The 55,976-nt window shown below is 70.1% G+C and carries 51 protein-coding genes (1 of these 51 only partly in view); 27 read left to right on the forward strand and 24 right to left on the reverse strand.

What is annotated here, in order from left to right; genetic code table 11:
* The 4 genes from MKK50_RS12480 to MKK50_RS12495 all read right to left on the reverse strand — a co-directional run.
* Window positions 1–331 carry the 5' portion of a hypothetical protein gene (locus MKK50_RS12480; RefSeq protein WP_499022650.1) on the reverse strand. 53 nt of this gene lie to the left of the window's left edge, so only the first 331 of its 384 coding nucleotides appear in the window; the start codon lies at window positions 329–331; the stop codon falls past the left edge of the window.
* 25 nt (window positions 332–356) lie between these two features.
* Window positions 357–3,533, reverse strand: coding sequence for an efflux RND transporter permease subunit (locus MKK50_RS12485; protein WP_499022652.1), 3,177 nt, complete (start codon window positions 3,531–3,533; stop codon window positions 357–359).
* A 13-nt stretch (window positions 3,534–3,546) separates the two neighbouring features.
* Window positions 3,547–5,277, reverse strand: a complete 1,731-nt coding sequence (locus tag MKK50_RS12490; RefSeq protein ID WP_499022655.1) for an efflux RND transporter periplasmic adaptor subunit — start codon at window positions 5,275–5,277, stop codon at window positions 3,547–3,549.
* Window positions 5,278–5,348: 71 nt separating this feature from the next.
* Entirely contained in the window at window positions 5,349–5,735 is a 387-nt protein-coding gene (locus MKK50_RS12495; protein ID WP_499022657.1) for a hypothetical protein, read from the reverse strand.
* A gap of 628 nt (window positions 5,736–6,363) precedes the next feature.
* Between MKK50_RS12495 and MKK50_RS12500 the strand changes: the two genes are divergently transcribed.
* From MKK50_RS12500 to MKK50_RS12545, 10 genes are all read left to right on the forward strand, one after another.
* Entirely contained in the window at window positions 6,364–6,852 is a 489-nt protein-coding gene (locus MKK50_RS12500) for a Ros/MucR family transcriptional regulator (protein WP_253374048.1), read from the forward strand.
* 138 nt (window positions 6,853–6,990) lie between these two features.
* Window positions 6,991–7,491 carry a chemotaxis protein CheW gene (locus MKK50_RS12505; RefSeq protein ID WP_499022658.1) on the forward strand — a complete coding sequence of 167 codons (501 nt, stop codon included), beginning with the start codon at window positions 6,991–6,993 and terminating at the stop codon, window positions 7,489–7,491.
* A gap of 11 nt (window positions 7,492–7,502) precedes the next feature.
* Window positions 7,503–8,957, forward strand: coding sequence for a CheR family methyltransferase (locus MKK50_RS12510; RefSeq protein WP_499022661.1), 1,455 nt, complete (start codon window positions 7,503–7,505; stop codon window positions 8,955–8,957).
* Window positions 8,954–9,511, forward strand: a complete 558-nt coding sequence (locus MKK50_RS12515) for a chemotaxis protein CheW (RefSeq protein WP_499022662.1) — start codon at window positions 8,954–8,956, stop codon at window positions 9,509–9,511. The genes MKK50_RS12510 and MKK50_RS12515 overlap by 4 nt, the downstream gene beginning before the upstream one ends.
* Window positions 9,512–9,642: 131 nt before the next feature.
* The gene (locus MKK50_RS12520) at window positions 9,643–11,343 is read left to right on the forward strand and encodes a methyl-accepting chemotaxis protein (protein ID WP_499022664.1); all 1,701 of its coding nucleotides are present in this window, start codon (window positions 9,643–9,645) and stop codon (window positions 11,341–11,343) included.
* Between the two features lie 24 nt (window positions 11,344–11,367).
* Entirely contained in the window at window positions 11,368–13,602 is a 2,235-nt protein-coding gene (locus MKK50_RS12525) for a hybrid sensor histidine kinase/response regulator (protein WP_499022665.1), read from the forward strand.
* On the forward strand, window positions 13,599–14,684 hold the full coding sequence (cheB, locus tag MKK50_RS12530; RefSeq protein WP_499022667.1) for a chemotaxis-specific protein-glutamate methyltransferase CheB: 1,086 nt from the start codon (window positions 13,599–13,601) through the stop codon (window positions 14,682–14,684). Before MKK50_RS12525 ends, cheB begins: the two co-directional genes overlap by 4 nt.
* Window positions 14,681–16,414: a response regulator gene (locus tag MKK50_RS12535; protein ID WP_499022668.1), complete on the forward strand. Its 1,734-nt coding sequence runs from the start codon at window positions 14,681–14,683 to the stop codon at window positions 16,412–16,414. Before cheB ends, MKK50_RS12535 begins: the two co-directional genes overlap by 4 nt.
* The gene (locus MKK50_RS12540) at window positions 16,411–18,279 is read left to right on the forward strand and encodes a response regulator (protein WP_499022670.1); all 1,869 of its coding nucleotides are present in this window, start codon (window positions 16,411–16,413) and stop codon (window positions 18,277–18,279) included. The genes MKK50_RS12535 and MKK50_RS12540 overlap by 4 nt, the downstream gene beginning before the upstream one ends.
* 305 nt (window positions 18,280–18,584) lie before the next feature.
* Entirely contained in the window at window positions 18,585–18,758 is a 174-nt protein-coding gene (locus tag MKK50_RS12545) for a metallothionein (RefSeq protein ID WP_003606929.1), read from the forward strand.
* Between the two features lie 72 nt (window positions 18,759–18,830).
* Here MKK50_RS12545 and MKK50_RS12550 read toward each other — a convergent pair whose 3' ends face one another.
* Window positions 18,831–20,138 carry a c-type cytochrome gene (locus MKK50_RS12550; protein ID WP_499022672.1) on the reverse strand — a complete coding sequence of 436 codons (1,308 nt, stop codon included), beginning with the start codon at window positions 20,136–20,138 and terminating at the stop codon, window positions 18,831–18,833.
* 218 nt (window positions 20,139–20,356) lie between these two features.
* Between MKK50_RS12550 and MKK50_RS12555 the strand changes: the two genes are divergently transcribed.
* From MKK50_RS12555 to MKK50_RS12570, 4 genes are all read left to right on the forward strand, one after another.
* A complete protein-coding gene (locus tag MKK50_RS12555; protein WP_499022674.1) occupies window positions 20,357–21,442 on the forward strand; it encodes a molybdopterin-binding protein in 1,086 nt (361 codons plus the stop codon).
* Entirely contained in the window at window positions 21,439–23,415 is a 1,977-nt protein-coding gene (locus MKK50_RS12560; protein WP_499022675.1) for a molybdopterin biosynthesis protein, read from the forward strand. The genes MKK50_RS12555 and MKK50_RS12560 overlap by 4 nt, the downstream gene beginning before the upstream one ends.
* Window positions 23,412–23,948, forward strand: coding sequence for a molybdopterin-guanine dinucleotide biosynthesis protein B (mobB, locus tag MKK50_RS12565; RefSeq protein ID WP_499022677.1), 537 nt, complete (start codon window positions 23,412–23,414; stop codon window positions 23,946–23,948). Before MKK50_RS12560 ends, mobB begins: the two co-directional genes overlap by 4 nt.
* 103 nt (window positions 23,949–24,051) lie before the next feature.
* The gene (locus tag MKK50_RS12570; protein WP_499022679.1) at window positions 24,052–25,302 is read left to right on the forward strand and encodes a molybdopterin molybdotransferase MoeA; all 1,251 of its coding nucleotides are present in this window, start codon (window positions 24,052–24,054) and stop codon (window positions 25,300–25,302) included.
* Window positions 25,303–25,326: 24 nt separating this feature from the next.
* Here MKK50_RS12570 and MKK50_RS12575 read toward each other — a convergent pair whose 3' ends face one another.
* Window positions 25,327–26,364 (reverse strand): substrate-binding domain-containing protein, encoded by a 1,038-nt coding sequence (locus MKK50_RS12575; protein WP_499022680.1) that lies wholly within the window; start codon window positions 26,362–26,364, stop codon window positions 25,327–25,329.
* 126 nt (window positions 26,365–26,490) lie between these two features.
* On the opposite strand from MKK50_RS12575, the gene MKK50_RS12580 reads away from it, so the two are divergent.
* Genes MKK50_RS12580 through MKK50_RS12590 form a run of 3 tightly spaced genes read left to right on the forward strand, consistent with a single transcriptional unit; the run spans window position 26,491 to window position 28,699 of the window.
* Window positions 26,491–27,186, forward strand: coding sequence for an ABC transporter permease (locus tag MKK50_RS12580; protein WP_499022681.1), 696 nt, complete (start codon window positions 26,491–26,493; stop codon window positions 27,184–27,186).
* Window positions 27,183–27,899, forward strand: coding sequence for an ABC transporter ATP-binding protein (locus MKK50_RS12585; RefSeq protein WP_499022682.1), 717 nt, complete (start codon window positions 27,183–27,185; stop codon window positions 27,897–27,899). The genes MKK50_RS12580 and MKK50_RS12585 overlap by 4 nt, the downstream gene beginning before the upstream one ends.
* Window positions 27,872–28,699 (forward strand): ABC transporter substrate-binding protein, encoded by an 828-nt coding sequence (locus MKK50_RS12590; protein WP_499022684.1) that lies wholly within the window; start codon window positions 27,872–27,874, stop codon window positions 28,697–28,699. Before MKK50_RS12585 ends, MKK50_RS12590 begins: the two co-directional genes overlap by 28 nt.
* Before the next feature lie 167 nt (window positions 28,700–28,866).
* Here the strand turns inward: MKK50_RS12590 and MKK50_RS12595 are convergent, their stop codons facing one another.
* The 3 genes from MKK50_RS12595 to MKK50_RS12605 form a co-directional block, all read right to left on the reverse strand.
* The gene (locus tag MKK50_RS12595; RefSeq protein ID WP_253371646.1) at window positions 28,867–29,103 is read right to left on the reverse strand and encodes a hypothetical protein; all 237 of its coding nucleotides are present in this window, start codon (window positions 29,101–29,103) and stop codon (window positions 28,867–28,869) included.
* A gap of 42 nt (window positions 29,104–29,145) precedes the next feature.
* Entirely contained in the window at window positions 29,146–29,790 is a 645-nt protein-coding gene (locus MKK50_RS12600; protein ID WP_499022685.1) for a PRC-barrel domain-containing protein, read from the reverse strand.
* Window positions 29,791–29,857: 67 nt separating this feature from the next.
* Window positions 29,858–31,516 carry a glucan biosynthesis protein G gene (locus tag MKK50_RS12605; RefSeq protein WP_499022687.1) on the reverse strand — a complete coding sequence of 553 codons (1,659 nt, stop codon included), beginning with the start codon at window positions 31,514–31,516 and terminating at the stop codon, window positions 29,858–29,860.
* A gap of 34 nt (window positions 31,517–31,550) precedes the next feature.
* Between MKK50_RS12605 and mdoH the strand changes: the two genes are divergently transcribed.
* On the forward strand, window positions 31,551–33,482 hold the full coding sequence (gene mdoH, locus MKK50_RS12610) for a glucans biosynthesis glucosyltransferase MdoH (protein ID WP_499022689.1): 1,932 nt from the start codon (window positions 31,551–31,553) through the stop codon (window positions 33,480–33,482).
* Between the two features lie 290 nt (window positions 33,483–33,772).
* On the opposite strand, the gene MKK50_RS12615 is transcribed toward mdoH, so the two are convergent.
* The gene (locus MKK50_RS12615; RefSeq protein ID WP_253371638.1) at window positions 33,773–34,237 is read right to left on the reverse strand and encodes a hypothetical protein; all 465 of its coding nucleotides are present in this window, start codon (window positions 34,235–34,237) and stop codon (window positions 33,773–33,775) included.
* Window positions 34,238–34,352: 115 nt separating this feature from the next.
* The gene (locus MKK50_RS12620) at window positions 34,353–35,561 is read right to left on the reverse strand and encodes a trans-sulfuration enzyme family protein (protein WP_499022691.1); all 1,209 of its coding nucleotides are present in this window, start codon (window positions 35,559–35,561) and stop codon (window positions 34,353–34,355) included.
* A gap of 200 nt (window positions 35,562–35,761) precedes the next feature.
* Between MKK50_RS12620 and MKK50_RS12625 the strand changes: the two genes are divergently transcribed.
* Window positions 35,762–36,277, forward strand: coding sequence for a TspO/MBR family protein (locus MKK50_RS12625; RefSeq protein WP_499022693.1), 516 nt, complete (start codon window positions 35,762–35,764; stop codon window positions 36,275–36,277).
* Window positions 36,278–36,281: 4 nt separating this feature from the next.
* Here MKK50_RS12625 and MKK50_RS12630 read toward each other — a convergent pair whose 3' ends face one another.
* From MKK50_RS12630 to MKK50_RS12640, 3 genes are all read right to left on the reverse strand, one after another.
* Entirely contained in the window at window positions 36,282–36,647 is a 366-nt protein-coding gene (locus tag MKK50_RS12630; protein WP_003600588.1) for a response regulator, read from the reverse strand.
* Window positions 36,648–36,810: 163 nt separating this feature from the next.
* Window positions 36,811–37,380 (reverse strand): hypoxanthine phosphoribosyltransferase, encoded by a 570-nt coding sequence (gene hpt, locus MKK50_RS12635; RefSeq protein WP_253371628.1) that lies wholly within the window; start codon window positions 37,378–37,380, stop codon window positions 36,811–36,813.
* A gap of 186 nt (window positions 37,381–37,566) precedes the next feature.
* Window positions 37,567–38,316, reverse strand: coding sequence for a zinc-ribbon domain-containing protein (locus MKK50_RS12640; protein ID WP_499022695.1), 750 nt, complete (start codon window positions 38,314–38,316; stop codon window positions 37,567–37,569).
* A 169-nt stretch (window positions 38,317–38,485) separates the two neighbouring features.
* Between MKK50_RS12640 and ftsE the strand changes: the two genes are divergently transcribed.
* The 3 genes from ftsE to MKK50_RS12655 all read left to right on the forward strand — a co-directional run bounded on the left by ftsE (window position 38,486) and on the right by MKK50_RS12655 (window position 41,110).
* Complete coding sequence (gene ftsE, locus MKK50_RS12645) at window positions 38,486–39,187, forward strand: cell division ATP-binding protein FtsE (protein WP_253371624.1); 702 nt, start codon at window positions 38,486–38,488, stop codon at window positions 39,185–39,187.
* Entirely contained in the window at window positions 39,184–40,164 is a 981-nt protein-coding gene (locus MKK50_RS12650; RefSeq protein WP_499022697.1) for a cell division protein FtsX, read from the forward strand. Before ftsE ends, MKK50_RS12650 begins: the two co-directional genes overlap by 4 nt.
* 241 nt (window positions 40,165–40,405) lie before the next feature.
* Window positions 40,406–41,110 (forward strand): YdcF family protein, encoded by a 705-nt coding sequence (locus MKK50_RS12655; protein ID WP_499022698.1) that lies wholly within the window; start codon window positions 40,406–40,408, stop codon window positions 41,108–41,110.
* Between the two features lie 99 nt (window positions 41,111–41,209).
* Here MKK50_RS12655 and MKK50_RS12660 read toward each other — a convergent pair whose 3' ends face one another.
* Window positions 41,210–41,584 carry a response regulator gene (locus tag MKK50_RS12660; protein ID WP_499022700.1) on the reverse strand — a complete coding sequence of 125 codons (375 nt, stop codon included), beginning with the start codon at window positions 41,582–41,584 and terminating at the stop codon, window positions 41,210–41,212.
* A gap of 287 nt (window positions 41,585–41,871) precedes the next feature.
* On the opposite strand from MKK50_RS12660, the gene proB reads away from it, so the two are divergent.
* The 4 genes from proB (at window position 41,872) to rsfS (ending at window position 45,632) form a co-directional block, all read left to right on the forward strand.
* Window positions 41,872–43,005, forward strand: a complete 1,134-nt coding sequence (proB, locus tag MKK50_RS12665; RefSeq protein WP_499022702.1) for a glutamate 5-kinase — start codon at window positions 41,872–41,874, stop codon at window positions 43,003–43,005.
* A 139-nt stretch (window positions 43,006–43,144) separates the two neighbouring features.
* Complete coding sequence (locus MKK50_RS12670) at window positions 43,145–44,443, forward strand: glutamate-5-semialdehyde dehydrogenase (RefSeq protein ID WP_499022704.1); 1,299 nt, start codon at window positions 43,145–43,147, stop codon at window positions 44,441–44,443.
* Window positions 44,444–44,498: 55 nt separating this feature from the next.
* Window positions 44,499–45,056 carry a nicotinate-nucleotide adenylyltransferase gene (locus tag MKK50_RS12675; protein WP_499022706.1) on the forward strand — a complete coding sequence of 186 codons (558 nt, stop codon included), beginning with the start codon at window positions 44,499–44,501 and terminating at the stop codon, window positions 45,054–45,056.
* A gap of 273 nt (window positions 45,057–45,329) precedes the next feature.
* Window positions 45,330–45,632, forward strand: coding sequence for a ribosome silencing factor (gene rsfS, locus MKK50_RS12680; RefSeq protein WP_003600601.1), 303 nt, complete (start codon window positions 45,330–45,332; stop codon window positions 45,630–45,632).
* A 73-nt stretch (window positions 45,633–45,705) separates the two neighbouring features.
* On the opposite strand, the gene MKK50_RS12685 is transcribed toward rsfS, so the two are convergent.
* From MKK50_RS12685 to MKK50_RS12705, 5 genes are all read right to left on the reverse strand, one after another.
* Window positions 45,706–46,416: a DUF4166 domain-containing protein gene (locus MKK50_RS12685; protein ID WP_499022708.1), complete on the reverse strand. Its 711-nt coding sequence runs from the start codon at window positions 46,414–46,416 to the stop codon at window positions 45,706–45,708.
* A 53-nt stretch (window positions 46,417–46,469) separates the two neighbouring features.
* Window positions 46,470–47,030, reverse strand: coding sequence for a GbsR/MarR family transcriptional regulator (locus MKK50_RS12690; RefSeq protein WP_499022709.1), 561 nt, complete (start codon window positions 47,028–47,030; stop codon window positions 46,470–46,472).
* A gap of 90 nt (window positions 47,031–47,120) precedes the next feature.
* Window positions 47,121–48,161, reverse strand: coding sequence for an aldose epimerase family protein (locus MKK50_RS12695; RefSeq protein ID WP_499022710.1), 1,041 nt, complete (start codon window positions 48,159–48,161; stop codon window positions 47,121–47,123).
* An 81-nt stretch (window positions 48,162–48,242) separates the two neighbouring features.
* Window positions 48,243–50,033, reverse strand: a complete 1,791-nt coding sequence (locus MKK50_RS12700) for an ABC transporter ATP-binding protein (protein ID WP_499022711.1) — start codon at window positions 50,031–50,033, stop codon at window positions 48,243–48,245.
* Window positions 50,034–50,125: 92 nt separating this feature from the next.
* A complete protein-coding gene (locus MKK50_RS12705; RefSeq protein WP_499022714.1) occupies window positions 50,126–50,674 on the reverse strand; it encodes a Spy/CpxP family protein refolding chaperone in 549 nt (182 codons plus the stop codon).
* A 218-nt stretch (window positions 50,675–50,892) separates the two neighbouring features.
* Between MKK50_RS12705 and MKK50_RS12710 the strand changes: the two genes are divergently transcribed.
* On the forward strand, window positions 50,893–51,822 hold the full coding sequence (locus tag MKK50_RS12710; RefSeq protein WP_499022716.1) for a metal ABC transporter substrate-binding protein: 930 nt from the start codon (window positions 50,893–50,895) through the stop codon (window positions 51,820–51,822).
* A gap of 4 nt (window positions 51,823–51,826) precedes the next feature.
* On the opposite strand, the gene moaD is transcribed toward MKK50_RS12710, so the two are convergent.
* The 4 genes from moaD to MKK50_RS12730 form a co-directional block, all read right to left on the reverse strand.
* A complete protein-coding gene (gene moaD / locus MKK50_RS12715; RefSeq protein WP_499022718.1) occupies window positions 51,827–52,078 on the reverse strand; it encodes a molybdopterin converting factor subunit 1 in 252 nt (83 codons plus the stop codon).
* 144 nt (window positions 52,079–52,222) lie between these two features.
* Complete coding sequence (pgsA, locus tag MKK50_RS12720; protein ID WP_253371594.1) at window positions 52,223–52,822, reverse strand: CDP-diacylglycerol--glycerol-3-phosphate 3-phosphatidyltransferase; 600 nt, start codon at window positions 52,820–52,822, stop codon at window positions 52,223–52,225.
* A gap of 85 nt (window positions 52,823–52,907) precedes the next feature.
* Window positions 52,908–54,956, reverse strand: coding sequence for an excinuclease ABC subunit UvrC (uvrC, locus tag MKK50_RS12725; RefSeq protein WP_499022719.1), 2,049 nt, complete (start codon window positions 54,954–54,956; stop codon window positions 52,908–52,910).
* A gap of 95 nt (window positions 54,957–55,051) precedes the next feature.
* On the reverse strand, window positions 55,052–55,777 hold the full coding sequence (locus MKK50_RS12730) for a protein phosphatase CheZ (RefSeq protein WP_253371590.1): 726 nt from the start codon (window positions 55,775–55,777) through the stop codon (window positions 55,052–55,054).
* Window positions 55,778–55,976: the final 199 nt, after the last annotated feature.

A 55,976-nucleotide genomic window follows, 5' to 3' on the forward strand; every position in this document is an offset into this window, starting at 1 on the left:
CGCCGCTGGGACGGTCTCCCAGGCTCGCCTCGGCCGTGCCGGCGAGCCGGTTGCCCGCAGGACTGAGGAGGACGCGGGCGGCCTTGGCGCCGGATTTGAAGATGGCGACCGCCTTGAACCCCTCGACCGGCAGGGGCTTGCCGTCTCCGTCGCTGAGATAGACCGAGACGGCCTCTGCCCGCGTCACGAGTTCGGCGTGCCATGCGCCCGCATCCTCGATACGACCGCCATTGGGGCCGGGCGGATGGTCGTGAGCATGGGCGTGCTGGGCGCTGGCGGGTGCAGCCAGCAGAACCAAAGCCAGCACGGCGCAGGGCATCGCACGGTTCATCGATCGTCTCCTTGAATGCGATGGATCAGAAGGCTTCACGCACCGGTGCGTGCAGCGCGTCGGTCCCGGCCGGGGCATGAAGCCGGGCGAAAGCGCCCCGCCCGAACGTCAGGACGAGGACGGGGGTGAGCACGGCATCGAGCAGGGTCGCGCTCATCAGGCCGCCGAAGATCGTCACGGCGACGGGGTGCAGGATCTCCTTGCCCGGCGCCGTGCCGTCGATGAGGAGCGGCACCAGGGCGATGCCGGCCGACAACGCCGTCATCAGCACCGGCGTCATCCGCTCCAGGCTCGCCCGAGTCACGAGAGCGGGCCCGAGGGCCAGGCCTTCGTCGCGGGCGAGGTTCAGCATGTGGCTGATCTTGAGGATGCCGTTGCGGGCGACGATGCCGGTGAGCGTGACGAAGCCGATCATCGAGGCGACCGAAAGCGGCAGGTCGGCGATCCAGAGCGCCAGAACGCTGCCGATCAGGGCCAGCGGCACGTTGCCCATCACGATCAGGGCCAACGTCACCGAGCGGTAGCGCCCGTGCAGCAAGGCGAAGACGAGGGCCAGCGACACGAGGCTGAGCCCGCCGATGGTGCGCGCGGCCTCCCCTTGCGCCTCGTAGCTGCCCTCCAGCCGGGCGCTCACGCCCTCGGGAAAGCGGGTCTCGTCGAGCACGCGGCGGATGCCGGCGATGATGGCTGCCATATCGGTGCGGCCGTCGGAATTGGCCTGCACCACGATCCGGCGCCGCCCGTTCTCGCGCAGGATCTGGTTCGGCCCATCGGTCTCGCGGATGTCGGCGACCTCGCGGGCCGGCACCCAGCCCGAGGGCGTCTCGATCAGGAGGTCGCCGAGCGCCTGCGGGCTGCGCCGCGCCTCAGGCAGACGCAGGGTGACGTCGAAGCGGCGCGGCCCGTCGGCGATGGTCGAGAGGGTGCGCCCGTTGGCGAGCCGGGCGATGGTCTCGACCACGGTCGAGGGCGAGACGCCGTAGAGGGCGGCGCGGCCGTAATCGACCCGGATGTCGAGTTGCGGGATGCGTACCTGCCGCTCGACCTGGAGGTCGGTGACGCCGGGCACCGCTGCCGCAATTGCCTCACGAAGGCCCTCGGCCGCGGCGCGCAAGGCGTCGAGGTCGTCGCCAAACAGCTTCAGGGCGATCTCGGCGCGCACGCCCGAGAGCATGTGGTCGAGCCGGTGCGAGATCGGCTGGCCGACATTGACCGTCACCGGCAGAACCGCGAGCCGTTCGCGGATCTCCGCGATCACCGTCTCGCGGGGGCGGCCCGCCTTCAGCCGTACTTCGAGATCGGAGGAGTGGACGCCTTCCGCGTGCTCGTCGAGTTCGGCGCGGCCGGTGCGGCGCCCGACGGTGGCGACTTCCGGCACGTCGATGAGGAGCCGCTCGGCGATGGCGCCGACGCGGCTGCTCTCGGCGAGCGAGATGCCGGGGCGGAAGGTGGCGTTGATGGTGAGCGAGCCCTCGTTGAAGGCCGGCAGGAAGGCGCGCGGCAGATGCGCCGCAGCAATTCCCGCCGCGACGACGCAGAGGGCGATGCCGGCCATCAGCACCCGCGGATGGGCCAGGGCCACCTCGAGCAGCGCCGCGTTGCCGGCCTTGAGCCGCCGCACCAGCACCGGTTCGCGCTCGGCCAGGCTCTTCATGCCCGGCAGCAGCCAGGAGGCGAGAACCGGCGTCAGGGTGACGGAAACGAGCAGGCTCGCGAGGATCGCGACGATATAGGCTTGGCCGAGCGGGGCGAAGAGCCGGCCCTCGATGCCGGAGAGCGCGAACAGCGGCACGAAGACGAGCACGATGATCGCGGTGGCGTAGACGATGCCGGAGCGCACCTCGCTGGAGGCAGCCACCACCACATCGAACACGCTGCGGGGCGAGCCCTCGGCCCGGTTCTCGCGCAGCCGGCGGAAGATGTTCTCGACATCGACCACCGCGTCATCGACCAGTTCGCCGATGGCGATGGCGAGCCCGCCGAGCGTCATGGTGTTGATCGAGAAACCCAACAGCCAGAACACCAGGGCCGTGGCCAGGATCGAAACCGGGATCGCGGTGAGCGAGATCAGGGTCGTGCGCGCGTTCATCAGGAAGGCGAACAGCACTACGGCCACCACTGCGACCGCCTCCAGCAGGACCCGCTCGACATTGGCGAGCGAGGTCTCGATGAAGTCCGCCTGCCGGAACAGGATCTTCTGGGCGTCCATGCCCTTCGGCAGGGTGGGCGCAATCTCCTTCAACGCTGCCTCGACGGCCTGCGTCAGGCGCACGGTATCGACGCCGGGCTGCTTCTCGACCGAGAGGATCACCGCCGGCTCACCGCGATAACCGCCATCGCCGCGCTTGGGCCGCGCCGCGAACGCCACCTCGGCGATCTGGCGCAGGTAGACCCGGCCCTCGATTCCCGGATTGCCCGTGCCGGATAGGCCGGCTTCCGCCGTCGCGCCCTGCGGGGCGGCCGGGATCACGAGGTTGCGCAGATCTTCCAGGCTCAGGGTGCGGCCGATGTTGCGGATCAGGATCTCGCGGGCATTGGCATCGGCAAACCCGCCGCCGGCATTGGTGCCGAAGCCGGACAAGGCGGTGGCGAGCGCCTCGTTGCTGACGCCGAGCGCCCGCATCGCCGCCGGGTTCGGGCTGACGCGGAACTGGCGCACCTCGCCGCCGATGGGGATCACCTGCGCGACGCCGGGGATCGAGAGCAGGCGCGGGCGGAGGGTGAAGTCCGCGGTCTCGCGGACCTGCATCGGGTTCGATGTCTCGCTCGTGACGGCAACGAGCAGGATGCCGCCCATGATCGAGGCGACCGGACCCATCTGCGGGACGATGCCGGCCGGCAGCTCGGAGCGCACCAGGGCGAGGCGTTCGGCCACGAACTGGCGGTCGCGGTAGAGGTCGGTCTCCCAGCCGAATTCGACGGTGACGATGGAGAGCCCGGCACTCGACACCGAGCGGACACGGGTGACGCCGGGCAGGCCGTTCATCCGGGTCTCGATCGGATAGGTGACGAGTTGCTCCACCTCCGGCGGGGCGTAGCCCTCGGCTTCCGTCATCACCGTGACGGTGGGACGGTTGAGATCGGGCAGCACATCGACGGGCAGGCGCGTGAGCGCGAGGCCGCCGGCCAGCACGAAGCCGAGGCAGAGGGCGAGAACCAGCACCCGGTTGAGCAGGGCGGCGCGAACGAGGAGGGCGAACATAGCGCGTTTCTCCTCAGCGGACCTGATCGAGAAGTTCGGCGCCCTGCACCACGACGCGCCGGCCGGCGTTGAGGCCGCCGGCCACGATCACTTGCTCGGCGTCCAGCGGCTCGACCCGCACGGGCCGCGGTTCGAACCGCTCGGCGGAGACGTGCTCGTAGACCACCGCGCCGCTCTCGGTGCGGACGATCCCCGCCCGGGGCACGGCCAATCCCCCGATGGTCTCGCCGGTCGGCGCCAGCACGGTCACGAACTGACCGAGCCGGACGCCTTCGGCGCTTCCGGTGATCGCGAACTGCACCGGCACCGCTTGGTTGCGGTCGGCGAGGCCGGTGCCACGGGAGGCCAGCGCCAGCGTGCGCCCATCGGGCAGCCGTGCGGTGGCAGCGGCGCCGGGCTCCAGGCCGACGAAGCTCAGCGCCTCGACATAGAGCTTGTCGGGATCGACGATGCGGAACACCATCGTGCCCGCCGCCGCCATCTGGCCAGCCACCGCAGCCCGCTCGGCGACCACGCCGTCCACCGGAGCGATCAGTTCTTCCGGCGCGCGGCGGATCGTGTCGAGGGCGGCGCGGCGGTCCTTCAGGCCGGCGAGTTCGGCGCGGGCGTCCTCCAGAGCGGTCTGAGCCACCGCACCGGTCGCGGCGAGGCGCTCGTAGCGGGCGACCTTGCGGCCGGTGATGGCGATCTGCTGGTCGAGGTCGCCTTGAGTCTGGCGCATGTCGGAGAGGTCGACCGCCTGGACCGGCGGCGTGACGGTCGCCAGCACCTCACCCTTGCGAACCCGTGTGCCGAGATTCGGGAAGCCACCGGGCGGGGGGGCGAGGCGGCCGCCGACCGACGATTGCACCACGCCGCTGGCATTCGGATCGGCGATGACGCGCCCCGGCAGTTCGACGGTACGGCGATGGTCGGCGATGCCGGTCAGGCCGGTGCGCAAAGCGAGCAGGCGCTGCATCGATTTGGGGACGAACACCGCACCGCCCGGCAGGCGCCGGGCGCGCTCGACGGGTGCGGCCGTGGGCGCGGTGAGCGCCACCCCCTGGACCGGCGCGGCCTCCTCTTCGCCGGACCCGTTTTTCTCGTGATCATGCCCCTCATGGGCGAGGGCGGCCGTACCAAGGAGCAGCGTCAAGGTCAGGGCGAGGACCGCGAAGGCGGGGAGCGCCCGGCGCGAGCGCACGAGCATGATGACGGCGAGCCCGAGCAGGAATCCACCCGCGGCCGCACCGATCGGACCCTGATGGGTGAGATGGCGCCGGAGATTGGCAAGCCACGCCGACGCCTCGGCCTGGACCGGCCTCGCTGCCGCCTCCGGTTCGGGCAGGTGCAGGTCGAGGGCCAGCACATCCGTCGTTCCGTCAGCGGTCACGGTGGCAAGCAGGTCGTATCGCTGACCCCAGGCGAGCCAGGGTGCGGCGATCTCGTAGACGCCGTCGCCGACGGCCCGCGTTTCGGCCGGGCCGTCCGGCGTCTCGATCTCGATCTCGGCGCCGTTCACGGGCTCATTGCTGGTGAAGCGATCGAGATAGAATCGTATCCGGTCGCTCGACGCCACCGCCACGAGTTCGAAGGTGGCCGAGGCCGCTTCGGCCCGAGGGGTGGTCCGGGCGGGGAGGGCCGGCGCCTCGACGCCGTGGCTGTGCCCCTCATGGGCCAGGGCGACACTGCCTGCGGCCGATGCAGCGGCCAGCACGAGCGAGACGGCAAGCGCCCGAAGCGCCGCCGCGATACGGATGGACATGGAGAACCAAACCTTCGCCGGATGAGCAACGACATCACCTGGTACGGAGCGTACCGGATGGGGATCGGGCGTCAGGCGAGGGTTCGGGGCGGCTCGATCTGCGCCTCGGGCACGATGCCCGACAGACGCGGCCCGTCGCGCGCAGGAGCAGAGGCCTGCGCGGCGGCCGGCGGAAGGGCCGGAACCGGTGACGGGGCAAGTCCAGTCGCGCAGCAGGACGACGGCGCATGGCCGCATGTGCCTCCGGCTGCGCAAGCCGGGCAGGCACAGTCCATCCGGGATGGCTCGATCACCGGTATCGCGTCCGCTCGAACGATCGGCATCGGAGCGGCGAGCCGGACGTCCGATCCGGCGATCGCGAGGTCACGCGTCGCGGCAACGACCGGCTGCGTCCGAGCGACATGCTCGTGCACACCGTGCGCGCGGGCGCCGGACGGCAACAGCACGGCGGCGATCATCACGATCACCGCCGCCAGCCAGAGCGCTATGGGACCAGCGGACTTCATTGTCCTCGACCCGTAGCACGGACGGCCCGCTATCAACAGAGGGCGGCGGGCAATGCGTGCGGCAGTCCCGGCGTTCACAAGAATGACATTTGCTGCCCGAAATCGCTCTCTTCATTGGACTTGGAGACACAAATCGAGGCTTGATGACGGCGCGACGGATCGTCTCGCACCGGTTGTATAGCGAAGAATATGGGTGCTTAAGACGTCGAGGGGTCACCCGTTTCCCCGATTTCTCCCCGCGGGGTTGACGGGGTTGCGGACACGGTGCGGTAGCGTCCTTCCGCTCCACTGTGCCAATTGCGGAAGCCGAACTGAAACTCTCGATCCGTCCGTCGCTTATAGGACGTTCCGGTTGCGGCAACGCTCCGGGTCAGCGTCGGAAAGGTTGAGCTATGACACACCACTGGATCGTGCGAGCACGCCTTCCATTTAACGTTCTACGCTTCAACGACAACGCTGGACTTGAGTGTGCCATCCTCAATACCCACAAGCTTGACATAGTTTTTCGAATTCTTCTCTTGCATCGGTGCGCATCACGTATGATTTTGGCGCCCGGGGGCCTACGGAACGGACAAGCAGAATGACAGAAGAAAACCAGAAATCGTTCAACGATTTCGTCGAACTGGCGAGCGATATCGTCTCGTCCTATGTGTCGAACAACTCAGTCCCCGCTTCCGAGCTTCCGGGCCTGATCATCAGCGTGCATACGGCGCTGACGACCCTCAGCAGTCCCGAGGCCGTGGCCGCTCCCGCCGAGGAAGCGATCGAGAAGCCGTCCTCCGGGCAGGTCCGCAAGTCGGTGACGCCGGATGCGATCATCAGCTTCATCGACGGTAAGGCTTACAAGACGCTCAAGCGCCATCTCGGCACGCACGGCCTCGATCCCTACTCGTATCGCCAGCGCTACGGCCTCCCGAACGACTATCCGATGGTCGCGCCGAACTACGCCGCGCAGCGTTCCGCCCTCGCGAAGTCGATCGGCCTCGGCCGGCCGGGTGGCCGTATCGAGGAAGAGGCCCCCGCGCCCGAGCCGGCGACGAAGTCGCGTTCGCGCCAGAAGGTCGCCTGAGCCGGCGCTCGCCGCAGGAACGGACGGCCGGACCGGTCGTTCGTGAAACCTTTGCGTTCGGCGAGCGTCAACCGCATGATCGAGGTGACGAGCGGTCCCGTCGTCCGCTCCCGCGGCGAACCGCCCCAAGGACATGCGATGGCGCGTCTGCCCACCCTGCTTCTCGACATCGCCGGGACGACCTGCGCCTTGCCGCGGGCCGAAATCCGCGAGATCCTCCCTCTGCCGCGCCTGCATGCACCGCCGGCCGCGGGCGGTCCTCTCGCGGGCTTTCTCAATCTGGCCGGCGAGCCGGTGCCAGTCATCGATCTCGCCGCCCTGTTCGCACTTCGCGACGCCGGCAGCGGTCGCGATCCCTACCGGCACGTCGTGCTGGCCCGCGGGGGCGACATCGCCTTTCTCGTCGACCGGGCTCTCGACCTCGTCCAAGTCGAGGAGGAGTCGCTGCGGCCGGTCGAATCCGCCCGCAGTCTCAATGGCTGCGTCGTCGGCGAATTCGCGCGGGGCGACAGCCTCGTGCATCTCCTCTCGCTCGACCGCATCCTGACGCTCGAAGAGCGGACCCGTCTCGACGCGCTGACCCGGCAAGCGACGACCCGACTCGCCCGGTTCGAGCCAGAGGGGGCGCGAGCCGTCTGAGGACGACGGTCGTGACGGCTCCCGTCGAGCGGCCCCGGCGCGGCGCGAGCGCTGCGGTGGATCCCGGTTTTCCGGCTCTCAAGGATCGGGTGATCGCCCGGACCGGGCACAACTATTACGAAGACAAGGACGACCTGCTCTACGACCGACTGCGCAAGCGGATACGAACGTGTGGGGTCGCCGACTGCGCTGCCTACTCAATCCTGCTCGACGGCGCCGCCGGCCGGGAAGAATGGGCCGCACTCGAGGCCGAGATCACCATCGGCGAGACCTTCTTCTTTCGCTACGCGGAGCAGTTCGCCGCCCTGCGCCGGACGATCCTTCCGGAATTGATCGAGGCACGCCGCGAGATCCGCCGCCTGCGGATCTGGAGTGCCGGCTGCTCCACCGGGGCCGAGCCGTATTCCCTCGCCATCCTCGTGCACGACCTTCTGGGCGACGCTCTTGCCGACTGGTCCGTGACGATCCTCGGCACCGATCTCAGTGCCGCCGCGCTCGCGGTCGCGCGCGAGGGGGAGTTCGGCCCGTGGGCCCTGCGCACCCTCGACACGGAGGAGCGGGCACGCTGGTTCCGCCGCACCCCCGCCCGGCCGGGATTGCCGCATGGCGGCTACGCCTTACGGCCGGCGTTTCGCCGCATGGTGCGCTTCGAGCGGCAGAACCTCCTGACCCTGATCGACGGAAGCGACCGGATGCCGGGAGGCTTCGACCTTATCCTCTGCCGCAACGTCCTGATCTATTTCAGCGCCGACCACGTCACCCGTATCGTGCGGGCGCTCGGCGAGCGGCTTAACCCGCAGGGCTGGCTCCTGATCGGGCATGCCGAGCCTAATCCCACCTTCGGGCAATGGCTGCAGCCCGTGGCCCTGCCGGGAACGGTTGCCTACCGCCCGATCGACACGCCGGCGTCCCAGCCGGTGCCTGTCCTTGTGCCCGCGCTGCCGGACATGGCGCCGATCCTGTTCGCCCCGCCGCCGGAACCCGTCGCTGCCGCCGCGCCGGCCCGGCCGGTGCCGCCCCCGAGACCGACGGCGCCCGCGATCGAGCATCCCCTGTCGCCGGGCGATCTCTTGGCCGAGATCCGCGTGCTGGCCGATGCGGGCGAAACCGCGCGGGCATGGCGCCGATTGCACGAAGAGATCGACGGCTACGCCACCGATCCTCCCTTGCGCTACTACGAGGGTCTCCTCGCCCTCGATCTCGGGCGGGAGCGGGAAGCCGAACGAGCCCTGCGGGGGGCGCTGTTCCTCGACCGCGCCTTCGTCATGGCCCATTTTCAGCTCGGTTTGCTGCTCGCCCGGGTCGGACGCCGGGGCGAAGCCGCACGCGCCCTCGACAACGCCCTGCGCCTCGCGCAAGGACTGCCGCCCGAAACGATCCTGCCGGAGGGAGACGGAGTGAGCGCCGCACGCTTGGCCGAGAGTGCACGCCGTGCCCTGGCCGGAATCACGGGCCGAGACGCATGAAGATCGGAGTGACCGCCGGGTCCGATGCCGAAGCGCGCACGGCCGTGTTGCTCGATGCCCGCGCCGCCGCGCTCGCGGCCCGAACGGTGGGGCAGGAGCGGGCGATCGAGACTGCCGCCTACCTCGTCTGCGCCTGCGGGGCGGAGCGCTACGGCCTGCCGCTCTCTACGGTCGCCAGCGTCGCGCCCGAGCGGCCCTGCACGGCGCTGCCGGGTTCACCGCCGATGCTGCGGGGCATCACGGCGGTGTCGGGGGCGATCGTCAGTGTCCTCGACCTCGCCGCCTGCCTCGGGCTGGACCCTGCGAAGGCCGATGAAGGCGGGCACGTGGTGCGTCTCCGCGCGCAGGAGCCGCCGGTCGCCCTCGCCGTCGACCGCGTGCTCGGCATCGCGCAGATCGAAACGACGCTGATGCGGCGGGCACTGGAGTCGGAAAGTCTGGGCCGCGGGCCGCTTTCGGGCTATGCACCGCCCGGCTCGGACAGGACGGGCGGGATTCCCGAGGACTTTTCCCTCGTCGATATCCGGGCCCTGCTTGCCCGCTTCATGACCTGATCGTCGCGAGCGCTGTTACGCCGAACCGGACACCGGTTCGGTTCGGCGCGCATCAAGACAGACGTTCGGAGCCGCCCGCGATGGGGGCGGCCCCGAGACCCGAACCCTCCCCCGCACCGCCTGCCGGAGCCATGTCGCCCGTGTCGATCTCGATCGGAAAACGCATCCTCCTCGGCTTCGTGGCGGCGAGCCTGATCGTGGCGGCTCTGGGCGCCTACGCATTGCGCCAAATCGGCAGCGTGCGCGACATGACCGACCTGATCGTGACCCGCGACATCGGCGTGCTGCGTCAGCTCGACGATCTCGGCAACATCGCACGCAACATGGGGCTCGTGCGGCGCAACGCAGTGATCGCTGTTCTGACACAGGCGCAGAATCAGGCGAACTCGGCCTCGACGCCGGCCCGCTCCGACGATTTCCTGGGCAGTTGGCGCCAGAACGTGGCGGAACTGGAGCGGCTCCTCAGCACCATTTCCGGTGAGGTGAAAGAGTATCAGGCTGCCGCGATCTCGTCCGAGCGCCTGGAAGCCTGGAAACGCCTCGGTGCCGTCTTCAGCGAGACGGGCGAGGCCTTTCGCCTAGTGCGCAACGCGAGCGAGCAACAGCTTCGCGCGGTGGATGCCCGCGACATCGTGCAGGTCGAAGCCCGGAACGAGGAGGTCAACCGCCTGCACGATGGCTTGCTGCGCAGCATCGCCAACGCCCGCACGGCCCTCGACGGGGTCATCGCCGCAGGGCAGCACAGCGTGAACGACATCTACCGCAACAGCCTCCTCTCCGTCGCGATCACGGTCGCCGCCTCGATCCTGCTCTCCATCCTGGTGACGGTGCTGATCAGCCGCGCGGTGGTGCGCCCGCTGGAGGACGTGATGCGCTTCGTGGCGCAGATCGGGGCCGGCGACCTCACGGGGCGCCTGAACCGCTCCGGCAACGACGAGATCGGGCGGCTCGGCGACACGCTCAACGGAATGGTCGCCGGCTTGTCCGACCTCGCCCGCACCAACCGGGCGGCCACGGCCGACCTCAACGCCGCGGCGGCCGAGATCCGCGCCTCCGCCCAGGAACAGGCCGCCAGCGTCGAGGAGCAGTTCGCCGCCGTCCAGGAGACCGCGGCGACCGTGGACGAGATCACCCATTCGGGCGCTCAGATCTCGAAGCGCGCCACCGAAGTCATTGCCACCGCCCAGGCCGCGGCGCAGACCGCGCGTTCGGGCCTGCGCGCCGCCACCGACACCGCTAAGGCAATGGATTCGATTCGTGAACAGGGCGAGGCGGTGGCGGGGAACATCGTCGCCCTCAGCGAGAAGACGCAGGCGATCGGCGAGATCATCGTCACGGTGAACGACATCTCGGAGCGCACCCACCTGCTCGCCCTCAACGCCGCCATCGAGGCGGCGGCGGCGGGCGAGAGCGGGCGCAGCTTCGCCATCGTCGCCTCCGAGATGAAGCTGCTGGCCGACCAGGCGAAGGGCGCGACCGCGCAGGTGCGCGGCATCCTCGGGGAGATCCAGCGCGGCATCAACGCCTCGGTCATGCTCACCGAGGAGGCGGTCAAGCGCGCCGCCGCCGGCAAGACCCGCACCGATTCGACCGTCCGCACCATCGAGGAGATGGCCGCGCGCGTGGAAGAGGGCGTGCAGACCTTCCAGCAGATCGTGGCTTCGACCAACCAGCAGCAGCTCGGCATCGAGCAGGTGATGGGAGCGTTGCAGAACATCCGGCAGGCGAGCCAGCAGACGGCAGCCGGCACCCGCGAGGTCGAAACCGCCTCGGCCAACCTGACCGAGCTGGCACAGGGGCTGATGGCTCTGGCCGAGCGCTACCGGCTTTAGCGGTCCGGCCGAGCGTCCCGCCGCATGGACATCCGCCAGCAGCTTCTCGCCGCCTTCGAGATCGAGCACCGCGAGCATCTCGACGCGATCCGCGCCGCCCTCGCGGCGGAGGGGCCGGTCGATTGGCACGACGTGTTCCGTCGCGCCCACAGCCTGAAGGGGGCGGCGCGTGCCGTCGATCTGCCTCCCGTTGAGGCGGTCTCGCACCAACTCGAGACCCTGTTCGAGCGCATCAGCGCCGGACAGCGCCCGCTCGACCGGGCGGCGCGGGCCGCAACTCATCTTGCTCTCGACCGGATCGAGGCTTACGTCGCCGCGACCGCGACGGGGCAAGCGAGCATGCCCGAGGACGCGCTGGCCGCGCTGAACGCCTGCCTCGACCCCGAGGCCGTCGCTTCGGAGCCCGCTCGGCCCGAGCCGGATTCGCCGCCCGCCACCTCGCCTGCCGGGCCGGCTGCCGCGACCGAGCCGACCGCCGAACCGACGCAGGCGGTGCTGCGCGTTCCCGCCGCCGCGGTCGAGTCGCTGACGCGGGCGAGCTACGGGCTCTGGACCGCGCTGCCGGGGCATGGGGCCGTCGCCGAGCGCATCGCGCGGCTCTCGGCGAACGCGGGCGCCCTTCGCCGCCGCACGGAGGCCGCCCGCCGCGTTCCGGATACCGTCCCCGGCGAGGCCGAGGAGACGGAGGTTGCGGCTTTGCGGCGGGCGCTCGCCGAGATCGAGAGCGGCCTGGCCGCCTTGTCACGCGAAGCCTCCGACCTCACACAAGGGCACAAGGCCGTCATCCTGTCCGTCGAGACCGCTGCGCGCCGCCTGCGCGAGGAAACCGAGCGCCTCGCGCTGGTGCCGGCCGAGACAGTGTTTGGCGGCCTCGCCCGCGCGGTGCGCGACATGGCCCGCTCCGACGGTCAGGACGTCGAGGTCACGACGCGCGGTCTCGACCTGCCGGTCGACCGGGCGATGCTTCAGGCGCTCAAGGATCCGGTGCTGCACGCTCTGCGCAACGCGCTGAGCCACGGGGCGGAGAGTCCGGAAAGCCGGCAGCGCCAGGGCAAGTCCGCCTCCCTGTCGATCGGCCTGACCGTCGAGGCGAAGGGCGGGCGCCTCGTCCTCGGCATTCACGACGACGGTCGCGGGCCCGACCTCGCGGCGATCGAGACGACGGGTCGCGCCCGCGGTTTGATCGCGCCGGGCGAGAGCCTTGATGCGGACGCGCTGCTCGCGCTGCCGTTCGAGCCGGGCTTCTCCACCGCCGGCGCAGTCGATGCCCTGTCGGGTCGCGGCATGGGCCTGTCGGTGGTGGCCGAGGTCGCCCGCGCGCTGCACGGAGGGGTGCAGCTCGCCCGCCGTCATCCGTACGGCACCTCGCTAATTCTCACCCTGCCGCTCTCGGCCGCGCGCCGGCCTGTGCTGATCGTCTCGGCCGGCGGCACGCGCTTCGCCCTGCCGAGCGGTGCCGCGGAAGCGCTCTCGCGGCTCGATTCCTCGGCCCTGTCCACGGTGGCGGGCCGGCCGGTGGCGCAGGTGGCGGGGGAGGGCGGAGAGAGCGTCACGCTACCGCTCGCCGAACTCGGCGAACTTCTCGGCCTCGGCATCGACCGCCCGGAGGGCGCGACGATCCCGGTGGTGCGTCTACGCGGCACGCGGGGGCGCTGCCTGCTCGCGGTCGATCGCCTGGAAGAGGTGCGCACGCTGCTGGTCCTGCCCGCACCGCCGATCGGCAGCGATCCCGCCCTCGTCACCGGCACGGTCATCCTCGGCACCGATACGCCCGCCCTCGTCCTCGATCCGGACGGACTGATCGACCGGCTCGGTCGCGCCGGCCCGCGGGCCGTCCGGCCCCCGTCGAAGGGACTTGGGGACGGCAGCGGAACGATCCCGGAAACGCGACGTTCGACGATTCTTGTCGTGGACGACTCGATCACCACCCGCACCTTGGAGAAGAGCATCTTGGAAGCGGCGGGCTACCGCGTGATCGTCTGCGTCGACGGGCAGGAGGCGCTCGACCGTCTGCGCGCGCGCATCGAGCCGGTCGATCTCGTGGTCGCCGACGTCGAGATGCCGCGCCTCACCGGCTTTGGCCTCGTCGAGGCTTTGCGCGCCGAAGAGGATTTCGCGCGCCTCCCCATCGTCCTGATGACGTCGCGCGGTGACGAGGAGGATGTGGCGCGCGGGTTGGAACTCGGGGCCGACGCCTATCTCACCAAGCAGAAATTCGATCAGCGCGAACTCTTGGACACTATCGGTCAGTTGCTGTGAACGGAGGGGCTGAGAGTCCGCGCGTACGCGTGCTGGTTGTCGAGGATTCGCTTGTGGTGCGCATCCTCCTCACCCACATCATCGCCCGCGACCCACGGCTGGAACTGGCCGGAGCGGTCGAATCCGGCGAGGCGGCGCTCGCGGCGATCGAGACCGTGCGGCCGGACGTGATCTCGATGGACATCCGCCTACCCGGCATCGACGGGCTTGAGACGACCCGCCGGATCATGGCGAGCCGGCCGACGCCGATCGTGGTGATCGCCGATTCGATTGAGGATTCCTCGCTCAAGATCTCGATGAACGCGCTTCGGGCTGGCGCGCTTTCGGTGGTCGAGAAGCCCGTGGCCACGACCAATGACGGCTACGAGGCGGTCGCCGGGCAGATCTGCACACAGTTGCGCATCATGGCCGCGGTCCCGGTCATCCGCCGCCGGCCGATCGGGGCGGAATGGAATGCGCGCAGGACGGTTCCCGCCCCCGACCTGCCGATCCTCTCCGAGTCGGAGGCCGCGCCGAGCGTGCTGGCGGTCGCCGCATCGACCGGCGGCCCGCCGGCACTCGCCAAAGTCATCGGCGGCCTGTCGGCGGATTTCCCGCTACCGATCCTTCTGGTTCAGCATATGGGCGCCGCCTTCATGGACGGCTTTGCCAGCTGGCTCGACGGCGTGGTGCCGCTCGCCGTCGGGGTAGCGCGGGACGGTCAGACGATGCAGCCCGGCCATGTCTACGTCGCCCCCGGCGACCGTCATCTCGAACTCGGGACGAACGGGCTGCTTCGGGTCAGCGACTTGGCCCCGGTCGGAGGCCAGCGCCCGGCGGCGACCGTGCTGTTCCGCTCCGTCGCCCGTCAGGCCGGCGCGCAAGGCATCGGCGTGCTGCTCACGGGCATGGGCGAGGACGGCGCACAGGGCTTGCTCGACATGCGCAAGGCCGGCGCCGCCACGGTGGCCGAGCACGAGAGCAGCGCCGTCGTCTACGGTATGCCCGCCGCGGCGGTGCGCCTCAACGCGGCGGCCCGAGTGCTGCCCCTCGACCATGTGGCGCACCATCTCGTGCGGCTCGCGCAGAGGAAGCCGGCATGACCGCGAGCACATCGCCCTCCGGCGCATCATCCGCCGCGCCCGGCCACCGGCTGCTGCTGGTCGAGGATTCGGAGACCCAGGCGCTCGAACTGAGGCTTCAGCTCGAAGGGCATGGCTTTTCCGTGCAGCGCTGCGCTACCGCCGAGGCCGCGCTCGACCTGCTCAACACCGACCTTCCCGACCTCGTCGTCGCCGACCACCACCTGCCCGGCATGAACGGCGACGAGTTCACCCGGCAGATGCGCCTGTCGCTGCGCACGCGGGCGCTGCCCGTCGTGATGCTCACCAGCGCCCGCAACGGCGAGCGCCACGGCTTCGAGAGCGGCGCCGACGCCTATGTCGAGAAGTCGGCCGACCGCGATCTCCTCGTGCTGCGCATCCGCGCCCTGCTGCGCGAGCGCAAGAGTTCCGCGACGGAAGGGCCATCGGGCGCCGCGTTCCGCCGCGGCCGGGTGCTGATCGTCGATGGCAGCGCCACCTACCGCGCCTTCTTCACTGGCCTCCTGACCCAGGAGGGCCACACCGTGGTCGCCGTGGCGGACCGCACGGGGGCGCTCGCGGCCCTCGACGAGCCCGGTGCGGGCTTCGACTGCGTGACCCTCGACCTCGTCGGCAGCGCCTATGACGGCATCGCGCTCTGTACCGAGATCGCCGAGCGCCGCATGAAGGCGCCGGAGGGCGGCGGCAACGCCTTCCCCCTCGTCGGCATGGCCGGCGACAAGCCGGACAAGAGCCTCCTGGTCGCGGCCTTCGCCGCCGGCGCCGACGACGTGGTGTCGAAGGCCGACGGCGAGGTTCTGGCGATGCGGGTGCGCGGCCTCGTCCGCCGCCGTCTGCTGGAGGAAGATAATCGCCGCATCTCCGGCGAGTTCGGCGACCGTGAGCGCGCGGTGGAGCGTGCTCGCGCCGAAGCGGAGACGGCCGCCGCCCGCGCGGCGCTGGCCGACGCACTCGGACAAGCCAACCGCGATCTGGAAGACGCTAACCGCAAGCTGACGGAGGCGCAGGCCAAGCTGGTCCAGGCCGCCAAGATGGCTTCGCTCGGCGAACTGGTCGCGGGCATCGCCCACGAGATCAACAACCCGCTCGCCTTCATCCTGGCGCATCAGGGCACGGTGGAGCGCTTGCTCGGCGAGTTGCCGCCACCCGATGCGCCCGAGGGCCAGCGGGCGCTGACCAAGGCGCGCGACCGGGTCGGCTCGATGCGCCTTGGGCTTACCCGGATTCAGGATCTCGTTCTCAACCTGCGGAAGTTCTCGCGGCTCGACGAGGGTGAGCGCGGCCTCGTCAACGTGCCGGAGGCGATCGAGACGGTGCTGGCGCTGATCCAGCACAAGCTCGGTACCCGGATCACGGTGACGCGCGACTTCTCGGGACGCGCGGAGATCTCCTGCACGCCGGCCCTGCTGAATCAGGTCGTCATGAACATCCTCGGCAATGCAGCGGATGCGATCCATGGTGACGGGACCATCACGGTGGCGACCTATTCGGATGCCGAGTTCGACATGATCCGCATCAGCGATACCGGACCCGGTATTCCCGAGGAGTTACGCGAAAAGATCTTCGAGCCGTTCTTCACGACGAAGCCGGTCGGATCGGGCACGGGGCTTGGCTTGGCGATTGCCTACAGCGTCGTTCAGGCGCATAGCGGCTCGCTGATCGTCGAGACGGCGCCGGGCGGCGGCGCGAGCTTCGTCATCGGAATTCCGAGGCAACCGGCACCGGTATGAGCAAAGGCACGATTCTGGCCGTCGATGACGAGCCGGACATCCTGATCGCTCTGGAGGACTTGTTCGAGGACGAGTACCGGGTGCTCACCTCGGCCAAGCCCGAAGAGGCGCTCGACATCCTTCGCGCCGACCCGGACATCGCGGTCGTCGTCTCCGACCAGCGCATGCCCGGCATGACCGGCGACGCGCTGCTGGCCGAGGCGCGCAGCTTCCACGAGGCGCAGGCCATCCTGCTCACCGGCTATGCCGACATCTCGGCGGTGATCGCGGCGCTCAATCGCGGCGGCATCATCGGCTACGTCGCCAAGCCCTGGGACCCGACTTTGCTGCGCGCCACGGTGCGCAATGCCTACGAGCGCCACCGCCTCGGCCGCGATCTCGCCACCGAGCGAGCCCTGCTGCGCGGCCTCTTGGACCACGCCGAGGAGGCGATCTCCTTCAAGGACGCGGCAGGCCGCTTCGTGCGCCTCAATGCGCGCAAGGCGGGTCTTGTCGGCGGCACGGTCGAGACCTGCCTCGGCCGCACCGAGACCGAGATCGCCGGAACCCCTCAGGCCCAAGAGGCGGAGGCCGCCGACCGCCGCGCGGTCGCAGCCGGTGAAGCCGGCTCGACGGTGATCGCCCGCGGCGCGCTCGGCGCCGAGCGCTGGTCGCACGTCATCCGCGTGCCGATCCGCGGCGGGGCCGGCGAGGTCACGCATCTCGCCACGATCGAGCGGGACGTGACCGAGCAGAAGAGCCTGGAGGCGCGGCTGCGCCAATCCGACAAGATGCAGGCGCTCGGCACACTGGCCGGCGGCATCGCACACGACTTCAACAACCTGCTCACCGCGATCCTCGGCAGCCTCGAACTCGTCGGCCCCAAGATCGCCGACCAGCCCCGGGTCAAGCGCCTCGTGGACAACGCCACCGGCGCCGCGCAACGCGGCTCGGCGCTGACCAAGCGGCTCCTGAGCTTCAGCCGCTCCAACGACGCCCATGCCCGGCCCGTCGACCCGAACGCGCTGATTGAGGGGATGAGCGCGCTGTTCGGCTCCAGCCTCGGCAGCCATGTGCGCGTCGTGCGGGATCTCGAACCCGACATGCCCTTCGCCCTGGTCGATCCCGACCAGCTCGAACTCGCCGTGCTCAACCTCTGCATCAACGCCCGCGACGCGATGCCGGACGGCGGCACCGTCACCATCTCGACCCGACGCGCCGAGATCGCCGACGATCCCGATCTCAAACCCGGCACCTACGCGGTCGTCACGGTCGCCGATGAGGGCACCGGCATCCCGCCGGAGATTCTGGAACGGGTCTGCGAGCCGTTCTTCACCACCAAGGCGGTCGGGCAAGGCACCGGCCTCGGCCTCGCCATGGTGTTCGGCCTCGCCCAGCAGGCGGGCGGGCGGCTTCGCATCACCAGCGAAGTCGGCCAGGGAACCCGGATCGAACTCGCCCTCCCGCGCGCCCAGAGCGCCGCCCAAGACACCGAAGAGACGACCGCCCCGGCGGTGGTGACTGCGGCAATCCCGGCCCGCATCCTCGTGGTCGACGACGACGAGGAAGTGAGGCACGTCACCGCCTCCTTCCTCAGCGATTTCGGCTACAACGAAACCGAGGCTGCGGACGGGCGCACGGCGCTGAGCCTGATGGAGCAAGGCGAGCATTTCGACCTCGTCGTGGCCGACCTCGCCATGCCCGGCATGACAGGCGTCGAGCTTGCTGCCGCGATCCGCGAGCGTTTCTCCAGCGTGCCGATCCTGCTGCTGACGGGCCATGCGGAGGCCGTGCAGATCCCCGAGGATCTGCCGGTGATGACGAAGCCCTTCGCCTCCGCCGAACTCGCGGCCCGGGTCTCGCAGCTTCTCGACACCCCAGCCTGATCGGGCATCATTCCCGCTTCACCGGCCTTGCGAGGAGTGCTCCGCCCCTCTCGGGAGCGCAGCGCACCTGATACGGTTTCCGCTCGATCCAAGCGGGGACCGGATCAGCCAGCCCGCGCGGCGCTTGAGCGAAGCCCAAATCCGCCATCCCGAAGGGATCAACCGGATTTGCTATGACACATTCGCGCCACGTCCGGCGATCCCGTGCGCGCAAGGATTGCGCTCCGCATCGGCCCGCAGGAAGATGGTTGTGCGCCGCGCTGCTTCGGGGCGCGAAAAGAATCGTCTCGAAAAGGATGACCCCGATGGCGAGCGTCGATGTCGATATGGTGAAGTGCGCCTGCCCGGACTGCGTGTGCGTGGTCTCGGTCACCAAGGCGGTGAAGCGCGACGAGAAGGCCTTCTGCTGCGACGAGTGTGCCGAAGGCCACCCCGATCACGCCGGTTGCGACCACGCCGGCTGTAGCTGCCACGGTTGATCCGTCGAATCCGGGGCCGGGCGCGGCTTAGAGTGCCTCACGAAACTCCCGCGGGAGTTTTGTGAGAGACACTCAGTTCGCCCCGGTCGGCGGCGTCGCCGTTGCATTGGCCAGGAAGCGCATCAGCGCGTCGCGGTCCTCGGCACTGTTGATCGTCTGCTCCGGCATCCGGGTGCCGGGGGTGAAGCGCGCCGGACCGAGTTCGAACAGGCGGGCGACCGTCTCCGGCGTCCAGACGATGTCCATGCCCTTGAGCGCCTCCGAGTAGCGGTAGCCCGCGACCGTCGCGATGCGCCGGCCGAAGAGGCCGGCGAGCGTCGGCCCGGCGCGGGGTGCGTCGCCGGGCGTGAGGGTGTGACAGGCGACACAGGCGCGGAACACCTCCGCGCCCCGCTCGCCGTGGAACGTAGCGAGCGCGTCCGCGGGCCGGGGCATGGCGAGGGGGCCGATCGGCTCGCCGGTCGCGGCGTTCCAGCGCCGCACGAGGCGGTCGCCCCCACCGGTGACGAGTTCGCTCCCATCCGGCCGCCACACCACGGACCAGACCGGAAGGCCCGGCCCGACCAGCGTGAACAGGATCTTTCCGCTCGCCCGCTCGATCATCGCGACGGTGCCGCCCGCGCTCGCAGCGGCGATCCGGGTGCCGTCTGGCGCGGGCGCCAGCGCGATCACCGGAGCAGGGCCGAGTTCGACCTCTGCCCGCACCTGCCCGTCGGGCGCGAGGAACCGCACCGTGGCATCCGCCCCCGCCGCGGCGATCTCGCCATCCCCGGTCACCGCCAGCGCGCTGAGCGCGCTCGGAAGCGTCACGGTCGCGGCCGTCTCCCCCTGCGGCGTCCAGATCCGCACGCTTGCGTCCGCTCCGGCCGTGATGAGGCGCCCATCGGGCAGGAAGGCGACCGCGTTGACGTTGCCCCTGTGTCCTTCGAGAACCCGCGCCGGCCCGCCCGCCAGGGGCCAGATCCGCGCAGTGCCGTCCCAGGCGGCGGAGGCCAGTATGGTGCCGTCGGGCGAGACGGCGAGCCCGGCGACGGGGCCGGCATGTCCTTCGAGCACGCGCTCCGGCTCGGCCTGTCCCAGCCGCCACAGGGCGATGCGCCCGTCCTCCGAGGCGCTGGCGAAGCGCCCGTCGGCGAGGGCCGCCACGGCGTTCACCGCGCCGTCGTGGAAGCGCAGGACGCTCAGCGCCGCGCCGGCCTCGAGACCCCAGACGATCGCCGCCTGATCGAACCCGCCCGAGACCGCAAGGCGACCGTCGCCGGTCACGGCCAGCGCCCGAACCGGCCCGCCGTGGCCGCGCATCTGCGCCGCCGCGGGCACCGCGAGCAGAAGGGCTGCGATCAGACCGAGACTCCGCGTCGCCCACATCGGTATCTGCATCCCACTCCGTTTCCCCGGCGGACCATACGCGACCGGTCGGGACGCCGTCCGCCCGCCGGAGGTGAGGGTTTGTGTCTCAGGCGCCGGAGGGGCGGAATGCAAAACCTTGATCCGCGCCCGGCGATGGCGCATCGCTCGCGGCGATGACACAGGACGGAGCCTCACGCATCTTCGCCGTTCGGCCCGCCGCATTGCCGGCGCGCGCGGACGCCTGAGTGATGCGCGCGCCCTCTGCCGCCCTGACACCGCTCGCCGACGCGCTCGCCCTGCTGCTGCGCCTTGCCAAGCCGGTCGTGCCGCGATCGGTGCCGCTGGATCGGGCGGCCGGGCACGTTGCCGCGACATCGCTCACGATCGCCCACGACATCCCGGCCGGGCTCACCGCCCTGCGCGACGGCTTCGCGGTGGACGCCGCGCAGGTCGGCGGCGCCTCACCCTACGCACCGGTGTTGCTGCCACGCGCACCTGTTTGGGTCGAAGCGGGCGAGCGCCTGCCGCCCGGCACCGACGCGGTGCTGCCCGCCGAGGGGGTGGAGCACCGCAGCGCCGTGGCGGAAGTCGGTCCGGGCGAGGGCACCCGCGCTAAGGGCGAGGATTTTTCCGAAGGCGACACCCTCCTGAGGGCAGGCGAGCGGATCGCACCCCGCCACCTTCTCGGCCTTGCTGCCGCGGGGTTTTTCGAGGTCACAATTCGGCAAGCCCGGATTCGCCTTGTGGTCACGGGGGCGCCGGACTTCCTGTCGCCTCTTCTCGGCGCCGTGATCGCGCGGGCGGGCGGCCTCACCGAGACCGTGGCGGTGCCGGTTGACCCCGAACCGATCGCCCGCGCCATCGCGGCCGAGGGAGCGGATGCGGTGTTCGTCCTCGGCGGCAGCGGTTTCGGGCGTACCGACCGCAGCGCCGAAGGTTTGGCGCAAGCCGGCGGCGTGATCGCGCATGGCCTCGCCCTGCGGCCCGGCGAGACGGCGGGGATCGGCGAGGCCGGGGATCGCCCGGTTCTGCTCCTACCCGGCGGGCCCGATGCGGCACTCGCGGTTCTCCTGGCGCTCGGTCGGCCGCTGATCGCGGCCCTGACCGGCGCTGTCGAACCGGCCCCGCGGACAGGGCCGACCGCGCGCAAGATCACTTCGACCGTCGGACTTGCGGAGATCGTCTTCGTTCGCGTCCAGGGGTCGGAGGTCGAACCCCTCGGCGGGGCCGATCTTGCCCTGCGCCGATTGATCGAGGCAGACGGAATCGTGCTGGTGCCGCCGGAGCGGGAGGGTTACCCGGCCGGCAGCGTGGTCGAGGTGGTGCCGCTGTGAGCGCGGATCGCGAGACGGACTTCGCCCGGCGCTTCGCCGCGGCCGCCCGGCAGGAGCAGTTCCTGACGGTGATGAGCCGCGAGGACGCGCATGCCGCTTTCCGCGCGGCGGTCCCGCACGTGGCACTGCCGCCGGAGACCTTGCCGCTGGCCCAGGCGCTCGGGCGGGTGCTCGCCGACGACATCGCCTCGCCGATCGACGTGCCACCGTTCGACCGCGCCCTGGTGGACGGCTTCGCGCTTCGCGCCGCCGATACCGAGGGCGCCAACGCGGCGCGGCCCCGCCGGCTCGCCCTCAACCGCGAAATCCTGGCCTGCGGCGTCGCCCCGACGCTTCCCGTCGCCGCCGGCACCGCGACGCCGATCGCCACCGGCGGCATGATCCCGCGCGGGGCCGACGCGGTGGTAATGGTCGAGCAGACCGAATTCTTCGAAGCCGACCTGGCCATCGACGTGACGGGTCCGGTCCGGCCGGGGCAGTTCGTCGGCTATGCCGGCGCCGACATGGCCTCCGGCGAAACCGTCCTGCGAAAAGGTGCGGTGGTGACTGCCCGCGAGATCGGCATGCTCGCCGCATGCGGGCTCGCCGAGATCGCAGTGGTGCGCCGCCCCCGCGTCGCCGTGCTCTCGACGGGCGACGAACTGGTCGCCCCGGGGGCGGAACTGCGACCGGGCGCGATCTACGATTCGAACGGCGCCATCGTCGCGGCCTCGGTCGCCGAGAATGGCGGCGTGCCGGTGCCGCTCGGCATCGTCCCTGACGACGAAGCGGCGCTCGGGGTCGCCCTGCGCGATGCGCTGGCGCGGAGCGATCTCGTCGTGCTCTCCGGGGGCACCTCGAAGGGCGCGGGCGATGTCTCGCACCGCATCCTGTCGCGGCTCGGCCCGCCCGGCATCCTCGTCCATGGCGTCGCGCTGAAACCCGGCAAGCCGCTCTGCCTCGCCGTCGCCGAGGGCAAGGCGGTGGTGGTGCTGCCGGGCTTCCCGACCTCGGCGATGTTCACCTTCCACGAATTCGTGGTGCCGCTGGTGCGCGCCCTCGCCGGCCTGCCGCCGCGGGAGGAGGAAGCGGTATCGGCCCGCCTGCCGCAGCGTTTGACCTCCGAACTCGGCCGCACCGAATTCGTGATGGCCTCGCTTGCGCAAGCGCGTGACGGCCTGGTCGCCCTGCCGCTGCCGAAAGGCTCCGGCTCCGTCACCGCCTTCTCCCAGGCCGACGGCTTCTTCGCCGTGCCCGCCGCGCGCTCGGGCGTCGAAGCGGGTGAAACGGTCTCGGTGGTGCGTCTCGGGGCCGGCGTGCGGCCGCCGGACCTCACGGTCATCGGAAGTCACTGCATCGGGCTCGACCGGGTGGTCGGTCTGCTCGCCGCGCGTGGTTTTCGCGCCCGCACCGTGTGGGTCGGTTCGGCCGGGGGACTGGCGGCCCTGCGCCGCGGCGAGTGCGATCTGGCCGCCATGCACCTGTGCGACCCGGAGACCGGCCGCTACAACGCCCCCTTCCTCGAACCCGGCATGACACTCGCCCTCGGTTGGCGCAGGCTCCAGGGCGTGGTGTTCCGCACGGGTGACGCCCGCTTCGAGGGCCGAAGCGCCGCCGACGCGGTGAGCGCGGCGCTGACCGATGCGGAGGCGGTGATGGTCAACCGCAATGCCGGCTCCGGCACCCGGCTCCTCGTGGACGGCCTGATCGGCGCGGCCCGGCCGGCCGGTTTCTGGAACCAACCGCGCTCGCACAACGCCGTCGCGGCGGCGGTGGCGCAGGGCCGGGCCGATTGGGGGGTCGCGATCGCGAGCGTCGCCACGGCCTACGGCCTCGGCTTCCTGCCGCTGGCGCAGGAGCATTACGATTTCGCCTACCGCAAGGCGGATTGCGAGAAGCCCGCGCTCGCAGCCTTCCTGGCGCTGCTCGGGACCGCCGAGGCGGATGCGGCTCTCCACGAACTCGGGTTCGAACCCGGCGGAGGCGAATCGTGAGCAACCTGCGCATCATCGGCCTTGCCGGCTGGAGCGGAGCGGGCAAGACCACGCTGCTCGCCCGCCTCATCCCCGTGCTCGTCGCCCGCGGGGTACGGGTCGCGACCCTCAAGCATGCCCACCACGCCTTCGACATCGATCATCCGGGCAAGGATTCTTTCGTCCACCGGCAGGCCGGGGCGAGCGAAGTGATCGTATCCTCCGCCCGGCGCTGGGCGCAGATCCGCGAGGTCGAGGAGGGTGCGGAAGCGACCTTGCCCGAATTGCTGCGGCGGCTGACACCGAGCGGTCTCGCCCTGGTCGAAGGCTTCAAGCGCGAGGCGCATCCGAAGCTTGAGGTGTTCCGCGCGGCCAACGGCCGTCCGCCCCTGCACGGAGACGACCCGCGCATCGTCGGCATCGCCAGCGACGCGCCCTTCCCGCAGGCGACGGTGCCGGTGGTCGGGCTCGACGACGTCGAGGCCATCGCCGATCTCGTGATCGCGCGCGCCGAGGCGCTCGAGTCCGTGCTCGCCCGGCTGGAAAGACCCTAGAGTATCGTCCTGGATATCGGATCCAGGGTGATGCTCTAGGTTATTGTTTTGGCATCGTCTTTTCCGAAAGCCGGTGGCCACCTTTCGGGATGAAGCTTTAGCCATGGCACAGCTCACCGATGATTGCTTCGCCTTCGGGGGCAAGCCGATGCGGATCGAGGAGGCGGTGGCGCTGATCGCCGAGCGCTTCCCCGTGGTCGCCGGCACGGAGACGGTGCCGCTCGGCCTCGCCGACGGGCGGATCGCCGCCGAGGACGTCTTTGCGGGTCACGACCTGCCGCCCTTCGCCAACGCGGCGGTCGATGGTTACGCCGTGCGCTTTGCCGACCTCGCCGCAGGGGCCGAGACCGTCCTGCCGGTCAGCGGCCGGCTCGCGGCCGGCGCGGCGGCCGGCGAGCTGCCCGCAGGCACGGCGATCCGCATCTTCACCGGTGCGCCGATGCCGCCCGGCGCCGAGACCGTCTTCATGCAGGAGGACGTGCGCCGCGAGGGCGAGCGGGTCGTCCTGCCGCCGGGGCTGAAGCCTGGCGCCAATGCCCGGCCCGCGGGCGAAGATCTGGCGGCGGGCGGCCTCGCGATCCCCGCCGGGCAGCGCTTGCGCCCGCAGGATCTGGCGCTGGCCGCCGCGACCGGTCACGCGCAGATTGCCGTACGCCGCCGGCTGCGGGTCGCCGTCTTCTCGACCGGCGACGAGCTGACCGAGCCCGGCGCCCCCCTTCGCCCCGGCGCGATCCACGATTCGAACCGCGTGCTGCTCGTGACCCTGCTGACCCGGCTCGGCGTCGCAGTGGACGACCTCGGCATCCTGCGCGACGACCCCGCGACCCTGCCGGCCCACCTCGCCGAGGCGGCACGGGACCACGACCTGATCCTGACCTCCGGCGGCGTCTCGACCGGCGAGGAGGATCACGTGAAGAAAGCCGTCGAGGCGCAGGGCCGGCTGATGCTCTGGCGGCTCGCGATCAAGCCGGGCCGTCCGGTGGCGGTGGGGCTGGTCGCCGGTACGCCCTTCGTGGGACTGCCGGGCAATCCGGTGGCGGTCTATGTCACGCTGCTCTTCGTGGTGCGGCCCCTGCTCGCCCGGCTCGGCGGCGCAGGTTACGAGCCGCCCTTGTCCTGGCCGGTGCGGGCGGGCTTCAGCTACCGCAAGAAGGCGGGCCGCCGCGAATTCGTTCGCGTCACTCTCGTCCGTGACGACGAGGGCGGCCTGGAGGCACGAAAGTTTCCGCGCGACGGAGCGGGCGTGCTGACCTCGCTCACCGAGAGCGACGGCCTCGTGGAGTTGCCCGACGACACGACTGGGGTGAGCCCCGGCGATCTGCTGGCGTATTATCCGCACGGACTTCTGTGGTGAGGGGTCACGCCTCCACCTGAGACATCAGAGGGGCGGCGCGTAGCCGGGTGTCCGTCCGGCACGGCTGCGCAATTCCTCGCGAAACGCCGCGAGCCGCTCCGCGTCGATCCTCGCGTGGATGGCGAGGAAATACGTCTCCCAACCCACGGGGCGGAAATCCAGAGCGAAGCGCTCGGCGACGCCGCGGGTGCCCATGCCGACATCGGCCGCGCCAGTGGCGATCAGGGCCGCCACCGCCTGATGCGTGAACTCCTCGGTCTGGTGGCCGACGATGCCCGCGACGTCGATGCCGGCCTCCGCACAGAGCCGCTCGAACCAGATGCGGGTGCCGGCGCCCCGCTGGCGGTTGACGAAGCGCGCCCGCCGCGCGGCGATGTCGGCGACACCTCCCAATTCGAGCGGGTTGCCGGCGGCCAGCATCAGGCCCTGTTCCCGGCGGAACAGCGGGACGACGACGAGATCGCGGCGGTCGAACACGGCCCCGAAGGATGCGGGCGGCGGGCCGTCCGAGCCGTAGTGGAAGCCCGCGGCATCCACCGCCCGCTCGCGCAGCCGCGCCAGGGCGTCGAGGCTGCCGGCGACCATGAGGTCGATCTCCCGCCGCGCCTCGACCGCCTCCAGCAGCAGCGGGTCGTGGCTTGCAGCTACGCGGATGCGCGCATCGGCCGGCTCCAGAAGCCGCCGCAGGCCCTCCGTCAGCGCCATCTCCTCCGCCGCGAGCGCAGGGGCGAGGCGGGTCTGCGACGCCTGTAGCAACGTCAGCAGTGCGACCCCGAGCGGCGTGAGGCTGCTGCCATGCCCCTTGGTCTTCACTACGACCGGCTGGCCGAGTGCTTGTTCCAGCGCGTCGAGCTGCCCCCAGGCCGAGCGATAGGAGATCGAGAGCGCCTCGGCCGCCCCCTGGAGCGAGCCGGTCCGGCCGAGCGCGTCGAGGAGCAGGTGCGCGCCGCGGAGCGCGAAGTCGGACGCGCCCTCGCAGTGGCCCTCGACGTGAAGGCGGACGCCGAGCCCATCCCACCCGGAGACGACCCGCGACAGGGCCGGCTCATCCTCGACATCCATATGCAAGGCCTTTCCTATTGATCTTGCGTGCGCTGGCGTATCATCCCGACTTGCCCCGCGCAGCCCCGGACGCGCCTCAGGCGCACCCCCGGTTACGGATGAGCGGATCCCTTCGAGCCGAGCCCCTTGAGCCAAACCTTTCAGGAGACGTTCTCACGCCTGTGGACGCTCGACCGGGATGTCCTGGCGATCGCGTGGCTGTCCCTGCGCGTCAGCCTCACGGCGGTCGGCATCGGGCTCGTGCTCGGCGTTCCGCTCGGGAGCCTGATCGCAGTGGCGCGGTTTCCGGGGCGCGGCGCCGTGGTCGGGCTTCTCAACACGTTCATGGGCCTGCCGCCGGTGATCGTCGGACTGATCCTGTATCTCGCCCTCTCCCGGTCGGGGCCCTTCGGGGCGTTCGGCCTGCTCTTCACCCCCGCCGCGATGGTGGCGGCGCAGGCGGTGCTGGCGACCCCGCTCGTCGTGGCGCTGACGCGGCAGGTCATCGCCGACGCCGAAGCGCATCTGGGCGAGCAGCTGCGCTCGCTGCGCCTCTCCGCACCGCGGCGGGCGGGGGTGCTGATCTATGACGCGCGGTTCTCGCTGGTCACGGCGGCGCTGGCCGCCTTCGGCCGGGCAATCTCGGAAATCGGCGCGGTGCTCGTCGTCGGCGGTAACATCGACGGGCATACCCGCACCATGACGACGGCAATCTCTTTGGAGACGCAGAAGGGCGACCTCAGCCTCGCCATGGCGCTCGGCCTCGTGCTGATGAGCCTCGTGCTGGCCGTAAACGCTGGCGCCGCGCTCCTGCGCAACCAGGTGGCGAAGGCCTACGGATGAGCGCCGCCCCCGCCATCCATCTCGACGGCGTCAGCCTGACGCTCGGCGGGCGGCCGATCCTCGACCGTCTCGACCTCGACATCGCCGCGCCCGGCATCACGGCCCTGATTGGCCCCAACGGAGCCGGCAAGACCGTCACCCTGCGGGTGATCGACGGCCTGTTGCAGCCGGATGCCGGCACGGTGCGCCTCACGCCGGGCCGCCGCGCCTTCGTGTTCCAGCGCCCCGCTCTGGTGCGGGCGAGTGCGGCTGCCAACGTCGCCCTCGGGCTGGTTGCGCTGAAGCTGCCCCGCCGGGAGCGCGCCGAGCGGATCGAGGCAGCGCTGGCCCGCGTCGGCCTGGCGGCGCGGGCGCGTGACGCGGCGACGCGATTCTCGGGCGGCGAGCAGCAGCGCCTTGCGCTCGCCCGTGCCTGGGCGATGCGGCCCAACCTCCTGCTCCTCGACGAGCCCACAGCGAGCCTCGACCCGGCGGCCACCGAGACCATCGAGAGACTGATCACCGAGATGGCGCAGGCTGGTACCACCGTGCTCCTCGTCTCGCACAATCTCGGGCAGGTCGCCCGGCTCGCCGACGAGACCGTGGTGCTCGCCGCCGGACGCGCCGTGGAGCGGGGCCCGACCCGATCCGTCCTCTTCTCACCCCGCACCGACGAGGCGCGGGCCTATCTCACCGGAGAACTGCCTTGGACCTCCTTCGCCGCAGCTTCCTGACCGTCTCGCTCCTTGCCGCCCTCGGCGCCGTCTCGCCGGTCTGCGCCGAGCCGGCCTCGATCGTCGTCGCCTCCACGACCTCGACCGAGCAATCGGGCCTGTTCAAGCACATCCTGCCGCTGTTCAAGCAGAAGAGCGGGATCGAGGTGAAGGTGGTGGCGCTCGGCACCGGCCAAGCCCTCGACGCGGCGCGAAGGGGCGACGCCGACGTCGTGCTCGTCCACGACCGCCCGGCCGAGGACAAGTTTGTCGCCGAGGGCTTCGCCAAGGCGCGGCAGGACGTGATGTACAACGACTTCGTGCTGATCGGCCCGAAGGCCGACCCGGCGGGCATCCGCGGCAAGGGGGTGGACGACGCCTTCAAGGCCATCGCGGCGGGGCAAGTGCCCTTCGTCTCGCGCGGCGACCGCTCCGGCACCCACAGCGCCGAGCTGCGAAGCTGGAAGGAGGCCGGCATCGATCTCCCGGCGGTGCGCGGCGATTGGTATCGCGATGTCGGACAGGGCATGGGTCCGGCGCTTAACACCGCCTCGTCGCTCGGCGCCTATATACTGGCCGATCGCGGCACGTGGCTCTCGTTCAAGAACCGGGGCGACCTAACCATTCTCGTCGAGGGCGACAAGCGTCTGTTCAATCCCTACGGCGTGATGCTGGTGAATCCGGAGAAGCACCCGACCGTGAAGGTGAAGGAGGGCCAGGCCTTCATCGATTGGCTGGTCTCGCCCGAGGGACAGCGGGCCATTGCCGATTACAAGATCAACGGCGAGCCGCTGTTCTTCCCGAGCGCGAAGAAGGGCTGATTCGTCTCCCTCCGATACACCGCCTCGTCCTAAGGTGCCGCGCAGCGGCCTCGAAGGATCGTCCAGGGAGTTGCGCGGCTGCCGGAGGATCCTTCGAGGGCGACGCTGCGCGCCGCTACCTCAGGGTGAGGGAGAAGGGGTGGAGAAATACGCGTGGCCGATCGTCTTTACCGCGGCGGCCCGGATTGCCGCCTACGGGCGAACATCCACAGGGCCAGCACCGCCAGCGCGATCACGACGCTGACCCAGACCCAGTTGAAATCGGTCGCCGCGGCCGTCGCTGCGCCCGAGCTGGAGCCGGACGGCCCCGATTCCGGAATCGGCGGGGCAGGGTTGGTCGCCTGGGCGAGGGCCGCCTGAAGTCCGGTGAGCCAGACCGTCAGGGCGAAGGCGGCGTGTCTCATGATACGCAAACTCCAAGGGTTGAGACCGTTTGGGCAGGGCGATTACTGTTTCGCCTTCTCGAACTGGAAGGCCGGCGCCTCATTGAGCTGTGCCTTGGTCAGGCGCACCTCGGCGTGGATCAGATCCTGGCCCACGAGCACCGTCGCGGGCGTCGCACTCGGCCGCTGCGGCTCGACCGAACCGGTCGCATCGGTGACGCGGCCACTCTGCTGGTTCTGCATGGCGCCCAGCACCTCGGGGGACACCTTCGCGCCCGGCATCGTCTCGGCAGTGGCCCTGTCGGCCGCCTTCTCGCTCGGCGCGTTGTCGGGCGTCACCACGGAGGAGGCGCCACTGGTCAACGAGACGTCACCGAAGTTCCAGGCAAGCTGATCGAAGGGCACCGCGACGTATTTCTCGCCGACGCCGAGGAAGCCGCCGACGCCGATCACCACCGCCTGGATGCGGCCGGTACCGTCCACGAGCACGTCTTCGATCTTCCCGACCCGGACGTGGTCCGCGCCGACCACGCCGACGCCGATCACCTTCGAGCCGCGCATCGTGCCCGCCTCGGGCTGTTCGATGAAGCGGGCGGCCGCCGGCCCGGAGGGCGGCGCCTCGGCGCGAGCCGGGAGCGGGGCAGCCGCGAGTAAGAGGGCGAGGGCAGCGAGCGCGGATCGCGGGACGCTGGACAAGGTGGGACGCATCCGTGACTCCGGGTTCGGACGTGCTGGTGCCCCGTTAACGGCCGGCGACCCTGCCAGTTCATCCGCGTCAGGCGATGGCGTCCCAGGTCTCGGTGATGACGCGTCCCGCATGCGAGAGGCGGGCGCGCAGGACGACGTCGCCTGAGGGCCACGAATCGGGCGGCCGGAACTCGACGTAGAGGCGCCATCCACCGGTCTGCGGCACCCGCTCGGCATAGGGCTCGACCAGCGCGCCCGCGCTCGCCGAGAGCGCCACGTCGATGTCCGCCTTCGGGTCGTCGGGCAGGCCCGGCCCCTCGAAGTCGATGGCGTAGAGGCGCCGCCGCGGCGAGGGCGGATCGGTCGGGCGCAGCCGCTCGGCCGAACCGACGCGGGTCGAGACCACGCGGGCGAGCGGCGGCGCGAGCGCCGGCTCGGCGCCGACCGTGACGAGGGAATAGGCGAGCCGCAGCGACTTGCCCGCCTCCGCGGGCGCCTCCGGTACGAAGGCGGCGACGATGTTGTCGGTCGCCTCCGTGCGTGAGGGGATCTCGAACAGCCGCACCGCGCCCGCGCCGAAGCCGTCCTGCGGCGTCACCCACAGGCCGGGCCGATCCTCGTGCTGCGCCTGCACGTCGAGATAGGCGGCGAAGTGGCGTTCCCGCTGAAGAAGCCCGAACCCTTCGAGCGGGGCGGCGCGGAAGGACGAAATCTGCGGCGCCGGCCGGCCGTTGACGAGGGGCCGCCACAGCCGGTCGCCGGGCGCCTGCACCGCGAGCCCGTCCGAATCGTGCACCTGGGGGCGGAAATCGTCGAACGGTTCGGCGCCGTGCACGCCCGGCCCGTTCTCGCCGAACAGGAACATGCTGGTGAGCGGCGCCAGACCCAGCGCCGCGATCGGCCGGCGCGGGAACAGGGCGGCTTCGACCGCAACGGCGGACGGATCGCCCGGCGTGACGGCGAAGCGATAAGCGCCGGTCAGGCTCGGACCGTCGAGCAGCGCCAGGATCGTGATCGACGCCGCGTCGCCCTGCGGCTCCTCGATCCAGAAGCCCGTGAAATCGGGAAACTCCTCGCCCTGCGGCAATCCCGTGTTCACGGCAATGCCACGGGCCGAGAGGCCGTAGATCTGCCCCCGGCCGCGGATGCGGAAGTAGGAGGCCCCGAGGAAGACAAGAAACTCCTCGTGGGCCTGCGGCCGGCTCGCGTCGAAGCCGTGGGCGATGCGAAAGCCCGCATAGCCGAGCGAGGCCGGATAGCGCCGGCCCTGCAAGGCCGGCCCGAGATCGAACAGGTCCGGATCGTAGCCGAAGGGGCGCACGCCCTGGGGTGATTGCAGGACGATTTCCACCCGCTTGGCGTGTAGGTTGCCGCGGTGGAACGGCTGCATCGAGAAGCGGGGCCCGAGCGCGACCGTCGCCTGGGGCCGGACGCGGATCGCCTGGAAGGCGTCGTAGTCGAGCGCGGCCAGCTCAGGCGGCAACGGGCTGCTCTGCGGAGCATAAACCTGCGCCGCCAGCCGCTCGGCCCGTTCCGCCACGGCCTCGAAGGTGACCGGATGCGTGTCAGTTGGTGCGTTTTTCAACGGCTGAGCCATCGTTCGGGCGGCATTCAGGTCGAAAAGGCCAAAAATCCCCAAGCCGGCCGAACCGGCAAGAGCACTTTGACAAGCGCCACGGACGATGGCGCGCCGCGAAACGTCGATTTCTTCGGGCGCCGCGTTGTCCGCGTCCGATGGTCCTGCCATCCGTTCATCCCTCCCGCGAGTGTCGACGCCGATCATGTCCAGCCCAGACTTGCCGCAGGCTGAACGCTCCGTCGAGACGGGGGCCGGGGGTGGAGCCCGCCCGAGGGGCGCGGGCCCCGTGCCGCCGCCGGCCTCGTTCCGCCTGCGCCGCCTCGCGCTGGCCGGGCCGACACTGGCCATCGCCGCCAGCATCGCCGCCCTGGCGCTCGCAGCCTACGGCGTGCCGGAAACGTGGCTCGGGCGCGCCGTACTCGGGCTCTTCGTCGTGCTGATGGCGTGGCAGTCCTTCACCGCGTGGCAGTATCTCTACGGCCTCATCGCCACGCTGATGGGCGATCGCGCCCTGTCCGCGCTGGAGCGCCGGGCCGCGACGATCTCGACCCGTCCCACCGGCCTCAGCCGAACGGCCGCGGTGGTGGCAATCCATGCCGAGGATCCGCTCGCGGTGTTCTCGGCGATCCGGGTCATGGCCCGCTCGCTCCAGCGCGAGGGCGGGGATGGCTCGGACATCGACATCTTCGTCCTCTCCGATACCCGCGAGGGTGCGATCAGCGCGGTCGAGGAGCACGAGTTCGCTCGCATCCAGGCCTGGAGCCGGCGCGAGGGCCGCGGCATGCCGCGCATCCGCTACCGCCGCCGCGCCGACAATTCCGGCCGCAAGGCAGGCAACATCGCCGAGTTCTGCGCCACCTACGGGCACGAATACGATTTCATGATCGTGCTCGATGCCGATAGCCTGATGACCGGCGCCGCCATGCGCCGCCTCGCCCGGCTAATGGAGGAGAACCCGCGCACCGGCCTGATCCAGACCGTCTCCTACGCCGCCGGCCGCGACACGCTATTTGCGCGCATCCAGCAATTCGCCGTGCGCCTCTACGCGCCGCTCTCGCTGCGCTGCCTCGAGACGTGGCAGGGGCCGGACGGCTCCTACTGGGGCCACAACGCGATCCTGCGCATCGAGGCGTTCGCCAACAACGCCGAACTCCCGGTCCTCTCCGGCAAGCCGCCGCTGGGCGGCGAGATCCTCTGCCACGACATCGTCGAGGGGGCGCTGCTGCGCCGCGCCGGCTGGGAGGTGCGCCTGCTGCCGGAGATGGGCGGCACCTGGGAGGAGATGCCGACCAACCTCATCGACCTGCTCGGGCGCGAGCGGCGCTGGTGCCAGGGCAACCTTCAGCACATCCGCGTGCTGCCGATGAAGGGACTGCTCGGCGCGAGCCGCTGGCATCTCGGCGTCGGCATCCTCGGCTACTGCGTCTACCCGCTCTGGATCGCCTTCCTGGCGCTCGGCACGTGGCAGGCGGTGCGCTCGGGTGAACTCGGGCTGATCGGCTACGGCCTCGACGGCGGCCACGCGGCGGCCTTCGCGCTCGCCGCCGTCGTCATCGCCGTGATGGCGCTGCCGAAGCTCCTGAGCCTCGGCTACGTCCTCGCCTCGGCCCGGCGCCGGACGGATTTCGGCGGCACCCGCTCGCTGCTCGTGAGCGCCGCGCTCGAACAGGCGATCTGGGTGCTGCTCTGGCCGGTGATGGCGCTGTTCGCGGCGGGCGCCGTGCTGACGACGCTGTTCGGGCGGGTGGTTCGCTGGGACACGCAATCGCGCGACGACCGCAGCGTGCCATGGCGAGAGGCGTTCCGCCTCCAGAGCGACGCGGTCGCGGCGGGTGGGGCGCTCGCGGTGCTGCTCGCCTTCGGAAGTTCCTGGCTCGCCTTGTGGATGGCGCCGGTCGCCCTCGCTCTGCTGACGAGCCCGCTCCAGAGCGTGTTCACCAGCAGCACCCGCCTCGGCCTCGGCTCGAAGGCGCTTGGCCTTTTCCTCACCGAGGACGATACGCGTCCAGCCCCCGAACTGCTCGAATTGCATCAGAGCCGCACCGCCGGTGCCGAGCCGGCCGCGATCACCGCCGCGCCGTCCCCTTGGCTCCCCGTCACCATCGACGAGGCGGGCGCGCCGACCCTGCGCTGAGCCTTCGACGCCGAAGCGGATTCCGGTTCGGCGTCATGCGGGTTCCGGTTGATCTCTTTGGAAGCCCCCGGCTCCCCTCTCCCCGCACGCGGAGAGTGGGCCACGTCTCCCCCTCGTCGGGGAGCGTGGCGAGGCGGCAGCCGAAGGTGAGGGGCTTGACCGGAAGACTCTCCTCCGAAACCGCCCGTTCACCTTCGCTCCGGCGACGCCTCCTTTGCTTGTCTGCACGACCCGAAAGCGATGAATCGCTCTTTCGCAAGCCGAGAACGTCCCTACGGATGAACTGTCGGCTACTTGCCCTCGAGCACCTCGATCGGATTGGTGCGCTGGGTGGGCGCAGGTTCACGGGTGAGTGCGCTCCCTCCCTTCCTGCCGCCGCTCGTCCCACCGCCGACATCGGACTTGGCCGTCGAGTCGAGGGCGGGCTCCGACGGGACCGTGCCGCTCGCCAATTCGAGGCAAGTCAGCAGTTCCACGTAGGACGGGAAGCCGCCCGCCTGGAATTGCTGCGAGCACTGCGTCTTGGCCGGAGCCGGAAACTGGCTCCAGCGCTCCTTAAGATCCCGCTCGGCGCCGCGCTCGGAATTAAGGCAGGCATCGGCATTGGCGTTGTCGCTGAGCGTCTTCTGCACCCGCTGTGCCGATTGGCAGGTCGATTCGACGTCGAGCTTCGGCGGTCCGTCCTCGGCCTGCGCTGTGCCGCAGACGAGGCCGAGGGAGAAGGCAGCGAGGAGGAAAAGCGTACGGTTCATCATGGCGGGTCGCGTCCCGGTGGGGCTCATCGCCCGACAACGCACGGAGCCCCGCAACGGCCACGCACCCTCCACAAAATTCCATCGAGGCGTCAGCCGGTCGGCCCAACTGCGCCGGTCAGACTTGCGTGCCCGTCAGAGCCGCGTCGAGATCGCGAAGCAGGTCGTCCGGATCCTCGATGCCGACGGAGAGACGCAGCAGATCGGGCGGGCAGGGGGTGCCTGGCCCCTCCACCGAGGCGCGGTGTTCGATGAGGCTCTCCACGCCGCCGAGCGAGGTCGCCCGCTTCCAGAGTGCCACCCGCGCGGCGGTCTCGATCGCCGCCGCCTCGCCACCGGCCGCGCGGATCGAAAGCATGTAGCCGAACCCGCCCTGCATCTGCCGCGCGGCGACCGCGTGGCCGGGATGGTCGGGCAGCCCCGGATAGAGCACCGCGCTCACGAGCGGGTGCGCGGCGAGCCGCTGCGCGAGATGGAGCGCCCCGGCGCTCTGGGCGGCGGCGCGCAAGGGCAGGGTGCGCAGACCCCGCATCAGCAGATAGGCCTCGAACGGGCCGAGGATCGCGCCCCAGCCGCCGCGGATCGCCACGAGACGATCCCAGAAGGCATCCTTGCGCGCCCCGGCCAGGACGCCGGCCACCACATCGGAATGGCCGTTCAGGATCTTGGTGGCCGAATGCATCACGATGTCGGCCCCGAGCGTCAGCGGCCGGGTGAGGATCGGGCTCGCGGCGGTCGAGTCGATGGCGACCCGCGCCCCGGCGGCGTGGGCGATCTCGGCGATGCGGGCAATGTCGGTGACCGTGCAGAGCGGGTTGCCCGGCGTCTCGATCCAGACGAGCCGGGTTTGGCCGGGCCGGATCGCGGCGCGCACGGCCTCGGGATCCTCCATCGGAACGAAATCGACCGCGAGATCGAGGCGCGGCGCCTCCTGCCGCAGCCAGCGGCGCAGCCCCCAGTACATGACTTCGGGCGCGATCACGTGGTCGCCGCGCTCCAGCGCGCAGAACACGGCCGACGCCGCGGCCATGCCGGAGCCGAACAGCAGGGCGCCCGCTTCCGCCCGTTCGAGCGCGGCGATCACGTCCTCCGCCTCGCGCGTCGTGGCGTTGTCGGGCCGGGCGTAGATGAAACTGGAGCGGTAGGCGTTGTCGGGGTCGCGCAGATAGGTGGTCGAGAGATGAAGCGGCGGCACCACCGCCCGCGTCACCGGATCGATCCGGCCGAGCGCCTGCGCGGCCAGCGTCGCCGGGCGCCATTCCTCAGACGAAAGTGCCTCGGAGGAGGCTGCATCGGAATCGCCGTAAGGCACGTTGGACCGGCTCATGGGCTTCCTCGCTCTGGAGCATCGTCCCGAAAGGTGGCCACCGGCCTTCGGAAAAAGGGTGATGCGAGAACACAGACCTCGATGATCGTCTCGGATATCGGATCCGAGGCGATCATCGAGGTCTGGTCGAGATGTTGGCTTGAGCGAATCCGCAGGACCGGGCAAGGCGGAGAAATGAGCGACGGAGCATTGCGCAGCGCATGAGCGCCCTGGACATCCCCGAGCGGCCGGCCCTGCCGCCGATCCCACGGCTCGCCGCCGCGATCCTCCCCGTCGTCCTGGTGACGGCGGTGGGGTCTCTCTCCACCGGCTCCAACATCGAGGAGTGGTACACGACGATCCGCAAACCGGCCTTCAACCCGCCGAACTGGGTGTTTCCGCTGGCCTGGACCGTCCTCTACGCCGTAATCGCCGTTTCGCTCTGGCGGCTGCTCGGGGCGCGACCGGTACCGGGGCCGGCCCGGAAGGCGTGGTGGCTGGCGCTGGCCGCCTTCGGCGCGCAACTTGTCCTCAATGCGGCCTGGACACCGGTCTTCTTCGCCGCCCACCAGCTCGGCCTCGCGCTGATCGTCGCGATCGCCATGCTCGTGATGATCCTCTGGACGATCCGCCTGTCGTGGCGCTTCGACCGGGCCGCAGCGTGGCTGCTCGTGCCCTACGCCGCCTGGGTGGCGTTCGCCTGCCTGCTCAACGGCACGATCTGGCAGATGAATTGAGGCGTTACGCCGCCAGCGCCCGCGTCACGGTGGAGCGCAGGTCGGCAAGCGAAAACGGCTTGGTCAGCACGTCGGTAACGATGGCGTCGAGGCCGCGGGCGCGCTCGCGCTGGTCGGCAAAGCCCGTCATCAGCAGGATCGTGAGATCGGGATAATCGCGCTTGGCCGCGAGCGACAGCGCGATGCCGTCCATCAGCGGCATGCGGATATCGGTCAACATCAGGTCGAAGCCGCCGCCGGCTTCCGACAGGCGATCCAGACCGTCGCTGCCGTCGATGGCCGTGACGACGGTGTGACCGTCCAATTCCAGTCCGCGCTTGAGGAAGCCGCGAACCGTATCCTCGTCATCCACGAGCAGGATGCGCGCCATGGTCGGGCGTCCTCTACCGTACCTTTTGATGTGGATCGTCGCGCCCGAGTGACCGCGGGGAAGCGTGGCCTGTCAAGCCTCATAGGCCGACAGAGTTCCATCGGCCGTCGCTTTGAAGCAAGTATCGCGTTCTTATCAAGAATTTGCCGGACCAAGATTGCGGTCAGGCGCCGCCGAACAGATCCGCGTCGCTGCTGTCGTAGTCGACCAAGCCGACGAAGGGGAGCTGGCGGAAGGCGTGGGCGGCATCCATGCCGTAGCCGACCACGAACACGTCCGGGCAAGTGAAGCCGACGAAATCCGCGTCGATCGTCACGGCACGCTTGCCCGGCTTCTCCAAGAGCACCGCGGTCAGCACGCGCTTGGCGCCGCGAGCCATCAACAGATCCTTGGCGAAGACGACGGTGCGGCCGGATTCGAGAATGTCGTCGACCAGCAGCACATCACGGCCGCGCACCTCGCTCTGAACGTCGCGCAGGATCTCGACTTGGCCCGAGGAGACGGTGGAGTTTCGATAGCTGGAGAGATGCACGAACTCGACCTGCGGCGACAGCCCGGCCCGGTGGAGCGACCGCAGCAGGTCGGCGGCGAACATGAAGCTGCCCTTGAGCACCGCGACGACGAGCAGATTCTCGGGCTTGGCCGCGACGATCGCGTCGGCCAACTCTTCGTTGCGCTTGGCGATCGCCGCCTCGTCGAACAGGACACGGACGCGTTTCGATGCGGTGCTCATGCGGCTCGTGATGTCTTCGCTGAATCTCTGCGGCGCGAACCGCCTTCGGCCGTGCCACGCTGCACCTTACCATGCGCAGCGGGCTCCGCCAGCGCTACGGACCCGCGCAGCCGAAGCGCCCGCTGCCGGATCGGCGCAATCCACAGATGTGAGTCCGCACGCGACGACGGCTTTCCCAGGATTGCTCTAAGGGGACTCGCCGGCTCCCGCGCCGACGGCGGCTTCGTCCGAGAAGCGCACCTCGACCTGCCGACCCTTCTCCGGGGGAGCCGAGAGGCTCGCCTTGAACCGCGCCCGTTCGCCGGGCTCCAGGGCTGCGCGCGGTCCCGGAACGGTCCAGCGGTAGAGCGACTGTCCCCCGGCGTCGCGGACCTCGACCTCGATCGCCGGCACGGCGACGCGCTCCCGTGCAACCGCGACGAGATCCCCCTCCACCACGAGCCGGGCGGGGTTGCTGCCGTCGGCAGAGACCTGAAACGCGCCGATGTCGGTCAGATCGATGCCGCGCAGATTTACCGGCAGGCCGACGCGGGCGAACAGCCCCGCCGTCTGCGGCATCGCCCGCACGACGCTGGCGCGCCCGAGAAGCGCCAACGGCAGGGAGGCGGCGAGGACGAGGGCGGCAGCAAGCGCCGGGGAGAGCCGCCGGGCCGGGCGCTTCGGCTTGCCCCGTTTGGCGGGCTTCGCGGGGCTCGTCCGAGGGCGTGGCACCGGTTCGTCAGCCGGGGCCTCGGCCCTCGGCGCCGGCTCCGGCGGAGCGCTGGTCCCGGGCTCCTCGGCCGCCGACATCTCGTCGAACATCGCTGCCACCACCTCGTCGGACGAGATGAACCACGTCTCGCGGCAGGCCGCGCAGCGCACCGAGCGCCCGCTGGTGCCGACGCGGTCGGCATCGATACGATACTCGCTGGCGCAGGCCGGGCAGACGATCAGCATGGGATGGGTTAAGCCGCGTCGGTGTCAGGTCCCGGCAGCGGGTTGCCGCGCTCTCGAAAAGGACACAAACGTTGTCCCCGAGTAGGGTTAACCGGCGGTGAAGCCGGGTGTGGCACAGGGGTCCTGTGTCGCGTGCGAAGCGTGGAGTGAGCGGGCCTTGTCGGCTGGGATGAAAACGGGCAGCCTCCTGTCCGGCGCGGAGGAGCCCGTCGTCCGGTTCGAGAGCGTCGGCATGCGCTACGGCCTCGGGTCGGAGGTGCTGTCCGATGTGAGCTTCGAGATCGCGCCGCATTCCTTTCAATTCCTCACCGGCCCGTCAGGGGCGGGCAAGACGACGCTGCTGCGCCTGATCCTGCTCTCGGTGCGCCCGACCCGCGGCATCGTCTCGGTGTTCGGCCGGGAGGTGAGCGGCATCTCCAACGACGCACTCACGGGCCTGCGCCGCCGCATGGGCGTGGTGTTCCAGGATTTCCGCCTGCTCGATCACCTGACGACCTACGAGAACGTGGCCCTGCCCCTGCGCGTGCAGGAACGGGCGGAGGCGAGCTACCGGGCGGAGGTCGTCGAATTGCTGCGCTGGGTGGGCCTGGGCGAGCGCATGCACGTCCTTCCGCCGCTGCTGTCGGGCGGCGAGAAGCAGCGCGCGGCGATCGCGCGGGCCCTGATCGCGCGGCCGGAACTGCTGCTGGCCGACGAGCCCACCGGCAACGTCGATCCGAGCCTCGCCCGGCGCCTGCTGCGGCTGTTCATGGAACTGAACCGGCTCGGCACCTCGGTGGTGATCGCCACCCACGATTACGGTTTGATGGATCTCGTCGAGGCACGCCGCATGGTGCTCGCCGACGGCCGGCTGCGGGTGGAAGCCCCATGACCGAGGTACGCTCCCCCGCCCGGACCGGTGCGGCCGCGGCGAAAGCGGCGACGCCCGCGTCCGAGCCGCCGCTTCCGGCCAACCTGCGCCGCAACGCGCCCCTGGTGCCGACCGATTCCGCCGCGAGCCGGGCGCTTGCGGCGGTCATCGCCATCCTCACCTTCCTCGCCGCACTCTGCGCCGGTGCGGCGGAGATCGCCGTCTCCAGCGCCAGCCAGTGGCAGGGCAGCGTCGCGCAGGAGGTGACGGTGCAGATCCGGCCCGGAGCCGGGCGCGACATCGAGGCGGACGTGAAGCGGGCCGAGAGCCTCGCACGCGCCGCGCCGGGCATCGCCGGCGCGCGCATCTTCTCGAAGGCGGAATCCGAGCGCCTGCTCGAACCCTGGCTCGGCAGCGGTCTCGACATGTCGGACCTGCCGGTACCACGCCTGATCGCGCTGACGCTCGCGAGCGACCGGAGCCCCGACCTCACCGGCCTGCGCGCTGCCCTCACCGACGCGCTTCCGGGCGTGGCGAGCCTCGACGACCACGCGCTCTGGCTCCAGCGCCTCTCGACCATGGCCAACACCTTCGCCGGCATCGGCATCGGCATCGTCCTTCTGGTCCTGTTCGCCACCGGGCTCGCCGTGGTCTTCGCCACCCGCGGCGCCATGGCCGGCAACCGCGAGGTTGTCGAGGTGCTGCACTTCGTAGGCGCCGACGACGACTACATCGCCAAGGCCTTCCAGAGCCGCTTCTTCCGCCTCGGCTTGAGGGGAGGGGCGCTGGGTGCCGGCGCTGCGCTTCTGACCTGCGCGCTCGCGGGTCTGTTCGCACGTATGTGGCGGTCGGGTCCGGCGGGCGAGGAGATCGAGGCGCTGTTCGGGACGTTCCAGATCGGCTGGCAGGGTTACGCGATCATCGTACTCATCGGCGTGATCGCGTCCCTCGTCACGGCGGCCGTGTCCCGCTTCACCGTGCGCCGGTTCCTCCGATAGGGTCAGGTCGATCGAATCCGTTAACGTTTCGACAACCATTGGGAACCGAGAGTCCCGGCACCGAACCGTTCATGAGCCCCTGTTTTCGTCCGTCATGCTTCCGCGAGTGCCCCGCCGACAGGCGGCCGGCCGGGGCCGGCTCCCAAACGACTCGCCCTGCGAGTGCCAGTGCGAAGCGCTCGGATGGTCCTGGGCGGCGGACCCGTCGGCCCGCGCATCGTCGCAGCCCTGCGCATCTCGAATGACCGAAGCCCCTGCGCGGCCGCGGCGCGGCATCCGTCTGTTTCGGGCCTTCGTCGGCCTTTCCCTCCTCGGCCTGCTCGCGCTGGCGGGCGGCTTTCTTGCCTTCGTCGCGGAGGTCGAACAGGCCAACCGGCCGAGCCTGAACGGCGTCGACGGCATCGTCGCCATGACCGGCGGCTCGCAGCGCGTCGGCGATGCCATCGATCTCCTGGCGGAGGGCCATGGCCGACGGCTGCTGATCTCCGGCGTCAACGAGCGCACCACCCGCGAGGAGATCGTGCGCCTCAACCCGTCACAGGAGCAGTGGATCACCTGCTGCGTCGATCTCGATTACCGGGCGCGCAACACCATCGGCAACGCCATCGAGACCCGGCGCTGGATGCGGCGTCACAGCTTCGGCACCGTCGTGGTCGTGACCTCGAACTATCACATGCCGCGCACCCTGGTGGAGTTGCGGCACGCCCTGAAGGACGGCGAGACGCTGATCCCCTATCCGGTCGTCTCCGATGGGCTCGATGTCGGCCGCTGGTGGGCGGATCCGGCGGTCACCCGCCTGCTCGGCGCGGAATATCTCAAGTTCCTGGTCGCCTGGGGGCGGACCCGCTTCGAATCCGATCCGGAGCAGTCACGCTTCGCCGTGATGATCGGGCGCCGCCAGCCTGTGAAGATCGTGGCCGAGCGGCTGCTGCACGAGGCGAACTGACAGTCGCGGCGGCCAGCCGATCCGAGTTGGAGCTTTCGAGACCCACCCCGCCATCGTTCGCCGGCGTCGGCCAGGCCGGAGACAGGCGGTGTGGAGAGGTCAGGCGGGGGGCATCATCGCGCTCAGCGCCCTCAGCACCGTATCGAACGCGACCGGCTTCTCGAATCTCAGAATCGCCGCGTAGCTGTCCGGGAGGGCACCGGCATCGTAGCCCGTCACGAACACGAAGGACGCATCTCGGGCAATCAGCCGGTCGGCGACGACGTAGGCACGCTCACCCCTGAGATCGAGGTCGAGAATCGCGCCGTCCAGGGCGACCTCGGAATCGAGGATCTGCAGGGCCGCCTCGACGCTGGCGACCGGGCCGTGGACGACGGCCCCGGCTTTCTGCAAGCCCTGGCGCAATTCGTCGGCCCAGAAATAATCGTCCTCGACGATCAGGACGCGACGGCCCAGTAGGGCACGGACCGGCAACGAGGCACTCCCTGCTTTCCGATGCGGCCGAGAGGCACGCAGGCACGGCGTGAAAACGGTCTCCAGATGGGATCATACAGTTTTCACAACCTGAAGTGCGTAACTTTCCCTTGCGCACTATCCCCGCACACCAAAAACACGCACAGGCTGTATCGCGCGGAATGCCGTGAAGGTCTCGCGCATGGGAGGGATCTGGCCAGGGCCGGGCGTTTGAGGCACAGGAACCGGCCTCGCACCGGCGATCACCAGATTCTCCGTAACGCCCAATTTTTCGTATCGACTGTCGCATGACCGTGGTCCGCCCTCCCACTCTCGAAGATTTCCGCCGCGTCGTCGTGAAGGTGGGCTCGGCCCTCCTCGTGGATCGCGCGCGGGGACGCCTGCGTCACGCGTGGCTCGCCGCGCTCGCCGAGGACATCGCCGACCTGCATGGTCGCGGCGTCGATGTCGTGGTCGTCTCGTCCGGCGCCATCGCCCTCGGGCGCACGGTGCTGGGCCTTCCGCCCGGTGCGCTCCGCCTGGAGGAGAGCCAAGCTTCGGCCGCGGTCGGCCAGATCGCACTCGCCCGCTACTGGACCGAGGCGCTCGGTCACCACGACATCGTCGCGGGACAGGTGCTGGTGACGCCGAAGGACACCGAGGAGCGCCGCCGCTACCTCAATGCCCGCGCGACCGTGCAGAAGCTCCTCGAAGTGCGCGCGGTCCCGGTCGTCAACGAGAACGACACGGTGGCGACCGCCGAGATCCGCTACGGCGACAACGACCGGCTGGCAGCGCGGGTCGCCACCATGATCGGCGCCGATGTTTTGGTGCTATTCTCCGACATCGACGGCCTCTACACCGCGCCCCCCCACACCGATCCGCAGGCGCGGCACCTTCCGGTGATCGAGCGGGTGACCCCGGAGATCGAGGCGATGGCCGGGGGGCCCGCCTCCGAATTGTCCCGCGGCGGCATGCGCACAAAAGTCGAGGCGGCCAAGATCGCCGCCAGCGGCGGTACCCACATGGTCATCGCCGACGGGCGCGGAAAGAATCCGCTGCGCGTGGTCCGCGAGGGCGGACGCTGCTCGTGGTTCCTGTCGGGCTCGACCCCCACCGCCGCGCGCAAGACCTGGATCGCGGGCTCGCTGGACGCCTCCGGCGTCCTCGTGGTCGATGCCGGCGCCGCCCGCGCGCTTCAGGGCGGGGCGAGCCTGCTGCCGGTGGGCGTCACCGCCATCGAGGGGAGCTTCGCCAAGGGTGACGCCGTGCTGATCCGCGACCCCGAGGGGCGCATCCTCGGGCGGGGGCTCGTGGCCTACGACAGCGCGGACGCCGCCGCCATCATCGGCCGCTCCAGCCGCGAGATCGCCGCCGCCTCGGTCCAGGCCGGGCGCACGGAGATGATCCACCGCGACGATCTTGCGATGATCGGTGCCTGACGCGGCCCGCTCCGGCAAGGCAACTTAACATCGACGCTTGTTCAACCCCAAGGCGATGTGCAAAGGGGCGCGGGAGGGTGCATATGCACTCGAATACTCACGCGCGCCGCCCCGGCGGCGCCAGACGGGAAGCGGGAACGTGCCTGTCCTGAATCTTAAGTCCGATCTCGCGGACGCCGACGACCTCGATACGATGATGGCCGGCATCGGAAAGCGCGCCCGCGCCGCCGGCCGGGCGATGGCACTCGCGCCGGCGCAGACCAAGGATCTGGGCCTGCGTGCCATCGCCGATCAGATCCGCGCCAGCGCCCCGGCGATCCTGCGCGAGAACGCGCGGGACGTCTCCGCTGCGCAGGCCGCGGGCCTCACCAACGCGATCATCGACCGCCTGACCCTGGACGAGGGCCGCGTCGCGGCGATCGCCGAGGCGGTGGAGAAGGTCGCGGGCCTCGCCGATCCGGTCGGGCGCCAGCTCGCGGCCTTCGAACGGCCGAACGGCCTTCTGATCGAGCGCATCTCGGTGCCCCTCGGCGTCGTCGGCGTCATCTTCGAGAGCCGCCCCAACGTGACCGCGGATGCCGGCGCGCTCTGCCTCAAGGCCGGCAATGCCGCGATCCTGCGCGCGGGCTCGGATTCGCACCGCACCGCGACCGCCATCGCGGCGGCCATGAGCGAAGGCCTCGCCCGCGCCGGCCTGCCTGCGGATGCGATCCAGCTCGTGCCGACCCGCGACCGGGCGGCGGTCGGCCTGATGCTCACCGGCCTCGGCGGCTGCGTCGACGTGATCGTGCCCCGCGGCGGGCGCAGCCTCGTGGAGCGCGTCCAGGCGGAGGCCAAGGTGCCGGTCTTCGCCCATCTCGACGGCATCTGCCACGTCTACGTGGCCGAGGGCGCCGACCTCGGCATGGCCCGCACCATCCTCCTCAACAGCAAGATGCGGCGCACCGGGATCTGCGGCGCCGCCGAGACGCTGCTTGTCGATGCGGCGGTCGCCAAGACCCACCTCAAGCCTCTGGTCGAGGCGCTGCTCGAATCCGGCTGCGCCGTGCGCGGTGACGCGGCGACGCAGGCCGCCGACCCGCGGGTGAGTGCGGCGACCGACGCGGATTGGCGCACCGAGTATCTCGATGCGATCATATCCGCGAAGGTGGTGGATGGGCTCGACGCGGCCATCGCTCATATCGAGGCTAACGGCTCGCACCACACCGACGCGATCGTCACCGACGACACCGAGGCCGCCACCCGCTTCCTCAACGAGGTCGATTCGGCGATCGTGACCCACAACGCCTCGACGCAGTTCGCCGATGGCGGCGAGTTCGGCTTCGGCGCGGAGATTGGCATCGCCACCGGGCGGATGCATGCCCGCGGCCCGGTCGGCGTCGAGCAGCTCACCACCTTCAAGTACCGGGTCCACGGCAGCGGCCAGACGCGGCCGTGACGCGCTGACGGCGGTTCCTCTGCGCGATCACAGACTACCGCCGGCCGCGCCCGGCATGCGGATCGGCCTCTACGGCGGTTCGTTCAACCCGGCGCATGCGGGGCACCTGCATGTCAGCCGGACCGCCCTGCGCCGCCTTCGGCTCGATCGGGTCTGGTGGCTCGTCACCCCCGGCAACCCCCTGAAGGACCATGGCGTGCTCGCCCCGCTGGACGAGCGGGTGGCGCAGGCGCGGGCGCTCGCAACCGATCCGCGCATCGCCGTCACCGGCTTCGAGGCGGGGATCGGCAGCCGCTACACCGCCGATACGCTGCGCTGGCTGGTCCGGCGCCGACCGGCCCTCCACTTCGTGTGGATCATGGGTGCGGATTCGCTCGGCACCTTCCATCGCTGGCGCCGTTTCGACGAAATCCTGTCGCTGATGCCGGTCGCGGTGATCGACCGTCCCGGTTACACGCTGACGGCGCCTTCGGCGCGGGCGGCGCAGACCTTCGGATCGGCCCGAATTCCAGAGGCGAACGCCCCCACCCTTGCGGTCCATCCCACACCAGCCTGGGCCTTCCTGCACGGGCCGCGTTCCGGGTTATCCTCAACCGCCTTGCGAACACGGTGACGGCGCCCTCTGCCGACCCGGCTCCGGGACGATCGTCACAGCGCCGGCCGGGGTTTTGGCCACCCAATTGCGGCGCACGAGCCTTAGGGCGCTTCTTGCGCTTGAAAAGTGGGCCGAAAGCGGCCAATTTCAGCGCGTGGCGGGATCGCCGCGAATTGATCTTCAGGAACCGAGACCCTGTCCGCACACATTCCACACGTCGGTGTCAGCTTCGATGCCGAGCCTGCCTCCTCCGACGCGCTGAAGGCCCTGGCCCTCGGATGCCTCGATGAGATGAAGGCCGAGGAAACCGTCGAGATCGACCTCGCGGGCAAGACCTCGCTCGCCGATACGATGATCATCGCGTCCGGCCGCTCCCAGCGCCATGTCGGCTCGATCGCCGACAAGATCATCCAGGAGATGAAGGCCAAGGGATTCGGCAATGCCCGCGTCGAGGGCATGCCGGCCTGCGACTGGGTGCTGATCGATGCGGGCGACATCCTCGTCCACATCTTCCGCCCCGAAGTCCGCGGCTTCTACAACCTCGAGAAGATCTGGGGCGCCGACCGGCCGTCGGGCGCATTGCTCGCAGGCTAGCCCTTTCTATTTGCATCGTCTTTTTTCCGAAAAGCCGGTGACCACCTCTTGGGACGATGCTCTGAACCTTCGATCAGGGTAGCGCGGCGGTGACCTCGTCGCGGGCCTCGACTTGGTCGCAGAACACCGCCTCCTGGCGCAGCAGCCGGCCGAGCCAGGCGTGGCGGATTTCCAGAATGAAGCGGAAGGCGCGGGCGCCGGTGGCGCCGTGGCTGACCGTCAGCGTGCCCGGCGTCAGCCATCGCGGCAGGATGAGCCGGAAGCCCGGCAGGTCGATGAAGTAGCGCTCGCTGCGAAACACCAGCGCCCGATCCTCGACCAGAACCCGCAGACTCATGCCGAGCCCGGCGCCGACCCGCTCCTCCAGCCCGGTCGGCCCCCGGAAGCGCTTGGCCGAGTGGATCGCCTGCGGGAAGCCGGAGCCGCGGGCGTAGAGCCGCGTCCAGATCTGGCCATTGCCGGCGCCGTCCTGAGTGACGGCCACCACGCTCGGCACGTTGGCGATCCGGGTCGTCGGCAGCGGCGCGCCGACGAGGCGCAGGGCCTGCGCGAGCAGCCAGCCGAGCCGGGTCAGATGGGTCTCGACCACACGTCCGGCATAGACCGCGCTCTCACCCTCGCCGAGCCGCTTCGAGAAGCGCCGCCGCACGGCTGGCGGCAGCCGCGCCCAATCCGCCTCCGGCACCAGCGCGCGAAAGCGCAGGTCGAACAGCTCCGCCGGGCGAACCGGGCTCGCGGTCGGGGCTCTTGCGATCGGGACGGCGGCTTCGGCGGCGGCGCGCATCAAGGGCCTCCTCAAACACTCTCCCGGACGGCGGACGCCCGGCCAGCGGGGGATCAGGTCTCGGACTTCACGGGCAGGTAGCGGACGATGCGGCCACCAAGCCGGATCAGCTTGGCCAGGGTGTTGTGGGGCACGTTCAGCATCTGCGCGTACCAGCCGTCGAGCGTCTGGGTGAAGTCGAGCATGGCCTTGAGCCGCCGCCCGGCCACGGCTCCGACCCGAGGGTCGCCCTCGGCCTCGGCCACACATTCCTGCAGGGCCTTGAGCGCCGGGTCGATCTCCCGCTCCTTGCGGCCGGCGGCGATGCGGGTGACCATCTCCCACAGATCCGTCTCGGCGACGAAGAAGTCCCTCCGCTCGCCCAGCACCGGCACACGCCGGATCAGGTTCCAGGCCGCCAACTCCTTCAGCGAGTTCGAGACGTTCGAGCGCGCGATGCCGAGTGTCCCCGCGATGTCCTCTGCCGCGAGCGGCTTGTCGGAGAGGTAGAGCAGGGCGTGGATCTGAGCGACGGAGCGGTTAACGCCCCACTGCCCGCCGAGATCGCCCCAATGAAGGATGAACCGCTCCACCGCGGGCGCGAGGGTTTGCGGTTGGTCTGAAATTTCTGTCATGACAGAAATTTCAGACCAAATGAGATGGATGTCAAGCGCGCGGGTTCACGTCCGTTGGCTTCCTTGCACCGATACGGCCGCCCGTCCCGCTCAGCCCGCCGAGAACCGGTAGGTGGTGCTCGAAGTGAAGACCTCTCCCGGCCTGAGGACTGTGCTCGGAAAATTCGGGTGGTTGGGCGCATCCGGAAACCCCTGCGTCTCGAAGCAGACGCCGTCGCCCGAGCGGTAGGTACGGCCGGACGGGCCGACCAGCGAGCCGTCGAGATTGTTGCCGCTGTAGAGCTGCAGCGCCGGCTGCGTCGTCGCGACATCGAGGCGCCGCCCGCTGACCGGGCAAAGGCAGGAGGCGGCCGGGCGTAGCGTGCCGGCGGGGCCTCGCAGAGCGAAGGTATGGTCGTAGCCGCCCGCGATCACGATCTGCTCGTGGCCCTGCCGGATGCGCGCGCCGAGCGGGGTGGCTTCGCGGAAATCGAAAGGCGTTCCGGAGACCGGCGCGATGATTCCGGTCGGAATCTGCGTCGTGTCCGTCGGTGCGTAGGCGTCGGCGAAGATCTCCACAACGTGATCCATCACGTCGCCCGTGCCCTCGCCGGCGAGGTTGAAGTAGCTGTGGTTGGTCAGGTTCAGCACCGTCGGCCGGTCGGTCTCAGCGCGGTAATCGATGCGCAGCGTTCCGGGCTCGGGCAGGCTGTAGACGACCTCCACGTCGAGATTGCCCGGAAAGCCCTCCTCGCCATCGGGGCTGCGCCGCCTTAGCGCGATGCGCGTCTCGTCCGCCTCCGCCACCTGCCACAGGCGCTTGGCGAAACCTTCGGGGCCGCCATGCATGGAATTGGGCGGCTCGTTGATCGGCAATTCGAAGGCGGTGCCGTCGAGGGTGAAGCGCCCCCTGGCGATGCGGTTGGCGTAACGCCCGGCAATCGCCCCGAAATGCGGGCTCACGGTCTCGTAGCCCTCCAAGGTGTCGAGGGCGAGGACGACGTTGGCGCAGCGGCCCTCCCGGTCCGGCACCTCGATGGCGGTGAGAATCGCGCCGTAATCGATCACCTGAACCCGCAGATCGTCGCACGCGAGGGTGTGCCGCGTGACGCGCTCACCTGCCCGCGTCGTTCCGAATGGCTCTGGCCGCATCCCTGTCTCCCGCCGTGACCGGGACTTACGCGCGAGAGGCCGTGCGGGTCGCACGGGGCCGTTCGATTCATGCCACCGCTGTCAGGCGGGGGCCGCCTGCGCTCTCGATACGCTGGAATCATCCGACAATTGCAGCCGGTGGAGGCGCGCATAGGTGCCGCTCGCGGCCACCAGCTCGTCGTGTCGCCCGAGTTCGATCACCCGGCCCGCCTCCAGCACCGCGATGCGGCCCGCCTCGCGCACGGTCGAGAGGCGGTGGGCGATGACCAGCGTCGTGCGCCCGCGCATCAGCCGCTCCAGCGCCTCCTGCACGAGATGCTCGGATTCGGAATCGAGGGCGGAGGTCGCCTCGTCGAGGAGCAGGATCGGCGCGTTCTTGAGGAAGGCGCGGGCGAGCGAGATGCGCTGGCGCTCACCCCCCGAGAGCCGGCCGCCGCCCGGCCCGACCCGGAACGCATAGCCCTCGCCCAGACGCGTGATGAAGCCGTGCGCCGCCGCGGCCCGCGCCGCCGCCTCGATCTCGTCCTGCGTCGCGCCGGGCCGGCCGAAGCCGATATTGGCGGCTACGGTGTCGTCGAACAGCACGACTTCCTGCGACACCACCGCGATCGCCGCGCGCAAGGAGGCGATGGTCACGTCGCGCACGTCGGTGCCGTCGATGAGAACCCGCCCCGCCGTCACGTCCTGAAGCCGGGGGACGAGGTTGAGCAGCGAGGATTTGCCCGAGCCGGAGCGCCCGACCAGCGCCGTGGTCGAGCCCGCGGGCACCACGAGGTCGATGCCCTCCAGGGCGGGCGCGTCGGCCCGGTAGCGGAAATGCACGGCCTCGAAGCGGATCTCGCCCCGCGACACCGTCAGCGGACGAGCTGACGCGGATTCGCGGATCGTCGGCTGCTCGTCCATCAGGGCGAAGTAGCGCGTCAGCGCCGCCGCCGCCTCCTGAAGGATGGCGTTGAGGGTGCCGAGCGCCCGGGCCGGCTGCGCGGCGAGCAGGAGCGCGGCGACATAGCCGGTGAAGTCGCCGACGGTGCGGTCACCCGACATCACCCGCTGGCCCACCAGCACGAGCACGCCCGCCACCGCGAGACCGCCGCCGATCTCCATCAGCGGGTCGAGCCGGCCGCGCGCGTTGGCCGCCTTCATCTTGAGGCGGCGCACCTCGTCGAGCGCCTGGGCCGCGCGGTCCTTGAGATAGCCTTCCAGCGCGTAGGTCTTGGCGACGCGAGCGCCCTGGAGGCTCTCGGTGATGAGGCTTGCGGTCGCGCCCATCTGCTCCTGGGTCGTGGTCGAGACCTGGCGCAGCCGCTTGCCGATCCGGTTGACCGGCCCGGCAACGAGGGGGGCCGTGACCGCGGCGGCGAGCGTCAGCAGCGGGTCCATCCACACCAGCGCGATCACGAGCGCGGCCAGCATCGCCACATCGCGCAACAGCACGGTCGAGATGCGGGTCAGCGCCTCCTTGATGAAGGCGAAGTCGGTGGTGAAGCGCTGAGTAAAGGCCGCCGGGCTCTCGCGGCCGAGTTGGGCGAGGTCGGCATCGATCAGGTGGGCGTAGAGCGCGGCCTGCATGTCGGCCTCGACGCGGGTTACGACCCGGTTGGTCAGCACCGTCTGCCCGAACAGGGCGAAGCCGCGGGCGGAGGTGACGGCGATGACGATGAGCGGGCCGTATGCCAGTGCGCTCATGTCCTTGCGGTCGAACGCGTCGAAGGCGGCCTTGATGAGGGCCGGGTAGAGCCCCGTCGCCGCGCCGACGACGGTGATGAGCACAAGGACCACCGCGAGCGTCGCGCGGTGGGGTGAGAGCCATTCCCGCCAGAGCCGCCCGAGCAGGGGAAGGGTGTCGCCTCTCAGAAGCGGCCGGCGCGCCATCGTATACCGTGTCTGTGCTGACCCCGGCCGGAACGACCGGAGCCCGCGGTGTTTGCCGCCGCGCGGCTCGCGGATCAAGCGACCGCTGTCCTTCAGTCGCGCTCGCCCCCGTGCCGGTGCCCGTGCTTGTGCGGTCCGCCGAAGGGGCGCATCGGCCGGGCGAGCACCATGGCGCGGCGCTTCTGGCCTTCGTCCAGGCTGGCGAAGAGCGGCGTGCTGGCATCGGCGAGCTTGCGCAGGGCTTCGCCACGAGCGGTGGCCGCGTCGGCCATGGCGCGGAGCGTGCCGGGGGCGTCGTCGATCATCCGGCCGCGCTCCCGCCGCGCCTCACGCTGGGCGGCGCGCTGCTTCGAAAGATCGCGCAGGGCCGTCTCGACCGGCGGCCATAGCTTCTCCTGCTCGGGGTTCAGCTTCAGTCCGGCATGCAGGCCGGCGAGGCGGGCATCGGCGAAGGCCGCTCGGTCCTCGGCCGAGAGCGCCGACCAGCGCCCGTGCCGATGGCCGTGGGGGCCGTCCGCGACGGGGCCGCCCCAGTCGCCGGCATGCACCGCCGCGGACCCGAGGCCGGCCGCACCGAGGATTGCCAGCCCCGCCAGCAGGAGCCCGGCCCTGCTTCGCTTGCTCAGGTTCGGCTTGGTCATCACACACCCTCCACCGTTCAGGGGCCCTTGCCCCGACCCCGAGAGGATGGGTCCGCTCCGTCTCTCGCGTGTGTCCGCTCGTCTCCGGTTTGTGTCTGCTCCATGAAACCTTCTCCATGTTGGCAGCCCGGCACGTTCTGCGCTGCACAATCGCAACCCGGCCCTTGGCGATGTGATAATGTTACATTATCACCGTGGCTAAGCGGAGGAGTGTCGGTATGGGTTTGGGCGTGGGGCGCGGCGTCGCCATCGTTGTTCTGGTGCTGCTCGGCCTTGCGCCGTCAATGGCCGCGGCGGAGGGGGCGCGGCTGAAGGCAGTGGCGACCTTCTCGATCCTGGCCGACCTCGTGGCGCAGGTCGGCGGCGATCAGGTCGCCGTGACGAGCCTCGTCGGACCGGACGCCGACGCTCACGGCTACTCCCCCACGCCGGGCGACGCCCGCAAGCTGGCCGAGGCGAATCTCGTCGTCGTCAACGGCCTCGGCTTCGAGGGCTGGATCGAACGGCTGATCAAGGCCTCGGGCACCAAGGCGCCGGTCACCATCGCTTCGAAGGGGGTGAAGACGGTCGCGGGCAGCCACGACCACGATCACGCCGAGGATCACGGACACGATCACGGCAACCACCCCGATCCGCATGCCTGGCAGAACGTGGCGAATGCCAAGCTCTACGTCGCCAACATCCGCGATGGCCTCAGCGCCGCCGACCCGGACCATGCCTCGTTTTACGCCGCGAACGCCGCCACCTACACGCAGAAGCTCGATGCGCTGGACGCCGAGATCCGCTCGGCGCTCGCCGGGATCCCGGAAGAGCGGCGGCGCATCATCACCACGCACGATTCCTTCGGCTACTTCAGCGCCGCCTACGGCATGCGCTTCCTGGCGCCGCAGGGCATCTCCACGGATAGCGAGGCCGGTCCGAAGGACGTCGCCCGCATCATCCGCCAAATTCGCCGGGACAAGGTGCCGGCAGTGTTCGTGGAGAGCATCGCCGACCCGCGGCTGATGCAGCAGATCGCCCGCGAGAGCGGTGCCAAGGTCGGCGGGCGGATCTATTCCGACGCGTTGAGCGCGCCGGGTGGGCCGGCGCCGGGCTATCTGGAGATGATGCGCGCCAACCTCAACGCGTTCCAGGACGCGCTGAGCTGAGGGCCTAACCGCCCGTCATCGGTGGGAAGAAGGCGATCTCCCGCGCTCCGGCGATGGCGCTGCCGGGCTTGGCGTGGACCCGGTCGATGGCGGCGCGCACCACGCCCTCGTTCTCGAAGGCGTAGGCGTATTCCTCGCCCCGCGTCTTCAGCCAGCCGATCAGGTCGGCGACGGTGGCGACGCCGTCGGGCGGGCTCACCGTCTCCTCGGGCTTGCCGACGCGCTCGCGCACCCAGGCGAAGTAGACGAGCTTCATCTTGGATCGTCCTCGTTGATGTGAACGTGCGAAGGCGCCTGCGTGCCGTCAGTGCGAGGCGAAGCCGAAGCAATCCAGGGCTCCGCTCTTTCCGGACATGCCGCGATCTGGATCGCTTCGCATTCGCTCGCGATGACGGGCGCCTCAGCGCGGATCGTCGATCACGTGCCGGATCCCGGCCCTCATGTAGTCCCAGCCGGTGTAAAGCGTGAGGGCAGCCGCGAGCCAGAGCAGGACGATGCCAGCGGTGAGACTGCCGGGAAGGACGGCGTCGCCGGCCGGGCCGGCGACGAGGAAGCCGAGGGCGATGAGCTGCACCGTCGTCTTCCACTTGGCGATGCGGCTGACCGGCAGGCCGACCTTCAGTTCCGCCAGATACTCGCGCAGGCCGGAAACCAGCACCTCGCGGCACAGGATGACGATGGCCGCCCAGAGCGACATGCCGGCGATGGTGCGGTCGGCGGCCAGCATGAGGAGGAGGGCGGCGACGAGGAGCTTGTCGGCAATGGGGTCGAGCATCCGCCCGAGCGCCGAACTCTGCGCCCAGGCGCGGGCGACGTAGCCGTCGAGATAGTCGGTGATCGCGGCGGCCACGAACACGCCGAAGGCGGTCCAGCGCGCGGCGAACTCGTCCGGCCAGAACAGCAGGACGACGACGACCGGCACCGCGACGAGGCGGCCGTAGGTGAGGCAGTTCGCGAGCGTCCAGGCCTGCGACCGGCGTCGGGGGAGGACGGCGTTCATCGGCGGGGTGAAATCATGGGCGGCCGGGGGCGTCAACCGCGTCGTCGCTGCATCGGGTGCGGACTCTCTCGGCACGGGGCTCGGCTCAAGCATTGGCATGGAAGAAGTCGTAGACCGCCCGCGCGGTGGCGGCGTTCACGCCGGGCGCCTTGGCGAGATCCTCCAAGGCGGCGCGTTCAATGGCTTTCACCGTGCCGAAATGGTGCAGCAGCGCGCGCTTGCGAGTGGGGCCGATCCCGGCGATCTCGTCGAGCGGGTTTTTGGTCATCTCCCGCTTGCGCCGTGCGCGGTGGGTGCCGATGGCGAAACGGTGGGCCTCGTCGCGCAGGCGCTGCACGAAATAGAGCACGGGATCGCGCGGCGGCAGCTTGAACGGGCTGCGGCCGGGCACGAAGAAGGTCTCGCGGCCGGCATCGCGGTCGCGACCCTTGGCGATGCCGACCAGCGGCACGCCGGTCACGCCGATCTCGGCGAGCGAGGCGCGGGCCGCCTCCAACTGTCCGGCGCCGCCGTCGATCAGCACGAGGTCGGGCCAGGCGGGGAAGGCATCGGGATCGTCCGGCACCTCGGCCACCGCCGGAACGGCTTGCTCCGGGGCCTGCGGCTCGCCGGCCTCCCCCTCTTGTGGCGTGCGCGGCGCCTCCTTGGCCAGCCGCTTGAAGCGGCGGGTCAGCACCTCGCGCATCATTCCGAAATCGTCGCCGGGGGTCAGTTCCTCCGACTTGATGTTGAAGGTGCGGTAATGCGTCTTCATGAAGCCGGTCGGCCCGGCGACGATCATGCCGCCGACTGCCGCGGTGCCGGAAATGTGCGAGTTGTCGTAGACTTCGACCCGCCGTGGCGGCTTGTCGAGCCCGAAGGACTGGCCCAGCGCGACGAGGAGCTTACCCTGCGAGGCGGTGTCGGCGAGCCGGCGCCCGAGCGCCTCCTTGGCGTTGCGTTGCGCGTACTCGACGAGGTTCTTGCGCTCGCCCCGCTGCGGCTGGTGGACCTCGACGCGGTGCTCGACCCGGCTTGACAGGGCGGCGGCCACGAGTTCGGCATCCTCGATCGTGTGGCTGACGAGGACGAGCCGCGGGGCCGGCTTGTCGTCGTAGAACTGCGAAATGAACGAGGCCAGCACCTCGTCCACGCTCATGGAGCGGTCCGCCTTGGGGAAGTAGGCGCGGTTGCCCCAGTTCTGGAAGTTGCGGAAGAAGAACACCTCAATGCAGAACTGGCCCGCCTGCTCGTCGATAGCGAACACGTCAGCCTCCTCGACGCCTTGCGTGTTCACCCCCTGCACGCCCTGGATCGCCGAGAGTGCGGCGATGCGGTCGCGGAAGCGCGCGGCGCGCTCGAATTCGAGGGCCTCGGAGGCGCGCTGCATCTCCTCGCGCATCCGGTCTTTCACCGCGTTCGACTTGCCCGAAAGGAAGGCGCGGGCACTGTCGGCGAGCCCGCTATAATCCTCTAGAGCGATCTCGCCGGTGCAGGGGCCGGAGCAGCGCTTGATCTGATAGAGCAGGCAGGGCCGGGTGCGGTTCTCGTAATAGCTGTCCGAACAGGTCCGCATCAGGAAGGCGCGCTGGAGCGCGTTGACGGTGCGGTTGACCGCCCAGACATTGGCGAAGGGGCCGTAGTAATTGCCCTTGCGGCGGCGCGCACCGCGATGCTTCACGATCTGCGGCGCCGGCCCGTCGCTGGTCAGCAGGATGTAGGGGAACGACTTGTCGTCGCGCATCAGCACGTTGAAGCGCGGCTTCAGCTGCTTTATGAGGTTGGCCTCCAGCAGCAGCGCTTCCGTCTCGGTCGCCGTGGTGACGAACTCCATCGCCGCCGTCTGGGCGATCATCCGGGCAATGCGGTTGGAATGCGCCTGACCGCGGGCATAGGAGCCGACGCGGGCCTTCAGGTTCTTGGCCTTGCCGACGTAGAGCACGTCGCCCTTGGCATCGAACATCCGGTACACGCCCGGCGAGGTCGGCAGGGTCGACCAGAACCGGCGGATGATCTCGGTGCCCGCCTGGACGGCGCCGGGCTCGAAATCGAAGTCGATCTCGGGCGCCTCGTCGAGGGAGGCAGCCTCGGTCTCGTCCTCGTCGAACCCGTCGGGCGGGACGTCGTCGAAGGCGGATCGGGTCGCGCGGCTCATGGCCCCGATGTAAGCCGCGGCGATTCCGGTTGAAAGGGCCGCGGTCGCCTCAGCCAGGACAATCGCTCCGAGCGATGACCCTGTGACGGGAAGCGTCAGTCGAACAGGGCGTCGATGTCCGACTGATCGACGTGACCGGGATCGTCCTGGAGCTTCGGGCCGTTGAGAAGCGAGCTTTCGTCGTTCTCATCGACAACGGCGGTCTCGACTGCGAGCAGGTCGCGGAAGCCTTCGAGTCCGCTCCAGGCCTCAATGACGCGGTCGAGATGCTCCTCGACGAATTTCAGCACGTTGACGATCTTGCTGATGCGCTGACCGGTCAGATCCTGGAAGTTGCAGGCCTCGTAGGCTGAGATCACGTTGTCGAGGATGCCGTCGACGTTCTCCTGGGCAGCCTTGGGCAGGCGCAGGCCGCGCATCATGTTGGCGTTGGTCTCGATCCGCTCGATGCTGCCGAGGATCGTCGAGGTGGCTTGCTCGGTCGATTCGACCACTGCATCGAGCTCGCCGGCAACGCGGCGCATGCCCTTGCCCGTGGTCTCGGAGCGGTGGAGGCTGGCGATCTCGCCCTTGGTGCGGGTGATCGCTTCCTTCATCACTTCGAGTTCGTGACGCATCGCGAACGCATCGTTGAGCTCGCGGCGGCAGGCTTCGATGGTCTCGCCGGCACTGGCCTGGGTGATGCGGCGCAGGTCGTTGATCGCCGTCAGGATTTCATCGAGGCGCGGATTCGGAGTTGCCTCGGCCGGAGCCGCAGAGACACCGGCCGCCGGAACGGGCAAGCCCAGGCTTTCCTCGATGCGGTAGCGCTTGGTGATCATCGGTCGGACAGGCCTTCGAGGTAAAATTTCGCCTGACACAATCCCGTGCACTGGTTTCGATTTGCTGAAAGTTTTCCGAGGAGCGGGGTCATTTACGGCCCGTTGACGACGACTCGGACTTAGCGGGGGCTCGAGCCCCGGAGGAAATGATTCACCACGTCCATTCATCGCCCGCAGGCACGACCCGGAAAAGACTTGC

This window comes from Methylobacterium sp. J-043, from assembly GCF_022829505.1.
In the GTDB taxonomy this organism is placed as follows: Bacteria; Pseudomonadota; Alphaproteobacteria; order Rhizobiales; family Beijerinckiaceae; genus Methylobacterium; species Methylobacterium extorquens_A.

What these genes read in the sequence shown, in the direction of transcription:
- MKK50_RS12485 (WP_499022652.1), bottom strand. Translation starts at nt 3,533, where the DNA reads ATGTTCGCCCTCCTCGTTCGCGCCGCCCTGCTCAACCGGGTGCTGGTT.
- MKK50_RS12490 (WP_499022655.1), bottom strand. Translation starts at nt 5,277, where the DNA reads ATGTCCATCCGTATCGCGGCGGCGCTTCGGGCGCTTGCCGTCTCGCTC.
- MKK50_RS12495 (WP_499022657.1), bottom strand. Translation starts at nt 5,735, where the DNA reads ATGATCGCCGCCGTGCTGTTGCCGTCCGGCGCCCGCGCGCACGGTGTG.
- MKK50_RS12500 (WP_253374048.1), top strand. Translation starts at nt 6,364, where the DNA reads ATGACAGAAGAAAACCAGAAATCGTTCAACGATTTCGTCGAACTGGCG.
- MKK50_RS12505 (WP_499022658.1), top strand. Translation starts at nt 6,991, where the DNA reads ATGGCGCGTCTGCCCACCCTGCTTCTCGACATCGCCGGGACGACCTGC.
- MKK50_RS12515 (WP_499022662.1), top strand. Translation starts at nt 8,954, where the DNA reads ATGAAGATCGGAGTGACCGCCGGGTCCGATGCCGAAGCGCGCACGGCC.
- MKK50_RS12520 (WP_499022664.1), top strand. Translation starts at nt 9,643, where the DNA reads ATGTCGCCCGTGTCGATCTCGATCGGAAAACGCATCCTCCTCGGCTTC.
- MKK50_RS12525 (WP_499022665.1), top strand. Translation starts at nt 11,368, where the DNA reads ATGGACATCCGCCAGCAGCTTCTCGCCGCCTTCGAGATCGAGCACCGC.
- MKK50_RS12535 (WP_499022668.1), top strand. Translation starts at nt 14,681, where the DNA reads ATGACCGCGAGCACATCGCCCTCCGGCGCATCATCCGCCGCGCCCGGC.
- MKK50_RS12540 (WP_499022670.1), top strand. Translation starts at nt 16,411, where the DNA reads ATGAGCAAAGGCACGATTCTGGCCGTCGATGACGAGCCGGACATCCTG.
- MKK50_RS12545 (WP_003606929.1), top strand. Translation starts at nt 18,585, where the DNA reads ATGGCGAGCGTCGATGTCGATATGGTGAAGTGCGCCTGCCCGGACTGC.
- MKK50_RS12550 (WP_499022672.1), bottom strand. Translation starts at nt 20,138, where the DNA reads ATGCAGATACCGATGTGGGCGACGCGGAGTCTCGGTCTGATCGCAGCC.
- MKK50_RS12555 (WP_499022674.1), top strand. Translation starts at nt 20,357, where the DNA reads ATGCGCGCGCCCTCTGCCGCCCTGACACCGCTCGCCGACGCGCTCGCC.
- MKK50_RS12570 (WP_499022679.1), top strand. Translation starts at nt 24,052, where the DNA reads ATGGCACAGCTCACCGATGATTGCTTCGCCTTCGGGGGCAAGCCGATG.
- MKK50_RS12575 (WP_499022680.1), bottom strand. Translation starts at nt 26,364, where the DNA reads ATGGATGTCGAGGATGAGCCGGCCCTGTCGCGGGTCGTCTCCGGGTGG.
- MKK50_RS12585 (WP_499022682.1), top strand. Translation starts at nt 27,183, where the DNA reads ATGAGCGCCGCCCCCGCCATCCATCTCGACGGCGTCAGCCTGACGCTC.
- MKK50_RS12595 (WP_253371646.1), bottom strand. Translation starts at nt 29,103, where the DNA reads ATGAGACACGCCGCCTTCGCCCTGACGGTCTGGCTCACCGGACTTCAG.
- MKK50_RS12600 (WP_499022685.1), bottom strand. Translation starts at nt 29,790, where the DNA reads ATGCGTCCCACCTTGTCCAGCGTCCCGCGATCCGCGCTCGCTGCCCTC.
- MKK50_RS12605 (WP_499022687.1), bottom strand. Translation starts at nt 31,516, where the DNA reads ATGGCAGGACCATCGGACGCGGACAACGCGGCGCCCGAAGAAATCGAC.
- mdoH (WP_499022689.1), top strand. Translation starts at nt 31,551, where the DNA reads ATGTCCAGCCCAGACTTGCCGCAGGCTGAACGCTCCGTCGAGACGGGG.
- MKK50_RS12615 (WP_253371638.1), bottom strand. Translation starts at nt 34,237, where the DNA reads ATGATGAACCGTACGCTTTTCCTCCTCGCTGCCTTCTCCCTCGGCCTC.
- MKK50_RS12620 (WP_499022691.1), bottom strand. Translation starts at nt 35,561, where the DNA reads ATGAGCCGGTCCAACGTGCCTTACGGCGATTCCGATGCAGCCTCCTCC.
- MKK50_RS12625 (WP_499022693.1), top strand. Translation starts at nt 35,762, where the DNA reads ATGAGCGCCCTGGACATCCCCGAGCGGCCGGCCCTGCCGCCGATCCCA.
- MKK50_RS12630 (WP_003600588.1), bottom strand. Translation starts at nt 36,647, where the DNA reads ATGGCGCGCATCCTGCTCGTGGATGACGAGGATACGGTTCGCGGCTTC.
- hpt (WP_253371628.1), bottom strand. Translation starts at nt 37,380, where the DNA reads ATGAGCACCGCATCGAAACGCGTCCGTGTCCTGTTCGACGAGGCGGCG.
- MKK50_RS12640 (WP_499022695.1), bottom strand. Translation starts at nt 38,316, where the DNA reads ATGCTGATCGTCTGCCCGGCCTGCGCCAGCGAGTATCGTATCGATGCC.
- ftsE (WP_253371624.1), top strand. Translation starts at nt 38,486, where the DNA reads ATGAAAACGGGCAGCCTCCTGTCCGGCGCGGAGGAGCCCGTCGTCCGG.
- MKK50_RS12650 (WP_499022697.1), top strand. Translation starts at nt 39,184, where the DNA reads ATGACCGAGGTACGCTCCCCCGCCCGGACCGGTGCGGCCGCGGCGAAA.
- MKK50_RS12655 (WP_499022698.1), top strand. Translation starts at nt 40,406, where the DNA reads ATGACCGAAGCCCCTGCGCGGCCGCGGCGCGGCATCCGTCTGTTTCGG.
- proB (WP_499022702.1), top strand. Translation starts at nt 41,872, where the DNA reads ATGACCGTGGTCCGCCCTCCCACTCTCGAAGATTTCCGCCGCGTCGTC.
- MKK50_RS12675 (WP_499022706.1), top strand. Translation starts at nt 44,499, where the DNA reads ATGCGGATCGGCCTCTACGGCGGTTCGTTCAACCCGGCGCATGCGGGG.
- rsfS (WP_003600601.1), top strand. Translation starts at nt 45,330, where the DNA reads ATGAAGGCCGAGGAAACCGTCGAGATCGACCTCGCGGGCAAGACCTCG.
- MKK50_RS12685 (WP_499022708.1), bottom strand. Translation starts at nt 46,416, where the DNA reads ATGCGCGCCGCCGCCGAAGCCGCCGTCCCGATCGCAAGAGCCCCGACC.
- MKK50_RS12690 (WP_499022709.1), bottom strand. Translation starts at nt 47,030, where the DNA reads ATGACAGAAATTTCAGACCAACCGCAAACCCTCGCGCCCGCGGTGGAG.
- MKK50_RS12695 (WP_499022710.1), bottom strand. Translation starts at nt 48,161, where the DNA reads ATGCGGCCAGAGCCATTCGGAACGACGCGGGCAGGTGAGCGCGTCACG.
- MKK50_RS12700 (WP_499022711.1), bottom strand. Translation starts at nt 50,033, where the DNA reads ATGGCGCGCCGGCCGCTTCTGAGAGGCGACACCCTTCCCCTGCTCGGG.
- MKK50_RS12705 (WP_499022714.1), bottom strand. Translation starts at nt 50,674, where the DNA reads ATGACCAAGCCGAACCTGAGCAAGCGAAGCAGGGCCGGGCTCCTGCTG.
- MKK50_RS12710 (WP_499022716.1), top strand. Translation starts at nt 50,893, where the DNA reads ATGGGTTTGGGCGTGGGGCGCGGCGTCGCCATCGTTGTTCTGGTGCTG.
- moaD (WP_499022718.1), bottom strand. Translation starts at nt 52,078, where the DNA reads ATGAAGCTCGTCTACTTCGCCTGGGTGCGCGAGCGCGTCGGCAAGCCC.
- pgsA (WP_253371594.1), bottom strand. Translation starts at nt 52,822, where the DNA reads ATGAACGCCGTCCTCCCCCGACGCCGGTCGCAGGCCTGGACGCTCGCG.
- uvrC (WP_499022719.1), bottom strand. Translation starts at nt 54,956, where the DNA reads ATGAGCCGCGCGACCCGATCCGCCTTCGACGACGTCCCGCCCGACGGG.
- MKK50_RS12730 (WP_253371590.1), bottom strand. Translation starts at nt 55,777, where the DNA reads ATGATCACCAAGCGCTACCGCATCGAGGAAAGCCTGGGCTTGCCCGTT.